Genomic DNA, 57671 nt, shown 5'->3' on the forward strand with positions numbered 1-57671 from the left:
CGGTTCAACAAAACAATTTGACGGCCTAATTGTTGCAAAGCAAGTGCAATCGTATAACCGGTTAGTGAATTTGGCGTAATCAACGCAACACGTGAATTTTCATCCAAAATTGCCGTTAATCGTTCTGCCATTTCGACAACCTGCTCATATACTTGTGCAAATGTTAACTCCGTCGTTTGATCACTGACGGCAATGTGACTTGGTCGTTGTTTTACTTGTGTTACTAACCAATTTTCCATCATGATCTCCTTATCATTCCAATTAAAAATGGCGGCGAACACTAGGTCCCCCGCCATTTAAATCAACATTTGGTTTATGGGAACTTAGGGAATTGATCAAAATCTGGTTCCCGCTTTTCCAAGAACGCGTTACGTCCTTCCTTACCTTCGTCAGTTGTGTAGAACAACATTGTGGCATCCCCAGCCAATTGTTGCAATCCAGCCACACCATCAGTGTCGGCGTTCATAGCAGCCTTGATGAAACGCAAGGCAGTTGGAGACTTCTTCAACATTGTTTCAGCCCATTCTAGGGTAGCTGTTTCAACATCAGCCAAAGGTACAACACGGTTAATCCAACCCATGTCCATCGCTTCTTGTGCTGTGTAGAATTCGTTTAGGAACCATACTTCCTTAGCACGCTTGTGTCCAACGACACGTGCTAGGTAGGCTGATCCATAACCGGCGTCAAATGAACCAACCATTGGTCCTGTTTGACCAAACTTAGCGTTATCAGCGGCAACTGTTAGATCACAGACAAGTTGCAAGATGTTTCCACCACCAACTGACCATCCGCGAACCATCGCCACAACCGGCTTTGGAATCACACGAATCAATCGTTGTAGGTCCAATACGTTCAAACGTGCAATTTCGTCTGGTCCCACGTATCCACCATTTCCACGGATAGATTGGTCTCCACCAGATGAGAATGCTTCATCCCCAGCTCCAGTTAGGATGATTACGCCAATTGAAGCGTCATCACGACTGTAGCTAAAAGCATCAATCATTTCAGCAACCGTTGTTGGTGTAAAAGCGTTACGCTTTTCCGGACGGTTCATTGTAATCTTGGCAATCTTACCAGTACGTTCAAATAGAATTTCTGAATACTCTTTAATCGGTGTCCATTCAACTGTTTCCATGCGTTTATCTCCTTACATTCACAGCGCTAATTTCATGTTAGTAGGTTTATCTTACCATTTTACAGCTGGTTATGCTTTTGTCTCTTACCTTTTTTAGGTTAAAATGGAGAAAATCATAAACTTTAAGAGTTGAAAGAAGGCACATTATGACTGTTTCAAAATTTTTTCATTTAAACGCAGAGATTTTGACCGCTGAATTAGTGACGGTCACATTGCCAATCACCGCGCAGACGAAACAACCTTATGGTGTTGTGCACGGTGGGATTAATGCCCTAATCGCCGAGGAAGCAGCTAGTCTTGGCGCTAATGAAGCATTAAAGGCCGCAGATCGGACTGATGTCGTCGCTGTTGGTGTCGATATTCAAACACACCATCTAGCTGCTGTTTCCCAAGGTGTGCTTGAAGGTCGTGCGACACCAATTCACATTGGTGGCCGTATCCAAACTTGGAAAGTAAGCATTCGTGAAATGATTACAGACACACCAACTGCCTTCTCAACTGTCACGTTGACAACGATGCCATTACCTAAATAAGGAGAATACTTCATATGGAAGCTCTGTTGATTATTGATTATACAAATGATTTCGTTGCTACAGATGGCGCATTAACATGTGGTGAACCTGGGCAAGCCATCGCAGATCGTATTGTGGCGCTTGCTGATGAGCATTTAGCAGCTGGGAATGCCGTTATCCTACCTACTGACTTACACGAAGAAAATGATCCATTTCACCCTGAAAGTAAATTATTTCCACCCCACAATTTAGCTAATACTTGGGGGCGTGAATTTTACGGACCTTTGGCTGATTGGGTCGCAAAACATCAAGACGATTCCAATGTGTATATCTATCCTAAAAATCGTTATAGTAGTTTCGCCAACACCAATTTGGATAATTATTTGCGTAGTCGTGGGATTACCTCATTACATTTGACTGGTGTATGCACGGATATCTGCGTCTTGCACACCGCCGTTGATGGGTATAACTTGAACTATCAATTAACAGTCCACCCCGATGCTGTGGCAAGTTTTTCACCCAATGGGCATGATTGGGCCTTAGCCCACTTCAAGAACAGCCTAGGGGCCTCAGTTCCTGAAAAATAATGATTAAGCTCATCTCCTTAGAGATGGGCTTTTTATTTTGTTTATCACTTAAAATCAATCAACAAACCCGAATTCCATTCTGGTAATACACATTTTTGTAGGACCGTCACATCCCCACCACAATCACACCACACATCTTGTTCCCATGCTTGACCCAAGGTTTGTTGTGGGAAATCTGATTTAGATAACCAACCCCAATTTTCAAGATCTTCGGCGAAAATAGTTGGGCCAAACAACAAGACTGGCTTCACCTGCGCCTTCAACAAATCATGCACGCGTTGCAGCATGCTACGTCGAACTAACCTTGCATCCTTAACTGTAATCACACCGACAACATAAGGGCCCATATCAATGACTTGGATTTGGATATGTGGACTAATAATCCGCTGCCAAATGACACCTAACCGATTAGTTGTTAAGACACCCATTCCACGTTGACTCGTTGTGTGGAGTGTTTGTGTCGCCCAACCTAAGTGCCATTTTGCACTTGTTTTTTGTAACTCTTTCTGCAAACAGAGAAGCGGATTATCTTGATACAATCGGCTAATGCCATCATTAGCTAGCGTGACATTCGTTAATAGTTCTGGTGTTCCTGATTCACTAGTTTGATCCGTACTTAATACTAAAATTGTATCAATCGACATCACTCTCATTTGTTGCAGAAAACCTTTAACATCTTGCATTTGCTTTACATGATTCATGACAACCAATCGCATCACATTCTCCCCCTGAACTTAGTTATGGGCTAATATTAGCGAAGCCATTCCAGTTATACAACCCCTTATATAGACGGCTTTTATGCACGTTTCTATTATTAAATTCATGTTTAACCGGCTTAACAAAAACAAAGTCGATTAGAACCGTGTTTCTATCATTTAAACCTTTTAGGCAGCATAGCGAACTATTCACTGGGTTATCAAAAATTAAAAAACGAAAATAAATAAAAAAACCGATCTAAGGATCGGTTTAATTTCTATAAATCACCTAATTTAGCCCAACCAGGTGCATCTGTTGTTTCTTCTGGAAGTTCTTCAAACACTTTAACGATTTCTTCTGGCACCGCATTTTGTTGGCCAGTTTTTTCAGCGTTCAAAACATCTTCTAATACGGCTGACAACTTCACAATTTCATCATGATTAAGCGTCAATCCTTTCCCCATCTTCTTGTGGTCTGGTGACCATGTACGAAGATCAAACTTAGGTTGGTTGTCTCCCCATTGAACAAAATTCAATTGTAGTTCCCAACCACTTTTACTTGTAGAAAGTGTCCCAAATTCTTGCAAGATTTCAAATTTCAAATCTGCCATACAGCTACTCCTTTCAATTAAACAAAGTTCAAGTCGTGCGCAATTGGTGTTTGCATCAAGACACGAATCTTATCCAAATCACGTGTATCTGCCAAGACCCACATCAACTTCGCAACAGCGGCTTCTGTATTCATGTCACCAACTGTGATTCCACCAGCATCTGCCACTTTCTTTCCTACTTCGTACAAGTTAATGTCTTGTCCTTCTTCTAGGATTTGTGTTGTGATAATCACTGGAATACCACGAGCAGTTAGCTTTTCGATCGCTGGAATTAGATTACGACGTGCGAACGGTAAGCCACCATTTCCAAAACTTTCGATGATCACACCATGTGTTGTATCACCTAAGTAGTCAAACACTTCCACTGGCATTCCAGGGAATGCCTTCAAAACGAAAACGTTCGTATCGATTGCTAATTCGCTCATGACAATCTTATCATTCTCACGCGGTTCGTAAAGCATCTTGAACTGTCCATCCCCTACACTCGCAATGTATGGGTAGTTGATACTTTCAAAAGCACCGTAACTCTTACTCTTCGTCTTAATCGCACGCGTTCCTGCCATCACCAAACCATTAAAGACCAAGTAACCCCCCTTTAGGTCTGCTTGACTAGCAACAGTTAGTGAATCATGTAAGTTACGAATGGCGTCCGTTTCAATCATTTCTAACGGCACTTGTGAGCCGGTAATCACGATTGGTTTGTTCACATTGTTCAACAGATATGACAACGCTGCTGCAGTGTATGCCATCGTGTCTGTTCCGTGTGTAATGATAAATGCATCGTAATCATCCACATGGTGTTGTACACGCTCTGCCATCTTCAACCAGTCTTCTGGTTGCATGTTAGAAGAGTCTTTGTTCATGACCGTTTCAATTGACAAATTAATGCCAGGTCGAGGTTCAAAATACGTCATCAACTGCTCATCAGGCAGTCCTGGCGCTAACCCATTATCTGTTTCTTGTGAGGCAATTGTGCCTCCAGTGGTTAGAATTAGAATTTCTTGCATCGTATTTACCCTCACAATCACCTTTCAATTGTGTTTATTATCGCACATTTGGCGCGTTTTGTGGGCTAAATCTGAACAAAAAGAAAACACCAACAGTGAATGTTAGTGTTTTCATTACTTATTATAATTAATCTTTATTTTGCACACTGTGTTTCATGCCATATACGAAGTAAACAACGGCTCCCATAGCAATCCAAACCATCGTCATCATAATTGATTCTAGACTAAGGCTGACAAACAATCCTAGACAGCACAATACTGAGATGATTGGTAATACTGGGTAAAGTGGTACCTTGTATCCTGAGTGATCAATATCCTTACGCTTACGCAAGAAGACGATTCCAAGTGACGCTGCTCCAAAGGCAATCAATGTTCCAGCAGAAACCAAATTCGCTAGCAATTCAACTGGCATTGCAGATGCCAAAATAACCGCGATAACAGTCAATACGATTGTGGCAATCAAAGGTAGGCCTTGGTTATCCAACTTAGACATGCCCTTTGGCAACAAACCATCCTTGGCGAATGAGTACAACAAACGTGATCCACCAATCATGAAGGCGATAATACCTGTAAACATTCCACCTAACGCAACAATAGATAGTAGGTTAGCTGTAAAGTAGTGGCCTGCTTGACGCAATGCCCAGGCAGCTGGTTCTGCGTTACCTGCGTATTCTTGGTATGGGAACATACCAGTCAACACAGCCGCAACGGCGATAAACAATCCTGTCGCAACAACCAAAGTTCCAATAATGGCCTTTGGCATTGTCTTTTGTGCGTCAATTGTTTCAGCTGAGTTAGCAGCAATTGTGTCAAATCCGATGTAAGCGAAGAATACTTGCGCTGCTCCACCAACAATCCCTTGCATACCACCAAATGTTGTTCCGACTTCATGAGCTGGAACAAATGGCATCCAGTTAGTCACTTGAATTGCAGTTGCACCAACAACGATGAACAACAAGATAACTCCAACCTTCATGATAACAAGCGTGTTTTCAACAATCGCCACACCCTTCATTCCACGAACGATTAGCATTGCTGTTCCAATCAACGCAATTGCACTCATTAAGTCCACAAAATTACCATTAGCCATGTTGAATGATCCACTCAAAGCAGTTGGCATATCAACCCCTAGCCCACTAATAAATCCTTGGAAGTAGGCTGACCATCCTGAAGCAAGCAAAGCCAACGCAATCACGTATTCGGAAATAACGATCCATCCGATTAGCCAACCAATGAATTCTCCAAAAATAACGTTTGACCAAGCGTAAATCGCACCTGAGAAAGGCAACGCTGAGGCAAATTCAGAATAGGCCAACGCTGACAATCCAGCAACGACGGCAGCGATAATAAATGAGATAACGACAGCAGGTCCAGCGTAGTCAGCTGCGACGATTCCAGGAATTGTAAAAATCCCGGCTCCAACAATCGCACCGATACCCATTGCAATCAAATCTTTTGTTCGTAGTGATGGAACCAACTTACGATTCGAATCTTCATAATTCGAAAGGCTTGCTCGTCGGCTCATTTTTTGCCAAACATTTCCTGCCATAATTAATACTCCTATGTTTTCCTGTTTAATATATGTATTCAAACGATTTACTTCAAAATCTATTATTAGAGAATGATTAGAATTTTATCATTAAACACGCCTGCGTGCAAGATAACTTAATTGAAATACAGGCACAGCTGTAAAATATTATCTTTTTGAGCGTATTTCAGATAAAATTGAAGGAATAAGTTTACAATTTCGGGAGTCTAATATGTCACTTAAGTCCAAGCTCAAATCAGCATTATCTAGCCAATCTGCACTATCCTTCTATATCATAGCTGCATTTTCATTTCTGTTACTTTTACCACAAATCATGACACATAGTCCTATCCTTGGAGTAGATGCCCTATTCCATTTTAACCGTTTCTACGACACAGCTATGCAAATCGATCACGGGACCTTTAATTATTTTCAAACGATGTATGGTTTTAATGGAAATGGCCGTATCATTAATGCTGTTTATGGACCTATCTTTGCCTATTTAGCAGGTGGATTACTCCTAATCTGCAAAAGCTGGTTTGTATTTGAAGTCGTTTCGAGCATTTTAGTTATTTTCGTTGCTGGTGTAGGGGTTCGTTACTTAGCACGTGCAATGAATGTGCCATTCATTGGGCAAATCATCGCTGCTTTGTTGTACATGACTATGCCGCTCACTAATCAATGGATGCTAAACCAGTCCTTTACTGCCGTTGGGGCTGCAGTGCTCCCTTTCGTACTAATCTATGGTGTTTACTTTTATACAAAAAAAGAGAATTACCCCTGGATTAACTTAAGTGTTGCTTTGGCAACATTGACACAAATCCACTTTTTAAGTGCTTTAATCGCCTCATTAACTTTGTTAATTTTCTTTATTGGCGCTCAATTACGTGCTCATGACACACTAAAATTATTATTCTGGCCACTTATTCGAGCTATGGCTTTATTCGGGTTACTAATTAGTAACCTTGTCATCACATTAATTGATGTTAATAGTACGAACAATTTAATGACGCCATTTATTCCCGCTGACATCATGAGTAAATCGATGCATTTCTCATTTGGAGATGCTTCATTACGCCAGTATGGTTTAACTGGTATGACGTTAATTATCTTCGTTATCATCGGAGCGACGTTATTTTATCGCCAATTTAGTCAAATCCAACGTGATAGCCTTTGGATTGGCACAATTTTTATCATCGCATCTTCTGTGTTAATCCCTTGGACCACACTGCGTACATTATTTCCCACGATTGTTAATACGCTACAATTTCCTTCGCGCTTAGCGGTTATTAGTAGCATTTTGACCGCTATCTTAGCCGGATTAATTTTCACTAAGCTACTTGCTTATAAGCCAGAATCACCATCGATCTATATAACAGTTTGGCTGGTTATTGTTGGATTAGTAACATTAAACGTCACTAACATCATTGATAACGGATTTTCATCTACACGTCATTTCAATAAAGAGCGCGTCATGAAAAATCGTTCATATATGGTGAATAGTGGTAAACTTAGTGTAGAGGATGAACGTAAAGCATGGGTTGGTAATGATCTAACAATTGCTATGAAGATGATTCAAAAACAAACGCCGGATTATCTGCCAGTATCTAATTTAGCTCCTTCAGATGATGCATATCTACTTTATCGTCATGATTTACTTCTAAATCCATTACGTCCAATTATCAGTGCATCACCCGAGTTAACAATGACATGGAGTGCTGAACAAGCTAAGCATTCCGTAATGGTACCAACGATTGTCTACGCTCATTCTAACGTGACACACAATGGTCATACCATTGCTGAACCACGCACATCTAAAGTTGGTGCATTGATTATTGATCAAACAAAGGGTCAAAATGTCGTCACCAATGATTACGAACCAAACGCTGTATTCTGGCCCGTGATTTGTTTAAACTTACTCACTTGGATTGGCGCAATAATTGCGCTTAGTTGGCCTCGCCAACGGAAAGGATGATTATGTTAGCCATTGAAATGTCTGAATTCGGAACACCTGCGGTTCTTAAGGCCACACGTGTGGACACACCCGAAGTAACACCTAACCAGGTTTTAGTTCAAAACCACGCTATTGCAATTGATCCATACGACGTTAAATTTGTTGCAGGGATGATGGGTGACCAAAAATTGCCTGTCATTCCTGGATCAAGCGTTGTTGGTGAAGTAATTGCAGTTGGTGATAAAGTCACTGATTACAAGGTAGGCGATCGTGTAGCCGCGTCGCGTCATCTGAAGACCTACGCGGAACAAGTTCCAGTCCATCAAAAGCATCTTGCGAAAGTGCCTGACAATATCTCAGATGAACTAGCCGTTGCTTCTGTTCTAGGCGCCGCTACAGGCTATGAAATGATTACAGCTGGCTTAGATGTTCAACCTGACCAAAACATCCTTATTACAGGTGCTGCTGGTGCTGTAGGAAGTGTAGCTGTCCAAGCTGCCTTGCTACGTGGTGCAAATGTATATGCACTTGTCCGCCCTAACCAAGCACAACGTGTTGAAGCATTGGGCAATGTAACCGTCATTGATGCAGATAGCATTCCTAGTGACGTCACCTTCGATGGTGCCCTTAATACAATTACTGATGATGTCACACTAGAACGTATTGCTAAGCAATTGTCACCAAATGGTAAGATGCTTACTTTACTTCCTGTACCTACCTCTTTGGAAAATCAAGAGAACGTTCAACATGCATTCGCAAGCGCAGATGGTAACATTCTAGCTAATCTGTTAGCTGATATGTCTGCTGATAAGATTCACATTGCTATGGCAGATACTATGCCATTTAATGAAAAGAATCTTCAAGAAGCCCATCGTATGATGCTTGAGGATCACCCACAAGGTAAGCTCGTTCTTACTTTTTAAATACTAAATACGAAGTTCCATTTTAATAAATTAGATCTTGCTCTCCTGACCTAAAATATCATAAAACCCCGTTTGAATTAGCCATTGCCAATTCAAACGGGGTTTTTAAGTTCACACAATATTGGGTTATTAAATAAAGTCCAAGAAACGATCACGGAAGCGCATATGAATGTGCACTCCAACAATCAAGAAAATACTTACAATTCCCCAAAAAATGCATGTTAGTGTCATATTATCCCAAAATCCAACTGGATTAAGCATCAATGTTTCACGCATTCCCTTAATAATATAATACAAAGGGTTTAATTTTAGAATTTGTGAAATTGTCTCTGGAAGTGGCGGTGAGTCAATTGAAATAACAACTCCGGATACCCACATTCCTACACGTAATATAGCTGCATAAGCATTATAGAAGTCCGGAATCAACACTGACACCGTTGACGTTACCAAGCTTAATGCGTACAAAAAGATAATCATCGCAAAGAAGTAATAGAAATATTGTAACCACCACAATGATGGCCATACACCCAAACCAAAAACGATTACTAACATCACAACTACCATCATAATGAAATAACGTCGTAATTCAGTGATAATGTCTGTCAATGGAATCGCAGATAGATTGAATTTCATACGTGCTAATAACTTCATTTGACGTTGAATACTCTTTGATGATTTTAGCATTGATGATTGCATGTAGAAATATGTAACCATCCCCAATGCAATCCATGTAACTGCACCAATTATTCCCGGTGTATGGGGATTATTTTCAGTTTGTCCTTGGCGGGCAGCAAACATCAATACCATAATCCCAATTTGTAACATTGGATCTGCAAATTGCCAGAAATTTCCTAAATAATTATCTCGATATTTTTGCTCATTATTATAATGCGCAATTCTTAGCATAGTATTAAAACTTTCTCGCAGTTCCTGTACTATTGTCCATACATTTCTCACAATGCTTACCTCTCTTGCGGCACTGTAATTACATCGCCCGCTTTCACTTGATCTGTTTCAAAATTATTTACACTTGCTAGGTCTTCAAGTGTAACATTTAGACTTTTTGCTAATTCTTCCGTACTCATGTCTGATGGCACAGTGTACTTATTCTGAATAACTGTCTTCTTTTCTTCAACCACAGAGACCGCTGATTCTGCACTAGATGCTTTTTTACCGTGCATCATCGTTGGAACATTTTTCTGAATATCTTTGAAGGAAACATTCATCACTTGCTTTGCAATTAATAGTGACGTCATCAAAATTAGCATCATCAAAATGATCTTAGTGTTATTAGTCAATGTTCCAGCACTACTTTTTGGAACCGTCAAAGATTTCAATGCTTTTCTTGGAGTTCCTTTATCAGAACTTTCACGGATTTTCTTCTTCAAATCATCCATCGTGAAATTTTTTTGCGCATCTTTATGTTCTTTTTGATATGCCAATCGTTCTTTTTCAGGTAGTGCATTAAAATTTTTGACGAACTTTTGGTATTCCGGCATCACTTCATCAGTTGGTCCATCCATGCGGATATCCCCATAATGCATCCAAATAATTCGATCAGCCATTTGCTTAATCTGGTTCGCTGAGTGTGACACAAAGAAGATTGTTTTTCCTTCTTCTTGGAACTTTTTAGTTCGCGCGATAGACTTTTCTGCGAAAGTTTGATCTCCAACAGAAAGGGCTTCGTCAATAATGATAATGCTTGCTTCAGAATAAACTGAAATTGCAAACCCCAACTTAGATTTCATACCAGAAGAGTAGCTTTTAACTGGTTGATCAATAAAATCGCCTAATTCAGAAAACTCGATAATTTCGTCCATCTTTTCATCGATTTGTTTATCAGTCATTCCTTGCATCAAAGCTTTCAATCGGATATTCGCACGACCTGTTAATTGTGGACGCATTCCGGCTCCCACTGCGATCATTGACGTTTCACCGTTGATTTCCATTTTTCCACTAGTTGGTTGACGAATCCCTGCAACCATTTCTAGCAGCGTTGATTTACCGGAACCATTAGTACCAATAATTCCAATTGTTTCACCGGCATGCGCATCAAACGAAACACCTTTTACAGACCAAAAGCTCGGAATACCCTTATCCCAAAATTTAAAAACGGCTTTTAATTTATCTGATTGTTTTTCAGCTAAGTCAAAACGCTTGGTTACAAATTTAGCTGAAACCATTACTTTATTTTCACTCATTTGTTTTCTCAACTATCCTAATATGTTTATCTTCGTCCCTATGCTGTTACTACACTAGATGCTTGCTCAACATTTTTTTCTTTTAGAGTATCTACAGCTATCTCATCAGCATTAGGGGTTTCAACACTGCTTTCGCCTTGCTCTGTTTGAGTTTCAGTTGGCTTGTCTGTAGGTTCCTCTGGTACAATTTGTGGTTCTTCTTGAACTGGTGGCTGCACTGGTTGCACCGGTTGAGCTGGTTGGACAGGTTGTACTGGAGGTACAATCCCATTGTTGCTATTATCAGGAACTATGACACTTTGTTGCTCTCCTTGCATGGGATCAACTTCATCCTCAGCATAAATCGATGTTTGATTTTCCTCTAACGCTTCACTAGTTGAACTTTTAGAGCTTGTTTCAGATGATGATCGTGAACTGTCACTTTTAATCTTTAGCAACTCTGTTTGTTTTGTTTTATTCTGTTCAGCAGTAATCTCGTATTCACCTGGGACAACAAACACTATAGTTAGCTGACGTTTTCTATCTTTGGCCGCTTCATGTATAGGATCTACTTGCCCCTTTTTATGTTTAATTGTAATCTTTGTGTCTTGTGCGACCGTAATTTTTACAGCAGCCTTCCCATTCTTTAAACGAGCATCCTTTTTATCTACTGTAACCAATTTAGCCTTTGCAGCTTCTTGATGTTTCTCTTCTTGCTTTGAGCCATTAGTTAGCAACACCACACTTGGAATAACAATTAATAAAATAGACACCACCATAGCTATTTTCATCAACAATGTCTTTTTTCGATTCTCATCTTGTGCGTGTTCGGCCTTATTCATTTTCTTATTCAAAAAATAAACAGCACCTAGTAAAACCACTCCTAAACCAACTAAATACGCCATAAAATTTCTCCCAATTACTTTAAATGCATTTTAAGCTTTCAAAGTTAATTATACCTGACTCCACTAATAAAATCATACGCTTTTATCATATCTACCTATATAAACAAAAAAAGTGATAAAGTTCTGGCATGAACTTTATCACTTAGTAAATACTATAAAATTATAGGTTCTTCTTGTAGAAGAATGCACCGAATCCTGCAATTAACAAACCAGCAAGAGTCAACAATACGTTGTTCTTGTATCCTGTTTCTGGCAAAGTTTCTTTGTCATCAGACTTGTCTTCTGACTTAACTTCAGCCTTTTTAACTTCAGTAGTAGATTCTGTCTTCTTTTCTTCTGACTTCTTCTTTTCTGGAGCTGGCTTCACTTCTGGCTTTTCCTTTTCAGGAATAGGCTTCACTTCTGGCTTTGGTTCTGGCTTTTCCTCTTCAGGAACAGGCTTCACTTCTGGCTTTTGCTTTTCCTTATCACGTTCGATAACGTCTTTTAGCTCTTCTTTTTGTTCTGGTGTCAAAATTTCATCAATAATTTCTTCATCAGTCAAAATTTCTGGCTTTCCATCAATTTCCACTTCATGAGTGTGTCCTTCTTCAAGACCACCTTCGATGTGTTCTTGGATGATATCATCTAAGATTTCTAGTTGTTCTTCTTCCAAAACTTCTTCAACAAGCTTTCCATCATTCAAGATTTCTGGCTTATCAGTTTCAGTAACCTTATCATCTTCTGGTTCTTCGGTTACATTTGGAACTTGAGGATTATTTGGATCTTCTGGCAAAGGTTCTACTGTTTCTTCAATAACGTCAACATCATTTTCATTGAATTCGTTCAAAGTCAATGGTGGGTTGGCGTGCCCAGTGTCTCCATCTGCAGCACCATCCAAACGAATGTTCTTTGTTTGGTAATTCTTATTTTCCTTAACTGGATTCTTACCTTCAATTTGGTAGCTCATATCAAGGTTATTGGTGAATTCTGCTAACTTCGGATCAGTAACATCAGTGATGTAACTCAAGGCAAAACTTTGTCCTGAAAGTTCAGCAGTCCACTTAGGATCTTCAACATTCAGGATGATTTCAAAACTCTTTCCATCAACAGATGGATCCTTAACAACCTTAACCCATCCAGCTGCTTGAAGTTCCGGGATTGAAACCCATGATGTTTCATTCTTCTTCAAAGTAGGATTCCACTTTGTACGTGAAACCATGAAACTATCCTTCTTGAAAACTTGACCAGGGCCAAGCGTATCCTTGATTACGATATCAGACGCAAACTTCTCAATGACTTGTTGACGTTGGTTAACATTGATAAACCAACGTACGTTACCTACACCAGTAACCATGTCACCTTGCTTAGTGTAATCAAATTCACCTTCCGGTGCAGTTTCTTCGTATTTTGTCACACCACGAATTGTTAGACCTTCCGTATTCATTGGTACACCCTTTGAATTCTTTTCAGGAAGTCCCATGTTCAATGGACTAACTTTTAAATCTGTTTCACGTTGTACGTTTTCCGCGATAATGGCAATATTAAAATGCCCACGAATATTATCTAGCTTTTCTACGGCATCACTAAACGTAACAACCGCCTTACCTTCTGAAACAATCACTTCACCAAAGACAACGCCCGCTGAATTCTTCAATTCAATTTTTGATGGTTGTCCGTTATCCAACATTCCCTTGATTCCATCAGGCAATGTCAAAGTAATCGTATCTCCAGCTGACAATTGCTCGTCATATTTTTCACTGAAAGAGACCGTAAGAGAACTAATTTCTCCTTGGTTCAATGTCGGAGCCATGAACTTCAAATTGTCGACCAAATTGTTTGGTGCTTCTGAAGTGATATCTTTTGCTTCCGCAGTTGTAGTAGCGAACCCAATCCCCATTACAACAGCTAGCATTGAAATAAATACTTTTAGTTTATTCATCACACTATACCATTTACCTATCATATTATTATCTTACAAGCATATAGGTCTATACCAAACAGAGAATAAGTATTGTTCCTATATGTTTTTCTGTACAAATTAGTGTAACACATAAGTATATAGATACAAGTAAAACGATTAAGTATTTGTAGTGTATATAGGTGATTTAGAAAGGCGAAATCTACACCATTTCCCATGAAATAGGCATGTAAAGCGTTAACAATATATATACAAATTTTTTCAAACTAATTTTCATTTTGTTAATAAACGACATTTTTATGTCGCAACCGTTGATGTTACCTTAAATAAAACAAAAAAGACGACGTAATCAAATGATTACGTCGTCTTTCAATTTACTTTAATTAAGCAGCTTCTTCTGAACCGAAGAACTTAGCGATCAAAGCAGCCAAAGCAGCTCCAACCATAGGTCCAAGTAAGTAGATACCCATTTGACCAATTGCCTTAGTGTTTCCCAAGAAGGCTTCCATCATTGCAGGTCCGAATGAACGGGCTGGGTTCAATGATGCACCAGTTAGGTTTCCACCAACCAAGATCATTGCTGCCAAAGTCAAGGCAATAACGACACCAGCAACGGCACCAGCACCAAACTTTTCTGAAGTAACCATCAAGATTACCAATACCAAGACGAAAGTCAAGATTGCTTCAATAACGAAGGCTCCAGTTGCTGAAACAGGAATCATGTTTTGACCAGCGTATGTTGTTGATCCCAAAGGAAGAACCTTGAACATCTTTGATTCAACCATTCCAGTTGACAACCATACACCCAAGATCATTGCTGAACCAGCCAATGCTCCCAACACTTGTGCTCCGGCGTAACCCAAGAAGTCAAGCCATGAGATACGCTTGTTCATTGCCATTGCGAATGAAACGGCTGGGTTCAAGTGTGCCCCTGAAATCGCACCAAATGCGTAGGCACTAATGATAATTGCAAACCCAAAGGCCAAGGCGACTGCTACTAATCCAGCTTGTGCGCTGAACAATGCGGTACCTGTTCCTGTTGCGATCAATAGTAAAGTTCCGATGAACTCCGCCAAATATACTTTAAACTTTTCCATGTTCTCTCTCCAATTCATATCTATAAAAGCATAGAAACTATTATATATCATCCATTTATGAATGAAACTTAAATTTTGTTAATTATCGTCCAATTGCTTTACGAGCAGCTGCATCTAATGCAAACCATACCTCTGATGCATTGTTCTTAAATTGTTCAACGAAGCTATCGTACTTTTCACCAGGTACAGCCTTGCCTTCAATTTCACTATCCATTCCCAAAATCCAAAGTTCTGTGAATGTATCGTCCCAACGAATTGTGAAATATGCACCATCGGCACGCCCATCAACGATATCTTGGAACCCAGCACGTAGGGCTTCTTGAATCACATCATCTTCAGTTACGTCAAACCCACGTGCTTGCATCAAAATGACACGGTCACGTACATCACTCATATTTTCTGGAATTGTATGTTCGTCCATCATAAACCTCCACCTTACCGATACTATTATTGTCAACCATTGTAACACAGCTGTTTTTAGCCTGCATGCCTTCAATTGCTGTTTTATATAGGTATATTTTAAATATTCCGCGTTATATAGAAGAACTCTATATAAATCGTTCTGACATCACATAAGCGATACCATATGTACTTAAAGACACAAACCACATGATGACACAAATCGCATTAATCCACCAATAGTACCGATTAGTCTTCTTATTTTTCCAGATGACTAACCATGGTGCAATTAGGTCAATAATTGGTAAACATGCACATACGCCTAAGATAATAAGCAACAACACACTCTCATCAAAATACGTGCGCTTTTTCCCCTGCTCGTAATCAGCCCGAAGATTTTCCATCAACTGTTGGACGTTACCGTCAAAGTTCCCTTTATTATCAAGACCCTGTACTTCTGCCGGTTCCATCTTTTCCATCAAACAATCTACGCTAACTCCATATAGATTACACATGTCTCTTACACGTGAAATGTCTGGTAGTTGCGAATTGTTTTCCCATTTTGAAATTGATTGACGTGAAACATGAATTGCATCCGCAACATCGGATTGAGATAAACCAGCTTCATTTCGACACTCTTTTAGTACCTGGCCTAGATCTTGCATGCTCATGTTCTCCTTTTTTAAAACTTTATGTCATTTATTTAAAATAATATCATGTTTTACTAGATTTGAGCAAATGTAAAGTACTCTTTACATCATGTAAAGTGCTAGGTGCAACTGGATTCTTCGTTTTCCTCTATAGTTAAATCTGTAGAAAAGCAAAAATAAAAAAAGGAAGTCCAATCTATGACTAAGAAATTCAAAATCGCCGCACTCATTTGTACAGCAAGCTGTTTGTTTAATTTAACGTCTGCTAGTTTGATTACTCCTGCGCAAGCATCAAATCATGCCCCACTACTATCTGAAGTTACTGACAGCCTACCTGACCTAACTGAAGTTCGTAGTTTAACGGACTTACAAGAAGATATGCTTCATTTAACTGATAATTTAGCCGACCTACATGCTGCGCCTGTTTCAGCACATAAGTCTACCGCAGCATCAAAATTATGGATTGGTAACATGTGGATCAAGACTTGGATTTGGACACAATTACGCAAATAATTTCCGTGTCCATCTCTATGGACACATACATATCACTTATCGCTTATGCCAACTATGTTAGGAGTCATACATGGCAGCTTATGTAAATGCCCTGATTGGTTGTCGTCTCATTTCTAATAAACACTCAAGCAAGCCCTTCTCATTACGTCATCGTATTCTATCTGACGAATACATGGTTAAGGCTAATCGTGCGATCACATTTAATGGTCGTCATTTTGTGCTTAACTTCTCGCTTACAAAAGGCATCCCCAACAAAGTTCTTGCTTTAATTGAAGAAAAAATCCGACTAACTAATCTATTTATTGAAGATATTTTAGATACACAAGATCAAACTGCTGCTATTTTATCACCTTGTGGTTCAATCTTGCCTCTGTGCAAAGGTCAAACGAACCAAATTCGTGAGCAATATGATGTTGTTATCTCTTGGTACCATGTGCGTATTACACTACCGCCCGAGACAATTAAAAAAGGGCTACGTTCCGGTTGGCCAGTTGCTGGACTAATTCTACCGAAACAAATCATTAAAGTCGCCTGCTATCGTTCACGCACTAATTTACGTGTGATTCATCACAGTATTTGGTTTGAATACGACCTATTAAATCAACAGGTATGTTGTAACTGTGGCATTAAAATCGAAGGCGAACATCCACACTAAACAAACTTAACCTACTATATAACATATAAGGAGAAAGTCGTCTTGGAATGGCATTTACTAGCGACTGCACTCCTTCCACAATGGGCGATGCTTGCATTGATTCAGCGTTTATCGTTAAACACTGTAAATGAGCTGCTGTTCTATGGAAGTATTGCACTCATTTCAATCCCTACAACCATCGTTTTAATTTATCACCAACAATATAATTTAGCGCGCAAAACCAACCATTGCCTGTCAGATAATGAAGTCTGTTCATGTTGTGACCAACAGCTACCTTATTCTTGATAAATACCCAAAAACCCACACCCTTTCTTGCGGTGTGGGTTTTATTATTGGTTAGTCAATAGGTTTATTATTGAGAGACTTCTCAATAACGCCTATAATAGAATATATTAAAAAACATTCCAAGGAGCTTATCATGGTCGAAGCAATCACAGCACAAGAGATGCAACAATTAGAACGATACACAATCGATGAAATTGGGGTATCACCATTAGTACTAATGGAACGTACTGCCATGTCAGTCATCGAGGTCTTAGGTGCCGGTGATTTTGACCTTAGCAAAGTCCTTGTCTTATGTGGGCTTGGAAATAACGGAGGTGATGGAATCGCCATCGCCCGTTTGTTGATTCAAAAAGGAATTAACGTTGATCTACTAATCCTTGGTGACGAAAAACGCGCCTCACCTCGTACTTTGAGCCAACTAAACATTGCTCGCAAGTATGGGATTGAAGTGAAGCAACGTGCAAGTGACTTCCGTAGTTACACTGCCATCGTTGACGCTTTGTTTGGAATTGGTTTGTCAAAGCCCGTTCCTGCCAAGCTAGGTGACGTTATCAAGCGTATTAATTCAGCAAACGTTCCAGTTGTTTCAGTCGATACACCATCTGGACTAGATGCCACATCTGGTGAAATTCTAGGTTCTTCAATTCGTGCCGCGGCTACTGTTACCTTTGGCTACGCTAAAACAGGTTTGTTGCAAAACGAAGGATTGAAGCGTGCTGGAAATATCTACGTCAAGGATATCGGTGTTTACAAGTACCCTGGATTTGAAGCTGAAGAAACTTCAGCAGAATAGGAGACTCCCATGCAGATTGCACTTATTGGTGCTGGACCGCGCAATCTGATTCTTACCGAGCGATTGATGACATTTGCGAATCAATCAACTACGCCAGTAACCATCACTTTGTTTGATCCTTTCCCTATCGGTGGGCGTGTTTGGTCACCCGAACAAAGTCCATATTTCATCGCGAATACAATTGCGTCACACGCAACATTGTTTTCTGATGAGTCCATCGAATCACCCTTCCCTGGACTTCGCGGACCTAATTGGTATGAATGGCTAAACACAGTTGCCGCTGATTTTATAAAAGAACAGAATTATACACATCAAGATTATTTCCTGAATGTCATTGCTAACTTAACACCTAATACGTATCCATCTCGAGCGTTGATGGGTGTTTATGCTGCATGGACCTTTGAACAAATCATTAAACACGCCAATCCAAATGTACACATTGTACATCGTCGTTTAAACGTCACTAAGACGCTTCAAAAGGATAATCAATTTGAATTAACGTTTTCTGATGGCACGACTGAATTGATGGATCAAGTGATTCTAACACCTGGTCACCTACCGACCGAGCATACGCCTGAAGAACAAGTCTTTGCAGATAGCGGACTAACCTATCTTCCAGTTGGCCACCCTGGTGAAGCCAAACTAGATTTATTACCTGCCAAGCAAGATGTTATTTTTCGCGGCTTAGGTCTAAGTTTCTTTGATTACATGGCTGCGTTAACACTTGGTCGTGGCGGAAAATTTGATCGCGATACAAATAGTCGCTTGGTGTACACACCATCCGGTCACGAACCGCACATTATTGCCGGTTCTCGTCGTGGTGAACTAGCGCACGCTCGTGGGGTCAATCAAAAACCCGCGCATGTTAGTTACGTGCCTAAAATTTTTACTTCAGAACGATTAACAGCTACACAACCAACAGACTTCCACACGTTTTTCCGTTTGATTAAAGCTGAAATGCAATTAGTCTATTACCAAAACTTGCTATCAGAACAACCTGATGTCTATCCTGGTGATGCATCAGCCTTTATTGAAGGTCTAATCGCGAGTGATAACTTGGAAGAAACTGTTGTTGCATCTGATTTACCGGCAGAATATCATTACGATTGGGCACGTGTTTATCCACACACCGTAACTTCTGATGTAACTGTGATGGACGCGCTCTTAACAACTGACATTGCTGATGCCGAGTTAGGAAATGCGGCCGGCCCTTATTCTGGCTCATACGAAATCGTTAAAGACTTGCGTTCATTAATTCGACAATATTTGTATGCTGGTATTTTTGATGGTACTGGATATGCTGCTTTCCTTGATTTGTTTGGTCCCTTCAACAATACAGTTGCGGTGGGTCCGCCATTGGAACGTATTGAAGAATTACAAGCCTTAATTGCTGCTGGTATTGTGACAATTGCTAATCCTGGTCTGAAGGTTGAAGTACATGATCATCACTATCAAGCTACCGATGATGCCGGTAATGAATGGATTACCGATTATTTAGTTGAGGCACGCTTGCCATCTACTAATATCACGAAGGTCACTAATCCATTAATGCACCAACTATATGTAGATAAGTACATTGAACCCGTGACGATGACACGTACGGATCAATCTACTTATAGTATTCCCGCGGTACATGTTAATCCACGTACACTTCAAACTCAAAATGCGTCTGGTCAAATGGATAATCTCTTTATCTGGGGACTACCAACTGAAGGTGGGAATCGTTGGTTTACAACCTTCTTGCCTCGTCCTAATGACCATGACTCTAATATGGTTGACGCGGAAACCATTGCGCAGACGATTTTCAAATAATTGCTTCGCGATTTAAAAGATTATATAAAAACAAAGCGGTGAATGCCTTAGCATTCACCGCTTTTCTTTATTTATTCATTTCGCTTTTAGTTTCTGGAGACTTAAAGCGTTTCTTATTTAGGCCAGTTGGCTTTAATATTAGCCAATGTGACTTCTGACGTATCGGCAAACAAAATATCTGCAGCACTCAAGGCAGTTGCATCTCCAATACCGACTGATACTTCACCAGCTCCATTAATCGATTGTAGGCCAGCCCCAGAATCTTCTAAACCAACCACTTGTTCTGGTTCAAGATTTAATACTTTAGCCGCCTCAGAAAAGATAGCCGGGTCTGGTTTTCCAGCTGCAACAGATGCTGGATCAACAATTGCTTCAAAGAAATCCGCAATCCCTAATCGCTCAACGATAAAGCCAGCATTTTTAGATGCAGACGCGATACTCATTTTATAACCAGCTTGCTTTAATTCTGTTAAAAAGTCTGTCATGCCTGGCAAAGCGTCGGCTGGTGTTAACGTTGAAATTAACTCACGATAGTTATCGTTTTTCTTTGTCGCTAAAGCTTCCCGTGCAGCTAAATCATATTGATTCGCTAAACCACCTGTCGTTAGGATCAAATCGAGTGATCCCATCCGGTCAATACCTTTTAAATTTTCAGCTAATTCAGGTGTCCAAGTTGTCCCCACTTCTTCGGCGATTTGGCGCCAAGCAATTGAGTGAAACTTCGCTGTGTCCGCCAAGACACCATCCATATCAAAGGCGAATCCTTTTATCTCTTCAAATGACATTCTTCTATCCTTTACTAAAAGTTTGGGGCACATCAGGTGCCAATGTAACCACTTGTCCGTAAACATCAATCGTGATTGGCTTATCAGCACTCACAGTCACTACATCAGGTGTCATTTCAAATGCCAACACGGTGTCTTGATAACGTTGCGTAAAGGCTAGACGATGCCAAGTTTCAGGTAGATTAGGTTGAATCTTAATGCGACCATCACGCAACATCACGCCACCAAATTCATTTTGGATGACTTCTAGTGTTTCACCCATGACACCAATGTGAACCCCTTCAGCAGTCGTTCCACCTTGAATGTCATAGTAGTCCGATCCAATCGCTGTCGTTAGATAATCCAGTGCTTCGGATTTATTGTCCAATGTCACATCAATCCCTGCAAATACTGGGCGTGATGTGGTTGACCCATGCACTGTGCGTTCCAAATAATAATCCTTATTTAAAGCTAACCAGTTTTCTGGCAAGTCATAACCTAGTTGCTTCACTAATGATTCCATATGATGAGCGCCTAAGTTATAAATGGTCATCAAGGTATCAGCTTGTTTAGCCACTTGATAATCATCTGGGGATAAACCTTCGGCCTTCAACAAACGATCGATACGATGGATATCTCCATATTTAGCCTCGTAAGCAGCAAAATCGACTGGCTTTAAGTCAAAGTAACCGGCATATTGTGCAATAATCCCTTCGTCATTGATTTCCAATGCCAGATGACGTGATGCATCTTGTGCCAGTTCCATTAAGTCTTCGTTGAAATCAACCCTGTCAGCGACTTCAGTAAATAACTTTGTTTCCTTGATAGCCAAATCTTGCAACCAATTCAATGACCACGTTAGCATCAAGTTCGTGTAGGCATTGTCTTTGATACCACCAACTTCTGTTTCTGGGTAGGCTTCGTGATATTCATCAGGTCCCATCACACCAGCAATATGATAGCGTCCCTCTGCATCTTTTTCCGTCTTATTTAGCCAGAATTTCGTTGTTTCAAGTAATAGTTCTAATCCACCATCACGCAGTAACGATGTATCGCCTGTAATCTGGGTATATACCCAGATATTATAGGCAATTGTCAAAGACACGTGACGTTGTAGACGAGAGTTGTCTGGTTCCCACTCATTATTAACGGTGTTCAAGTGAATGAATTGTGATTGTTCATCCCCAGTCATACCAGATTGCCATGGGAACATTGCGCCCGCCTCACCATCAAGCAGCGCATTTCCCTTCGCTGCATCTAGGCGCTTAATACGGTAACGCAAAATGTCACGAGCGGTTTCTGGATCATTAGCTGCATAATATGGCACGACAAAGATTTCATCCCAGAAGATGTGACCACGATATCCTTCACCGGTTAATCCACGTGATCCAACTGAGGCATCTAAGTCTTTATTCGCCGCATGTTGAGCTGCTTGACGAATATGGAAGATGTTCATGCGAATCATTAATTGCATGTCTGGATCGTCTGAATCTAACTGCACATCTGCCGTTTGCCAAACTTCAGCCCAGTGTGCGATGCTGCTTTCGATCACTTTATCAACACTGTGTGTCGCTAAACTTGCATCTACAAACGCCAATGGTTCATCCATTTCATAACTCGTTGCAACAGCAATCAACTTCTCAAGTTTCACCGGTTCATTGGCTTGTAGTGTTATTTCACCACGCGCCATTTGGATATCAGTGGGTGCCACAACATTATGGAAGGTCATCGCATCACTCGTTGTTTCGGCTCCCAACACCAGTTCAATATCGGTTGTACGTGTTTTAGCCTTTAAGACATCCCCACTAATTTCAGTAACATCAAATTCTCGTGAATCAAATGCTCGGTAACGCGCAACGTTTTGATTCAATAAAGTCCCATCAATCATACTTTCAACGGTCAACTCTGCTGTGAAGTCAGCAGTAATCGTTAGTCGCATTCCTAGCATATGATATTGCTTTGGATCAACGGCTTTAACTGTATGCAACGTTAACATCCCCTTCGGTACGTCAACCGTTAGAACTTCTTCAAATAAGCCCGTCTTAAAATCTACAGCTGCACGTCGCGTCTTAATCGTGTCATGATTAATGTCTACAGCCGTGCCATCCAAAAATAGCTTAATCAATTGTGGATTAGGTAAATTCACCATATCTTCATTGATTACATCTTTCCCGGCCACTTGTGTACTCGTTTGATTAAAGACACCTGCCACGTACAAGCCAGGATAATGATGGTCATTAAAAGATTGGAAAATTGATGCCCCACGCCAACCTAGGTAACCATTTCCAAGCGTCAACAATGATTCTTGTCCATACGCGCGCTTTTCTGTGGCTAATTCTGTATATTCCAAACGCCATGCTTGTTCGGTCATCTCTTACTCCTCTTATTCCGTTACTATGTTGTTGTTTTATTTAACTGCATCTTTAAAGACGTTCTTTTGTGCAACATCTTCTTTCACAACACCATCATTCTTAAACCCAAATAAGTACGTTAGGGTGAATGAGATGATTAGTGTAACTGCCGTCGCAATCCAGAACACCATGAAATTATTAGGGTTGTCTTTTGGTGAAGCAAAATTTGGGAATCCAATCAGTGAACCTGAGAATCCGTACATGTGTAGATCTAATAAACCAGCCAAACCAGCTCCAAACGCTGCCCCAATTGAAGAAGTTAAGAACACACGTCCGTACTTCAAGTTAACACCGTACATCGCGGGTTCAGTCACTCCGGCGAAAGCTGATAATGCACCTGAACCTGCCAATGCCTTAATACCTGTGTTCTTGGCCTTGAAGAAGACAGCCAACGCTCCAGCACCTTGGGCTAACATCGTGAATGAAACAATCATGTTGATGTTTGATTGCCCAGTTTCCGCAATTTGTTGCGTCAAAATGGGAATGACCATCCAGTGCAACCCGAAGATAACTAAGACTTGATACAAGCCACCAATGATGAAACTTGCGATGGCCAAGTTCAGATTAATCATTCCTGTAATGATAGCTGCAATTCCTGATGAAATAATTGAAATGACTGGGCCAACCCCAATCAATACGACTGATCCAACAATGAACAACGTAAACATTGGTTGTAGGATTGGGCGCAAGGCTAGTGGCAGATGGTTCTTAAAGAAGTTCCCAACTGGGCGTGCCAACCAGGCTGCAAAAATGATTGGGAAAATTGTGTATGCGTATGATGGAATATTAATAGACATTCCTAGATATGTTGCGTTAAGCGGTACTCCAAATAGATTACCCATGACTTCAGGATTCACAATTGCGTTTCCTGCAATGTGTGGTCGTGTCAAATCTTGCACCGCTGGATGAATCATAAATCCACCAATCGCGGCGACAACATATGGATCTGACTTTAGTTGCTTAGCAGCTGAGAACCCAACTAATACAGGTAAGAAATAAAACGGCGCCATTGCCATTGATGACAAAATGACATAAGTATCTGAGCTTGCATCAATCCAGTTCAACAAGGTTGGATCAGACATCAAAGTCAACAAACCATTAATCATTCCACCGGCTGCTAACAAACCAATAATTGGAATCATTGAACCAGTAATGGTTCCGACCAAGGCTTGGAACATGCCCCCAATAGTACGCGGCTTATGCTCGTTGTTCTTGGGTGTTTCCTTCTTTGGATCAATGTCTTCGTCTGTAGAAAGGCCTAATTGATTGGCTAATTCTTCATAAACGTCTGCGACAGCTTGGCCAATGACGACTTGGTATTGACCTAGTTGCTCGTTGTAAACAGCTCCTGCAACCCCATCTAATGCCGCAAGTTTCTCTGTTTGGGCTTTCTCAGGATCTTTTAGGTAGAAACGTAGACGCGTCACACAGTGAATAGCGTTATCAACGTTGTCCTCCCCACCAACATTTTCAATAATTTCTGCTACTAGGTCTGAATAATCTTTCTTTGCCATGACATTCTCCTTTGCCTATTTGGCAGTCGCTTTCCCAATAAGTTCGCCAGCTGTGGCTGGTCCGCTTTGTACATCTAAATTCGCTAATTTATCAGTTGTATTTGTAATCAACACCATCGTTGTACGTGGTAACCCAGCTGCTTCAATTTGTGCCCAATCGGCAATGGCAATGGGTTCGCCAGCCTCTAGCACATCTCCCACCTGAACTTGCATATCAAATGGTGCACCATCTAAACTCACCGTATCAATACCCATATGAATCAAAATTTCTAAGCCATCAGCACGTTTAAAGCCAACTGCATGACCTTGCAACATTGTCACCTCACCGGCAACAGGGGCAACTACTCGGCTATCATCTGGTTCAATGGCGAAACCATCACCCATCATTTTCCCGGCAAACACTGGATCAGGAACCGTTGTTAAATCAATAACTGTCCCATTGACTGGGGCATACAAATTAACGTCTGCGACAACTACTTTTTTCTTACCTAGTCCAAACATACTCTTTCTCCTTTTAATTCCGACGACGTGCAAATTCAACGTTACTAAACCGATCAGCACGATGCCTTGATTCTGTAAATGATAATAGTCGGTTGTCCATCAAGTGCGTTTCGCTTCGAATCACGACCATAGAAGATCCAACTGCCACACCTAGACCTTTATGGTCTTGTTGGTTGGCCGGTTCAATCGTCATATGCTTAATCGCATAATCAATTTGGAGGTCTAATTCATGTTCGAAATAGTCAAAAATGGACGTTTCTGCTGCTGTATGGGGCAATTCTGGAATTACAGCTTGATTAATATAATCATAATCAAGTACTGTCGCCTCACCATTTACATTACGCCTTCGCACTAACTTAATAGCTTGAACATCATCCGTAACCTGTGAATCCATTTGTAGATTTTCAGGAACCGGCTGATTAGATTCTAGTAGTAACACATCATTCGTTGAGGAAATACTACCTTCTGCCATCAATTCCCGATAACTTTTCAATTGCGACATGGGGATTGCTACACGTTCTCGGTCTAATACGATGGTCCCTTTTCCTTTTAATCGTTGGACATAGCCATCATGCGCTAAATTGACCATGGCTTTTCGTACAGTTTCCCGGGAAACATGATATTTCAGAACTAGTTTTGTATCACTAGGTAAAAATGCCCCAGATCCATATTTTCCCGACTTAATATCATTCACCATATCCCGATAAATGCTTTGATATTTATCCATACCAATTCCCCCTCAACGTTGTATCCACATTATACAAATAGTTTGTAAGCGATTACAATCACTTTTAGACGGCGTTATTCTCTACTTGACTAGGCATGTTATGACAAACTGCGTTAGCTTACCACTTTCCCGCCTAGGCAGGTTTTTTCAATTATTTTTAACCGCTTCCATTCTTCATCTATAAACATTTGTTGTCTGTGAATCTTTTTATATTTCGTCAAAAATATCGCTCGTTTCTTTTCGTTTTAAGACACAAAAAAGCCCCTGCAGATTTCTCTGCAGAGGCTTTTGGTTTATCTAACTGTTTAACATATTTGTGAGGTATACGTTTTAGTTATTCAAATCTGATTCGTTGCTCATTGTGTCTTCAAAACGGTAACGCTTTGACTTTTGAATGGCAAAGTATAGCCATGATAGTAGTGAGAATGCGACGAAAATCATGAACATAATTAGAACTGGTTCTGTAACAGATAGACCCGTTGACAATGATCCACGCAATGCTTGAATTGCGTAAGTCATTGGCAAGTATGGATGTAGCCATTGGAAGAATCCTGAACTCAATTCGATTGGGTATGTTCCACCTGAGGCAGACAATTGTAGCACCAATAGAATCAATGATAGGAACGTTCCAATCTTACCAAACGCTGCGGTAAAGAAGTAAACAATACTCATATCCATAATCGCAATAACAATTAATGAGATTAAGAAGGCAGTGAAGTTTACTGGCGTCAAACCAATAATGGCAACTGAGACAAGCGTTGTAATAATTGCGCCCATAAATACCAATACGAATGGAATTGTGTACTTACTCAACCACCATGTAAATGCTGACTTAGGGTAGACAGAAGGTTCCGTTAGGTTCATTGCTGCCATCAATGTAATCATTCCAACGAACACGTAAATGGCAATCATGTATGGCGCCATTCCAGTTCCGTTGTTCTTAACTGATGTACGATCCTTGTGTGTTTCCTTGATTGGTGTTGCAAACATGTCCAAGTTAGCCTTATCGTCACGAACTTGCTTAACCTGTTCGCCACCTTCAGTTAACTTTTCGCCAAGTTCATCAGCACCATCATTAGCCTTCACAAGCCCTACAGTCAATTGACCGGCTCCGTTAGCTAATTGGCCTGATCCATCATTTAGTTGGCTGACAGCTGATTGTAGACGTCCTGTATTAGCATTCAGTTCGCTCAATCCGCCATTCAACTTGTTAATTCCACCAACTGCTTGGTTTGCACCAGCTAGTAGGTCACCGTTCTTGCTTTGTAGCATTTGTAGACCACCAGTTAACTTTTGACTTCCATCAGTTAACTTCGCACTATTACCAGACAATTGTTGTAGTCCTGCTGCTAATTGATTTGATCCATCATTCAACTTACTACTGTTGGCTTGCAATTGTTGCAATCCAGATGTCAATTGGTTTGATCCACCTGACAACTTGCCACTATTTGCTTGCAATTGTTGTAGTCCTGAAGTCAATTGATTTGATCCATCATTCAACTTACCACTATTTGCTTGCAATTGTTGTAGTCCTGAAGCCAATTGGTTTGATCCATCTGACAACTTACCACTGTTTCCTTGTAATTGTTGTAATCCATCAGCTAATTGCGTAGTTCCTGCGTTCAATTCAGCGTTCTTACCAACTAACTTGGCTAGTCCTGCGTTGACATCTTTAGTTCCGGCCGCAACCTTTTGTGCACCTGGCGCCAACTTCTTAGTTGCTTCTTGTGTATTGGCCACATAACCTGTCATACCTGCATATAGTTGGTTATAGCCATCAGCCAATTGACCTAATTGACTAGCCTTTTGTGCTTGCGCTTGCAATGACTTCCCTAGGTCTTCTAGGTTTCCCTTCAAAGTCAAAACACTCTTACCTAGCGCAGCACGATCAGCATCTGAAAGATCCTTTGACTTGACCAATTCACCAAGTGTGGCAACTTGTGTTGCCATGCTGTCCATATTAGCAAGAATCTTTTCTTGTTCTGGGTTCTTACCAGCACTCATTGTCTTTAAAGCAGCAACTTGCTTCTTGTATTCTGCCATTCCCGCAGTCAACTTAGCGACATCATCACTATGCAATGAGTCATTCAACTTAGTTAGACCGTCAGAAACTTGCTTGCTTCCGGCAACTAATTGCTTATTACCGGCTTCAGCTTGCTTGACACCATCAGTGTATTGCTTAATTCCTGACTTCAATGTCGGTACATTGTCAGCAGCCTTATCTACACCAGCTGTGTATTGTTGGATTCCTGCGTTCAACGTTGGGACATTTCCTGCAGCCTTATCTACACCAGCTGTGTATTGTTGGATTCCTGCGTTCAACGTTGGGACCTTTCCTGCAGCCTTATCTACACCAGCTGTGTATTGTTGAATTCCTGCATTCAGTTCAGGAACTGATGATGCAGCCTGATCTACACCAGCTGTATATGCATAAATTCCTGCATTCAACGTTGGGACGTTTCCTGCAGCCTTATCTACACCAGCTGTGTATTGTTGAATTCCTGCATTCAGTTCAGGAACTGATGATGCAGCTGTTTCTACACCACCCGTGTATTGGTTAATTCCGTCTTGTAGTTTGACACCACCAGCAGCTAATTGTTGTGTTCCATTGGCTGCCGTACCAACTCCATTTGTATACTTCGTTAGGCCAGGTCCAAATTCAGCCAAACCATCGTTTAACTTATTTGCCCCTTCATCCAACTTACCACTACCATCTGTTAATTGTGTCAATCCATTTGCTAATGTCTTGGCACCATCCCCAGCTTGTTCTAGACCTAGTCCAGCCTTCTTGAATTGGCTCAAAACAGTTTGTGCGTAAGTACGTGTAACGTTACTTTGCACTTCGCTCTTAATACGTCCAGCGGCAATTTCAGAGAACTTTGAAGCAGTGAAGTTGTGTCCTGCACTCGTTTCATAAGTCAAATTCATTGGCTTAGGGTTCTTATCCATCAAAGTTAGTGAATCTGATGAAAAGTCTTCAGGAATTGTAATTGCCATAAAGTACTTTCCAGCATCTAATCCTTCACGCGCTTCGTCAGCAGACATCATGTTGAAGTCCATGTCGCTGCTCTTATCTAGCGTCTTTGTTAGTTCTTCACCAATATTAATTTCTTTACCGGCCTTACTTGCCGCCTTGTCGTTGTTAATTACCGCAACAGGGAAATTATCCATGCGTTCATATGTATCCCACATAGACTTCAGGAAGATTGTTGAATAGATTGATGGAATCAACATAACCACAATTAAAGTGACCATCAACAATCGGTTCTTCTTTACTTTCGCTAATTCTTGTTTCAGCATGCTTATGCCTGCCTCGCTTTCTTAAACACGTCTATATCTTGTAGATTAGACAACTTGTATGTTGATAATTTCTCACGATATGCCTTTTCAGCATCGCTAAAAATTTGAATGATGTCATCTTCCTTTTCCCGAATGAAATGCTTATCACTTAGGAAACGATCAGCAATGTGCTTTGGTTGATACATTGTGTCTCGTCCTTCGATAGCATAATAGACATCTAATAACGTTAACTCTTCTAGCGCTTTATTGATGAAAAAACCACCATGTTTCCCAGCACCTGAACTAATGATATCGGCATGCACCAATTGCCCTAAGATTTTTTTGACGTAGCTTTGTGACGTGCCCAGCTTGGCAACAATCTCTGCGCTGTTAATACGACGTTCTTGCGCGCGTTCTGCTGCTAGTAGTAACACAATACAAATTGCTTCTTCAAAACTTTGTTTTAGTTGCATAGTCTGCCTCCTCATCTTTTATAACGTTACTCATTCTACATTCAAAGACAATCATTGTCCACATTAAAAAATGAATTTTTCGTAATTGTTTCAAAAATCACCTATTTCAGGTTTACCTCACCCATGTAAAAAAGCCACCTCAATACATTCAGGTGGCTTTTCAATCTGTACGTCATTATTTATCTATTGAAGCAACCTATTTTTAAACACGGAAGAATGATGGTTGGAATTTCTTCCAAACTTCAAGCACAACCGTTGGTGCAAGTGATAGCAACGCTACCATAATCCAATGCATCATTGACAATTGCGTCAATCCAAACAATCCAGCAGTAAATGGAATCAAAGCAATCACTAATGTAATTAATGTTGCTAAGATGGCCATGTTAACCAATGTTGGGTTATCTGAATATGAGTTAGTAAACAACGACTTCGCTGAACGAATATTAAAGACGTGGAAAATTGACGTCAATGATAAGACGATAAAGGCCATCGTTTGACCAATTTCAGCAGATGGCAACATACCACCAAGCGTCATGTCACGTCCAATCCAGATTGCCAACAAAGTAACTATCATAAACAAGATGGCATTCAACGCAATTTGCTTACCTAGTCCATCAGCAAACAGTTTTTCATCTTTATGCATTGGCGCACGATTCATGACACCTTCTGGCATCGGTTCACGACTCAACGCGAATCCTGGTAATCCGTCAGATACTAAGTTAATGAATAGCAAGTGAACTGGCAACAATGGTGACCCCCAGCCTAATAGCATGGCAATAATAATCACCATAATTTCAGACATGTTGGCACTCAACAAGAAGTTAATTGTCTTACGGACCTTCACATAAACACCACGACCTTCAGACACTGCATCCACAATCGTAGAGAAGTTATCATCAGTCAGAATAATATCTGAGGCGCCACGAGCAACATCGGTTCCGGTTTCACCCATTGAAATTCCAACGTCCGCAGCCTTCAAGGCTGGCGCGTCGTTAACACCGTCACCCGTCATAGCGATAATCGCCCCACTACGTTGCCACGACTTCACGATACGAATCTTGTCAGTTGGCGTTACACGAGCATACACAGAGTATTCCTTTACGCGTTCGTCCAATTGCTCATCAGTCAATTCAGACAGTTCAGCTCCGGTCATTCCCTTGTCGCCATCTTCCATAATCCCGATTTCACGGGCAATCGCACTAGCAGTTTCTAGATGGTCACCTGTGATCATAACCGTCTTAATTCCTGCCTTCTTGGCTTTCGCAACAGCGGGTGCAGATTCTGGACGTGGTGGATCAATAATCCCAACCAATCCAATCAATGATAAGTGTTCTTCATAGAATTCCGCTGATGGTTCAGCAGGCATTTCTTCAAAGCGCTTAGCTGTAATCGTCAAAACACGTAAGGCATCTTGTCCGAATTGCTTATTAATCGCAACAGCTTTTTCTTTGTTTCCATGTTCAACCATTGGCAACAAGACATCAAACGCACCCTTTGTGATGGCAACAAACCCACCTTCTGGATCTTGGTGAACCGTTGTCATACGCTTCTTTGTTGAATTAAATGGAATTTGGTCAACTACTGGCCATTCCTTTAACAATTCTGCACGTGGCTTGATTGGTTGCATCGCACGGACAAGCGCTACTTCAGTTGGCAATCCATCATAAACCACATCGCCTTCATCTTCACGCACTTCCACGTTAGTTGAAATCGCTCCAATTGATAGGACTTGTTCTGCTGATGCAGTCATTCCATTCGCAACAGTTGTTAGTTCATCATTTTGATCGGCCCACACTTCACGAACCGTCATCTTGTTTTGTGTTAATGTTCCGGTTTTATCTGATGCAATAACACTGGTTGTTCCAAGTGTTTCCACGGCTGGCAAGCGGCGAATAATCGCATGCTTTTTAGCCATACGTTGCACACCCAATGCTAATGTCATCGTCACGATAACCGCCAATGTTTCAGGCACTACCGCAACAGCCAAAGAAATCGCCGTTAGGAAGATGTGCATCAAATCCATTCCTTGGTACAGACCAAGTCCCATCACGACCAAGGCAGCCACAACCGCAACAATTGAGATATTCTTTCCCAATTGTACTAGTCGTTGTTGCAATGGTGTTAGTGGTGTCTTTGATTCGCTGTTCAACAAACCAGCAATAATTCCCATTTCAGATTGCATTCCAACACTTGTCACCACCGCACGGGCTTGCCCGTTCACAATGGTTGTTCCACGATAAACCATGTTGGCACGTTCACCTAAATCTACATCAGAGGTCAAAATGGCATCTGCATCCTTAGATGCAGGCACACTTTCACCGGTTAGAGCCGATTCTTCGGCTTGTAGTTCAGTGGCTTCTAACAAACGCGCGTCAGCGGCGATTGATGTTCCGTTTTCGATAAGCAAGATATCTCCAACAACGACATCATCACCATCAATTAGTTCTGTTTTCCCATTACGCAACACTTTTACTTTTGACTTATTCAATCCTTGCAAAGCGGCCAAAGAATCTTCGGCACGCCCTTCTTGAACAATTGAAAGCGTAGAATTGATGATCACAATCCCAATGATCAACATACTTTCAAAGTAATTCCCTGTATTTTCCATATAAGCAGTAATGAATGAGATTACGGCCGCAATCAACAAAATGATTGTGGCAACGTCATTCAAACTGATTAAAATCTTACGGGCTAGCGATGGCTTAGCGGGTTCATCGAATACGTTGGCTCCGTATTGCTTACGGTGTATGTCGATTTGTTCTGTATTCAGACCAGTTTCTGGATTAACTTCGTAGTCAACCAGAACGTCTTTAATCGGCTTTTGATATTGTTCCAATGTTTCGTCCTCCCTGTTCAGTCACGTTAACTCTACTTACTTAGCGTAATAAACGAAACTTAAAGAGAACCTTATTATATCTTTAACCAAGGCAAACAAAATACTTCTGCTAGTCTATTTGATAATTACCAAATAATGACTATATAGGAAGAAACTTACGTATCATTCATTAACTTTATAGATAAAAGTTTTTAAAATTATTTTTTCGAAAATTTGAAAAGGACGAAAATACAGTATGTTTTTCGTCCTTTTATCATAACTACAAATAGAAGATGTACGTAGTAAAGCCCCCTAAATTTTATTTAGGGGGCTTTACGGATTTATTTATTTTTTTAAGACCATATCTTTATGTGGAATATTGTCTTCCAAGTATTCTGCTGAGGTTGTTTCAAATCCAAATGATGCGTAAAAGTTTTCTAAGTAACTTTGGGCTTGAATATAGATATTTTCCGCAGGAAAATATCGTTCGATTTCAGACAATACCGCTTCGATTAATTTACGGCCAACATGTTGACCACGATATTGCTTAGTAACCAATACACGGCCGAATTTAATTTGGTCATTGTCTTTAAGAATTCGTGCGTACGCGACAATATCATCTGAATTTTTGAAAATAACATGAATTGCTTGATCATCGGCATCATCAACTTCTTGATAGGCGCAATCTTGTTCCACAACAAAGACACGTACACGTTCTTTTAAAATAGCCAATAATTCTGATGTTGTTAGCTCGTTCGTTTCTTTAACTACTTTCGTCCAAACCAAATTTTCACTCATCATCATACTCCTTAAAGTTGAATGTCCGATTGTCCGTAACAATTGCAGCGTTTCTATCACCATCATAACACTCCTAACAATCTGTTACTTCCACTCAATCCGTCAATTTTTCTCCGTTTCTTTTTTGCATAAATATGCAGAATCACATATCTATCCACTTATTTTTTAAGTATGTTTTTCGTACATAAAAACAATGGTGTGTAATCCATATATTCAGATTTAATATACACAAACTAGAGATAAGAAAAAGGCTGCGTTTTCATCAGTCAGAAAACACAGCACAGAAAGCAAGGTTAGGTTAATATTAATTATTTCAATGTTTCCATTAATTCACCAAAAGACAACCCTTCACCATACAAGATAATTTCCCGATCCGTTTCATGCCCTTTGGTCGTCACATGCATCATATCTTCTTCCCGAGAATCATCACTATCGGGTTTAACTCCTCGATCAAATATCCTACTCGTGTGAAACTGCGGTTTAAAATCATACTTACGCATCAACAGAGGCAATAACGGCCCATGATCCAATTCACTTCGAACTAAATTAGGAAACCGATCATAATTCAAATAGACAGTATCAAAGAAAGTTGATTTATCGTCCGAAAACATCGTGTACTGTAATTGATACAAATAGGCATCATCACTCAATCCCATCAGCTGACGAACATGTGAAAACTCACCATCTACTGACAACTTGAAACTCGTTAGCGATATTTTGGCATCATGCCCCAACTCAGCAATCGTCCCCATCACATCGAAATAATGGATTACTCGATCCATGAGGTTTGGATTTAAAACAAAACTCCCTTTCCCTTTTTTCGTTTCAATATATCCATCACGTTCTAGGTCTGCCAACGCATGTCGAACCGTTGTTCGACTCATACCGTATTTGATTTGTAATGCATTTGATGATGGTATTTTTTCACCTACCTCAAACACCCCCGAATCAATTTTTTGTTTCAGGATATTTTCTAACTCTTGATACACATTATTTTTGTCGACACTCATCGCAACATGTCTCCTGTTCATAACAAGTTTATTTTTATATAGATATATTAGGTATAGGTTCAGTATATCCAACTTGTCACCCCTATTCAAATACGATTTACATAGATTGACCCGTTATAAATTAAGTCATACGCTATATATGTAAATAAAAACGAAGGAGAACTAGACATGATCAATAAGAAAATTACATTAGAAGAGCATTTTTCAACACCGATGAACGATAAGTTATGGGATGATTCAGGTGAAGCAGCGCGTAACGGTCAAGAATACACCAACTTTATTATGGACCGTCTTTGGAATGATAATGAAGCTTATCGTGATGAACTAGGTCGCCTAAATATTACCCACAACATTATGTCTTTGACATCACCCGGTGTATAAGGTATTACCGATCCTAAAACTGCGGTTGGTTTAGCGCAGAAGAGTAATGATGAAGCCTATGAACATTACGTTAAGGCTGACTCCGATCAATTCGGCTTCTTCGCCGCAGTTGCATTGCAAGATGTTGAGGAGGCTCAAAAGGAAGCTCGTCGTGCCGTTAACGAATTAGGCGCTAAAGGTATCCTCATTAACGGTTACACCAACGTCGGCGATGCCAACCATGCCATGTATTTGGATGATGAAAGTCTAAAGCCATTCTGGCAAACAATTAGTGAACTAAACGTGCCTGTTTACTTGCACCCACGTGAGCCACTTCCAACAACAACTGATACCTACAAGGGTTACGAAGAATTAATTGGATCCGCTTGGGGATTTACCCACGAAACAGCCACTCACGCAATTCGTCTAATGATGAGCGGTTTGTTCGATGAGTTCCCTAACCTAACAATTGTCCTAGGACACTTAGGTGAAGGACTTTCTCAAACACTACCTCGTACCGATCACCGTTTGTATCGTCAACGTAATGGTGTAAACAACCAAAAGAACAAGAAGCCATTAATGAGCTACTTGCGTGACAACTTTAAGGTCACAACGTCTGGTCACTTTACGACCGCTAGCTTGCTAGAAGCCATTGAAGTCTTTGGTGAAGACAGCGTTATGTTCTCCGTCGATTACCCCTATGAAGATAACTCAGATGCTGCAAACTGGTTCGATCAACTAGAGTTACCTGAAGACGTTAAGGAAGATATCGCATACAACAATGCCGCCAAGCTTTTAAACATCACTGACTAATCAACGTTAAGCAATCATTTAATTACTAAGTCATAATATATAAAACACGCACTTCGTTCAAAAGTACGTGTTTTATTTTTCCCTAAATTTTTTGAAATATATTAAGTTATCTTTCTGCCTTATTATCTTTTTACCTATATAAGCAACGCATATAAACACCCAACATTTGACATTTATTTTTAAGTCTTTATATTAGTAAGTACCCCAGTTTATTGTGGAAGATCGAGCCACAAATAACGCACAGAACCCCGAAAGGAAATACGCATGGTTAAAGCAAAATCAGCTTATTGGCAAAACATTGTCGATGCAGCACAAAACCATCCTGAAGTTGAAGGTATTGAAACACTACCTTTCTTCACACTAGCGCCCATGGAAGCTGTTACAGATACAGTTTTCCGTCGAGTAGTTGCCAAGGCCGCTGCGCCTGAAGCATTCTACACAGAATTCACAAACGCGCGTAGCATGTCACACCCTAAGGCTAAGTTCACTATTCAAGGACGTCTACAATTCGTTCCTGAAGAACATTCAATTCCAATCGCCCAACTTTGGGGAGATCGTCCAATCGATTTCGATCTTGGAGTTAAGGACCTAAAGGAACGTGGATTTGAAGCCGTTGATATTAACATGGGTTGCCCAGACTCAACAGTTATTAAAAACGGTGGTGGATCAGATTTGATTCGTAACCCTGAAAAGGCAGCCGAACTAATCGCCGCAGCTAAACTTGCAGGGCTACCCGTTTCTGTTAAGACACGTCTAGGGTTCAACAAGCTAGATACATTCCGCGAATGGCTACCATTCCTATTGAAGCAAGACGTTCAAGTTTTGACAGTTCACTTACGTACACGTAAGGAAATGTCAAAGGTTCCTGCTCACTACGAATACATTGATGAAATCTTGGCAATGCGTGATGAAATCTCACCTAATACTTTGATTCAAATCAATGGAGATATTAAGAACCGTGCCCACGGTTTGGAAATCGCCAAGGAACACCCTGGTCTAGACGGTATCATGATTGGTCGTGGAGTTTTTGAAGATCCATACACATTCGAAGATACACCAGCTGAACACACACTTGAAGAATCATTGGATTTGCTACGTATGCAACTAGACTTGCACGACGAATTCGATAAGGAATTTGGTCCAACTAACTTCCAAAAGCTAAAGCGTTTCTTCAAGATTTACGTACGTGGTTTCTCATACGCTTCAGACCTACGTGTTGCTTTGATGGACACTAAGACAACTGATGACGCCCGTGAAATCTTGGCTGAATTTAATGAACAATGGCAAGCTCGTTTGGCAGCAGAATATGCGGCTGAAAACGAAGCAACCTAATTAATTATCAATTGCACAATATAAAAAGCTCAGGACAATATGTCCTGAGCTTTTTTGTACATCATGTTTCTCTTACTTTGTTTCCAATTTCTTAAGTGGTTCCATATATCCAGGAAAATCTCCTGTTCCAAAATCATGAATACGAATCCCGTCATTAAGTTCTTTACGTTCTTTCGCAGTGACATACTCATATTTGTTGGTATTTAGATAATTATAGATAAAGTCGGCATTATTCTTTTTCAATTTATCAATGGCTGCCCCAGGAACAATCATTGCTTCTTTAACGAACGTACCCTTATGATTTACCATCACGTATGGATCCTTTACACCATGATTTAATCCCGTGTACAAATTCAATTTTAACCATTCTGTTCCCATTTCATTGACTGAGAACCAGCCACTCCAACGACCATCTTCTTTTTTACTTTGCTTCAAAATTTCTTTATCGCCCGGGAATTTTGCATAACTAATTTGATATGGTAAAAATGGATTTACACGATCAATGGTATCATTTCCCTTTTCGTATCCAATATAAAATGTCGTAGCTGACCCTATCAATAGGGCGAAGATAATACCCAAGACAATGGTTAATTTCTTGTAACGTCCCTTCAATGACACTTCTTTATCAATTACTTGAGCCACATTCTTTGTCTCTTTCTTCATTTCCAACGGTCCTCCAAATAATAGTTGTTCGAAAGATACATCAAACAATTCACTGATACTTTTTAAGACATCCAGACTTGGATAGTTTTTCCCACGCTCCCAGGTTGAAACGGTTTGTCGACTTACATGTAACGCGTCTGCAACTTGTTGTTGAGTCATCCCTTTGTCTGATCGTAGTTGTTTAATATCGTGTTCAAAACTCATATCTTTCTGTTCTCACTTTATCTGAAGATTTGTCTATAATACTAGCAAGTATCGTTGGCATTTGTCACGCAAGTCCTGCTTGCATCTCCGTATTACCAGCGCTAATGTCATTTGCTAGAAAAAATAAAAAGGAGTTTGCCTGATGCAAACTCCCATTAATTTAATTACAAATCAGAAACCTTCAGTTGAATTTCATCAACATCATCTTTGTTTTCTGGCACAACTACAAATGTATCATGTCCCTTTTCTTTAACAATCACACGACCTTCTTTATCTGATGGTTTCCCATCACGCACTTCACTAATTGCGACAACATCATTTTTCAAATACTTAACATGTAAACCAGCTTCTGTGTGGTCATAGTCAACATTCTTGACATTGATATCACCCATCCAGGCTTTTCCATTTTCAAAATGAACATAGAATACAGGTTCCATCTTATTTTCAGTAGCACTTTCACCTGCCTGCATTACTGACACTTCCCATAATTTATTTGCCTCTAGCGTCTGTTGTGTTGATGTTTTCCCATTGATCATCACTACTGCAAGTACCACTATTAAAATAGCAACCGCCGCAATAATACTACCCGTTAATTTCTTTGACATAATAATTCCCTTTTATTTTTATCAATGTGTTGAATTATTTTAAATCAAAGTCATAATCTATTCAATGTCTATCTTTTGTCAGTTAGCGTGTATTTAAAAAAACAGACCTATCGCGGCCTGTTTGTTGTGATTATTCTGCTGTTTCTTCTTTGTAGAACGTGTTAATCCAAGCGATGAAAACTTGGCCTAAGACGATAATCGTTGCGACCAAATTGAAATAAATCAACAAGGCTAACAATGAACCAAGAGAACGATAAAAGTCGACATTACGCATCGCAAATTGGGCGTATAGTCCAAATCCCGCATTCAAGATACTCAATGCAATGGCCGCCATTCCAGACCCCATTGCAACTGATTGCCAACGAATTTTAACTGCTGGTAATGTGTAATTGAAAATAATTAGAATAACCCACGCTAGTAATAGCGCATAAATCCAAGTCTGTGAGGCTAACGTTTGTAGCCAACCTTCAATATGCGGTAAGTTTTTCATAATGACAGGGAATAAACTACTGAACAGACCAATCACCACAGCGGCTAGCAAGAATGCTAAGAACCATAGGAAACTGACAATACGTGTTACAAGCCCATTCTCTGTCTCTTCGAGGTCATAGATGTCATTAAAAATCTTACGAAACGTTGATAAAATACCACTCGCTGTCCACATCACAACCAATACTGATACAGACAAGACACTAACGCTTCCGTGTAGCACTGAATTAACAATCGGAATTAATGTTTCTCCAATCGCATTTGGCATCTGTTGACGAATAAAGTTATTAATATCCGTCGTGTCTAATCCAATAACCCCTAAAATAACCCCAATACTCATAATCAACGGTACTAATGCAACGATGGTATAGTATGCCACCGTTGGCGCAACCATCCCTACTTGCGCACGATCCACAAAATTCATAAATTCTGTCAGATGAATCTTATTTGAAAAATGCTCCCATTTTGATTTCACTCGTGAAACCACATTTTCTTTTTTAGCCATGTTGTGCCTTTCTGTAGTCTTGAACGTAGTTCCAATAGCTAACAACTGCAGATACCAAATCAAATCCCGGTAAGAACACAATGTATACAAAGATACTCAATGGCGTACTGGGTTGCAAAACAATCAAGAACAACGCATCAATCAATAACGAAAACATCAATTGACGTGGTGTTGCATGAAATATAGATTTTTGTAATCCAATCATCTTTTTTCCCTACCTTAATTGTTTAATTCCTTATCTAAGAAGGCCGCTTTAACCGCTGTCCATTCTGGTGTCATGTAATTAGCTGGTCCATGTACGCCACCTTCAACCAAGTGATATGGGGCATGTTCACGACCTAATACTTCACGTGCGCTGTGCATCATATTCACTGTTTGTTGATATGGCACTACTGGATCTGCTGTTCCAGCAAATCCTAGAATAGCTGGCATACCTGCCGCAAAATACGTCGCTGGATTATATGCTTTTACCAATTCAGGCACGTCCTTTGGTGCACGCTCACCAAATAATTGCCCTTGGAAAGATTCGGCTGTTCCAACTTCGGGGAATTTAGATTCAATCCCTGATTCCGCAAATTGCTTTTCAAATTGGTCAAACTCATATGGTCCATACAAAGCAATTACCGCATTGACTGTCTCTGATGCATCTGGATACAAACCGAATGACTTGTCTTCCATTGCATTAACATGTTGCGTTGCGGCAGTTGTAACGGCCAATTGCGCCCCTGAAGACTCTCCTACGAGTGCAACACGACTCATATCTAGATCATACTTAGCACCGTTAGTATGTAGAAAACGTAATGCTGCCTTCATTTCATAAATTTGTGTTGGGAACGGTGCTTGCCACAACATTGAATAGTTAGGGCTTACCACTGCATATCCATGTTCATGTAACAGCTTCAATGATGCATCCATCTTCATAGAACTTTTTTCACCACGATATAGCCCACCACCGTAAATATCCACAATAACGGGATATGGCGCTGTTCCTTCATTAGGTAAGTAAATGTCCATACCGTGGCGTTCTCCGTCCATATAAGGCACATCAAGCCACTTACGTGTAATTCCCTCTGTCTTCGCTGGAATATGTGTGTATTTTAGATCAATAAAACGTTCAGTCATGTTCTCACCCCCATATAGTCTTTTTTATATTTTAACATTTTCCATCAAAGAACCCCATTTTACTTATTTTAGGATACTAAAAAGGCCAATCGAATATTCGATTGGCCTTTGACTTTTATTTCATTAGTCTTGAACTTGACGACGACTTAGCAACGCCATTCCACCGAACCAAAGAATCGCAAGAATTGTTGTGATTCGTGTAGCTGGTGTGAATAGCAATACCAAGAAGACCATCCCCATGAAAGCAAGTGTTAGGTAATTAGAAAATGGTGCCAATGGCATCAAGAACTTCTTTTCACCGTTCTTGTAATCATCTGTCTTACGGTACTTAACGTGAGCAAATACTAGTGATGCGTAGATTCCAATAAAGGCAGCAGACGCAACAGATGTAATCACTTCAAACGCTTCTGATGGGAACAAGAAGTTAATAACAGCAGACAACCCAATCAACAATGTTGAAGCAACAATCGCGTTCATTGGTAAGTAACGTCCGTTCAAACGACCAAAACGACTGTTGTTCTTTTGTTGGCTTGTCAATGCGAACAACATACGTCCCGTTGTAAAGATAGCACTGTTCAAAGCTGAAGCTGCGGCTGTCAAAACAACGAAGTTAATAATTCCAGCTGCAGCTGAGATTCCAATTCCAGCAAAGACTTGCACGAATGGAGATTCATCAGCGTTATAGTTAGTCCATGGTTGGATACTCATAATCGCAATCAATGATCCAATATAGAAAATCAAGATTCGCATGATAATTGAGTTGATCGCCTTAGGAATGACGTGATCTGGATCCATTGATTCAGCAGCTGTCATTCCAACGAATTCAATTCCTAAGAAGGCAAAGAATACCATTTGGAAAGCTGACAACAAACCTGAACCACCATTAGCAAAGAATCCATGTTCCCATAGGTTAGATAGACTAGCCACACCAGCAGATGTTTCTGTCTGTGTTGTAATCATAATCACACCTGTCGCAATCATTGCCAAGATAGCAATAATCTTGATCATTGAGAACCAGAATTCTGTTTCTCCAAACAATCCAACGGCAAAGATATTAATCGAGAACAATACCGCCAAGAAGACAACGGCCCAAATCCATCCAGCGATGTCTGGGAACCAATACTTCATGTAGGCACTAATGGCTGTCACTTCGGCCATGGCAATCGTAATCCACCCTAGCCAATAGGTCCATCCAATGACGAATCCCGTACGCTTTCCCAAGTACTTTTCGATGAAGGCAACAAAAGTCGTCTTATCAGGATCTGTTAACAACATTTCTCCCAATGCTCGCATCATCCAGAACATAAATAGTCCAGTAATGATATAAACCAACAAAATCGCTGGACCAGCTGTGCTAATTGAGCGACCAGCACCCAAGAACAATCCAGTTCCGATGGTTCCACCAAGGGCAATCATCTCAACGTGGCGTGCGCTTAGACCTCGTTCCAACTTATTTTCTTCACTATTCATTTATGTAATACCTCTTTCAAAAATGTTTTTTTAAACAAGATTTTTTAATTAAAATCAGCACATAGTAGACTCATTATATCTTAATTACGACTTATTTTATAGTATATACACCCTTGCCTATGTGAGAAAACTTAACAAAATAAAAAGAGGTAACCGAAGTTACCTCTCATATAGACCATTATTTAGTTAAAGATTCTTCAACCTTAGATTGGCGCTCAACCTTCCATACTTGTGCCACATAGACAACAATTGTACGAATAACGGCGTATAGCGGTACCGCCAAAATCATTCCTGGAATTCCAGCAATATTTCCAGCCGCCAATAAGATAACCAAAATTGTTAGTGGATGAATACTCAATGTTGAGCCAATAATACGTGGGTACAGGATGTTACTGTCAATTTGTTGTACAACCAACACAACAATTGTAATTGACACTGCTTCCATTGGCCCTTGCATTAATCCGATGAACAATGCGGGGATGTACCCAATGTAAGGTCCAACATACGGAATCATGTTAGTAATTCCAGCAATAACTCCTAGCAACAATGCATATCGTTGACCGATAATCATGTATCCGAATGTTGTAAAGACCCCAACGAACAACATTTCTAATGCTTGTCCGCTAATGTAGTGTGACAACGTCTTATTCAAACGTCCCAATAATTCTGAAACATCATCGCTCATGCGCTTAGGCATTACACGCTGTGCAAATGGGACTAGCTTCTTACCATCTGCCAACATGTAAATTGTCATAACTGGAATCGTAATGGCTGCGATGACAACTGATGTCATTGTTCCAAGCACATTACCAAATCCGTAGGCCGTTCCCATAACAACTGTTTCACCATACTTTTCGATGGTTTGTTGCAGCTTAGTCATGTCAATTTGTTGCACGTATTCACGGAACCAAGTTTCACGGCTCAAACTCTCAAACCACTTTTGCATCTCTCCTACATATTGAGGAATACTTGCAACAATCTTTGAAATTTGTTCTGCCAGCGTCGGAATAAATGATCCTGCCGCAAAAATAATCACACCTAGGAACAATAGCATCACAATTGTAATACTGATTCCACGCGGTAATTTATACTTGCCTAAAGGAATTTTTTCAAATAATTCTACAATTGGATTCATTAGATAGTACAAAAATCCTGAAATAAGTAGTGGTACAAATACTCCACCAATGAATTGTCCAATTGGCACTAAGATAAATCCTAGTTGTGACAATACCCAAAGCAATGTCGCAATCACTAGGAACTCTAGCATCCAATAGAATGTTCGAGAATAATTTCCAGTTTTCATGTTGTTTCCCCATATTTCTTTCATAACAGTTATCGTTTATTATAGCACGAAAACATCGTTCAATTTTTTGTTTAAAAGCGCTATAAAACTTTTAAATACTCAACATGCTAATCTGCATAAAACAATATATAATTATATGTAATATGATTAAGGAGTAGTTATATGAGTATATTATCTAACATTTGGGTGAAAATCATCCTTGCTATAGGTTTAGTTGGTGGTGGTGTCGTGGGAGTCAGCGCTGTCCTAAACAACAAGTCTGCTGATACTGAATCAGCAGCAAGTAGTTCCTCATCAAAAGCTGAGTCAAAGAAGGTATCTTCAAAGCCCAAAGAAACAGCTCTAACACCTGAACAAAAGTTATTAGTATTGATGGATAATCAAAAAACACCCGTCGCAATTACAACATCAGAATTACGAAACGGTTCATATGAATCATCTGCTATGGGACCTGGTGACAAAACTGAAGCCGTAACTACGATGACCGTTACGCCTATGGATTCAACAGTTTCTGAAACTGTAATCGCCAGTGCGCCATCTAAGGGAGCACTAGCTTTCGATGTGAAGCCTAACCGTGGTGGATCTATGACAGGACTATTAATTGAATCAGATAAGTCAACCTTATTCATGGGCCAAAATTTTACTGGAATTGAATATGATCGTTTAATTCAACATAACGAATATGCCGTTTCTATGACGAATTCCGAAATGGAAAAGTACTTCAAAGATCACCAAAAAACGTTAGATGAACTTACATCAAAAATCAAAGTATCTGGTATCGATTCACCAAATACACAAACAATGCTGAGAATAGTTCTGTAAAGTCTAAGAAAGAAACTAAAACTGTTACTAATTCTAAGAACAATTCTGTTTCTGAATTATCTCTCCATGACAAGCAAGCACTTGCTTTGCTGGCATTACCTGATGATATGTATTCTAATTTTGGTAAAATCACCCCTGAAATCATTCTGTCTGGTGTATCACCCGCCACTGGAAATGTCACCAGCAATGTTAAAGAAGTTAATTTCGATGGTGTAGAACTGAAGCAAGAACGAAACAAAAATCTACTTTACCTTGCCAACGTAGACGCTCCCGATTCAATGAAGAACCCTCCTCTATTTGCTTTGGGCTTATTTATCATTGATGGTGATCAAGTAACATACAAGCTTCAAGGGGAACGTTTGTCATGGTCAAATGAAGAAGCTGATAAAATGCGTGCCCAAGGTATCACTGAATATGAAGACATGCGTGCTAAGGTCCAAGATGAAAAAGCGCAAGTCAAAGGGACTGCTAGTCTACAAAATTTGTATAATCAATACAAAGATGATCCCAAGTTTGAACAAATGAAGAACAAAGTTAAGTAATTAATACTAGCAAAAAACACCTCATAAATTATTATGAGGTGTTTTCTTTCAATCATTTTATTCTATTGTCAGCCAAACCATTGTATTAACTGACATAAACATCAACGCCATTAGATAATCTACATTATCTAAGTACCCAATTAAACCCAAACAAACATACCCTAAAATTATGACCATTGATATTGCCAAACTGAACTTGGCAACTGAACGCGCCGTAATGACTCTCATCTTTAATTATCCTCGCTAATTTCTTTAGTTCCTTAACAAGTATTTTAACGTGTTGTGCATCTAATGGTTTACATTATGTTATAAACACTTTACATTCGCTAAAAACGCTAAATAGTTTCACGTGAAACAGAAAGAGGCATGTTAGTAGGTTACTAACATGCCTCTTTCTAAGGGTTCATATTCACAACTTTGTGGATAACTTAATAAAGTTATCTAATAAGCTGTGGATAAGTCACTACTTTTCCACAGTAATCCACAAGATATACACACCTTATCCACAGAGTTATCCACAATCGTGGATAACTTTAGATGAATAACGCAATAATCAATCCCAATGAAACAGTAATTGAAAGCAAAACTGCGTTCTTGATTGAGTTAATAAATGTACGCGCCTTGTTTGGATCAGCTTGGAACGCCTTGGTATTCTTGTACACCAACGGCAATGAAATTAATCCTAACAATGCTGGCCATGGTAACACATTAAAGATTACGGCAATAATCAACGCTGCATATCCGGCTAGATAGATAATCCAGAACAGCTTCAGCGCTGTTTCTTTTCCTAAGTACCAGACCAATGTGTGTCGTTCTTCGGCAACGTCTTCATCATAATCACAGATATTATTAGCCAACATGATATTCGCAATCGCAAACCAACAAATTGCAGATGCTAGTGCAGCTTTTCCAATCATCCCTAGATCAATTAATGGTGTGACATTAATGTATGTTGCGGCTAGGAAAATCAAGAATCCCATAGTCAACCCACTAGCCAGTTCTCCGAATGGTGTACGCGAAAGTGGCAGTGGTGTCCCTGCATACCAGAACGCCACGATAAATCCAATAATTCCCATCCACAATAGTGGCCATCCAACAGTTGAAACGAGCCCTAGCCCAATAATACCGGCAAACGCTGTTAGACCTAGTAGGATAATCAATCCTGTCTTCATGCTAATTCCAGCACTACCAACAATATTGTTTTCTCCATTCTTCCAATCATCACTCACTGCATGACGGAAGTCTTGTAGATTATTCCAAACGTTAACTGCCATTTGCAAAGCAAATGCAACTAATGCGAATAAAATTGCTGGTCCAGCATTAACATGATTGTACATGGTTGCTGAGTACAAATTAGCCAAAATCAATGGTAATGCACTAGCAACTAATGATTGGATTTCAACGAATTTCAAAAAATCTTTAACTGACATTTTTTATCTTCTTTCCTTATTATTTGTTTTTAAGTATACCTTGTTGCTTGAAGAATGGGAAAGTTTCTATCGCTTGTTCTTCTTATATAAATACATCTCTTAATCATGACGACAAAAAAATGATTAGGTAATTTGTGTCATATGCACAAGCTACCTAATCATTTTTAATTTAAATATTTTTTGAATTACTTCTTATCTGGATTTTTAGTCAAATCCTTATCAAAGTACTTTTCAGATAACTTCTTCATTGTTCCGTTATCACGTAGTGCTTTTTCTGCACGATCAATTTCAGACGTTAATTCTGTCTTCTTCTTGCTCAACATTGGCGCTGCCCCCGTCAAATCAACATCCTTTGTTTCAATAGCTGTCAATTCTGTCTTCGGGTTAGACTTCTTGTAGATACTCCATGAATCATCAGAATTTAGAGTTACATCCGCTTTACCATTTTTCACTAATTCTAATGATTCGGCAAATCCTGGTGAAGCTACAATTTCAGCCCCTGCTTTCGCAGCAGCTTGTCCATAGTTAGATGAAGTTGTTTGTGCAGACTTTTTACCATCTAAGTCACTCAACTTCTTAATATCTGACCCCTTCTTAACGATTAGAATTGCTGGTGAATATAGGTAGTTTTCAGCAAATGAATAATGTTCTTCACGTGCAGGTGTTTTCCCCATATTGTTCATAACAACATCGTACTTATTAGCATCCAAACCAGCAATTAATGATTCGAACTTAGTTTCAACAAATACTGGCTTAACACCCATTTGCTTTGCAATTTCTTGTGCTAACTCAACTTCATATCCAGTTAAGTTTCCATCCTTATCCTTATAAGAGAATGGCACGTATGTTCCTTCAAGGCCGATAGTCAAGGCATTTGGATTAACCAATTCACCTTTGAATCCTGTTTCTTTGTTAGACTTTCCTCCAGCATTTAGCGCCCAAACAGCACTTCCTACCACAGCCGCAACAATAGCTAGTCCAGTCACACCACGTACAATTTTATTCATAATATATTCTCCTCGATTTTAGATCTAATTTAGTTTTTGTTCGTTGTCAAAATTAGCAACAGCAGCCCAATAAATTAGAGTCTGTACATCGATTGTGTTTATGATTTAAGATTGCCATAGCATGTCCACCTTCACTTATTTTTTTGTTAGTTTTGAAAACTTACAAAAAGTAACAAATTAAATATATCATATAACTTCCTTCTGCGAAACTGCTTAGAGTCGTATTTATACTTGATTTCAATGTACAACTTACTTATAATGAGTTGAATAAATCATTTAAAAAATGTAATTAATCAAGGGAGCCATCATGAGCCAACTAATGTCATCATTCATTATTTGTCTACACCTAGCGTAAGTTTACGTTAGGTTATTTGATGTTCCATATCAAAATCTCGTATTCAAGCGCTAACCGTCTTCTTACCGACGATTAGCGCTTTTTTGTTCCCTTTTAGAAAGGATCTAATCATGTTTGATTTTATTGCTACATATGCACCACAATTATTAGTGGCTGGATTAAAATATACAATTCCACTTGCGCTAATTTCCTTTGTTTTTGCATTGGTTATTGCATCAATTGTTGGAATCTTCCGTTCTTATACACCAAGCTTAGTAGGTTGGCGTAAGTTAGGTTGGACAATTATGCAACGACTACTTCAATTCTACGTTTGGATTTTTCGTTCTACTCCCATGCTAGTTCAACTATTTGTTGTCTTCTATGGATTACCAAAACTTGGTATTTCTTGGCTACAACCCTCTCCATGGGGTTCAGCAATCGCAGTCTTCTCATTGAATACCGGTGCGTATGCAAGTGAATCACTACGTGCCGCTATCGCTTCTGTGCCGGATACACAACGAGAAGCCGCGGAAGCTCTTGGAATGACTGATCAACAAATTTTTGGTCGTATCATTTTGCCACAAGCTGCGCGTATCTCAATTCCAACCTTAGCGAACTCATTTATCGCGTTGGTGAAGGACACTTCTCTAGCCTCAGTTGTAACGATTGTTGAAATGTTCTATCTATCTCAACAATTAGCTGCTGTTAACTTTGATCCTTTGAACATGTACCTACTGGTTGCGGCTATGTATGCCTTGTTTGTAAGTATCTTATCTATTCCGCAACGTTATCTACAACGTTGGGCAGATCGCTTTGTGAAGGGAGCCAACTAATATGTTAGAACTACAACACGTTAATAAGACATACACAGAGCATCAAGCATTACGTGATATTAATGTTACTTTTAATCCTAATGAAACAACCGTTATCGTTGGGCCTTCGGGCTCTGGAAAGTCTACGCTTCTGCGTTCTTTGAACTTATTGGAACGTCCAGATACTGGTTTGTATACCATTGATGATAAGCAAATCGATTTCTCTGAACCATTAGATACAGAAACAAAACTATGGGTACGCCGTCAAACTGGCATGGTTTTCCAACAACCACGTATGTTTGATCACTTAACTATTCTAGGTAATATTACCGAAGCACCTGTACAAGTATTGAAGCAAAAGCAAAAAGATGCTGAAGCTGAAGCACGTCAATTACTTGAACAAGTCGGTCTAGCTGATACAGCCAATCGTTATCCATACCAACTATCTGGTGGACAAACACAACGTATTGCTATTGCGCGCGCCTTAGCAATGCATCCCAAGTATTTATTGCTAGACGAACCAACATCCGCTTTAGATCCTGAAATGGAAGCCCGTATCCTACGTATCTTGAAGCAAATGTCTGATGAAAATCAATCAATGATTCTTGTCACTCATAATATGAAGTTTGCTCAAATGGCTGCTGATCGCATCCTCTTCCTAGAAGATGGTTCAATTACATTTGACGGCACACCTGAAACATTTTTTAATCATCCAACCGAACGTATTCAACGTTTCTTGAATGCCTTTGAAATCTAATTGTTCCACGTGGAACACAAAAAAACGACCTGATTAATTTCAGGTCGTTTTTTGTATTAATTATTGTTTCATTCTCTACTATGAGTAATGATAATACTTACTTTAATTTCCAAACCAGATAGGAAACATTGCTGCAGACATCCCCGCCCCGTGGCGAATGTTCTGTGTCTCTTTAATCATTAAACGAATTTTCGCGACATTATCTGGGGCTTGGAAATGGTTATTCCATTGATATTGCCCTAAGGCAAAATTTAAGCGCTCTAAAGCGCCATGAATATCTGTGTCTTTTTCTTGATAAAAGGTAATAAATAGTTGCGCAATTTCCGGATATTTTTCAGTATCCAACGTTAATGCTGTCTCTTGAATAAGTCCTAATAAATCATCCATATGCGTCTCCTTTATTTATTTTTCTTTTATCATCCCCTTAGGCTTGATGACAATTTTCATCAGATCCTTCATGAATATGTTGATTGTGTTCTAAGGCTTCATTCAGGATATCTAAAATATGGCTGTCATTTAGAGAATATGAGACAGTCTTCCCTACTTGACTCGTTGAAATCAGGTGGCCTTTACGAAGCAAGATCAATTGGTGTGATACAGCCGATTGTTCTAATCCTAAACGTTCAACAATTTCACTAACGTTCATCGTACGTTGTTCTAACATGTAGATAATTTGTAAACGCATTGGATGGCTTAGTAACTTAAATATATCCCGAATCCCTGTTACATCCGATTCAGATAGCTTGTTTACAGGACTTAATTCTGTCATTGCTTTTTCCTCTCGTGTTAATTCATTTGTATATTTTATCATAGTTTGAAAAAACAAATGATCTTGTGCCTTGTATTTTACACCTCATATGATAAACTTGTCATATGAAAAAGATTTCATACGAAAGGATATTATATTATGAAGAATTTACACTTAGACGCCGAGAACAAGCGTCGTGCCATCTTATTGGTGGCTGCCATATTACTAACCGTCTGTGCGTACATGATGCCATTGAACGTCGTTAGCATTGTGATTTTCCTAGTTGCCTACATACTTGCCGGTGGAGGCGTTGTTCTAAAAGCCGTCCGTCATATTTTTGAAGGTGATTTTTTCGATGAAAACACACTAATGAGTATCGCAACAATCGGTGCCTTAATTCTAGGAGACTTCCCTGAAGCGATTGCCGTGATGTTGTTCTTCTCTGTAGGAGAAATCATTGAAGATGCTGCTGTTGATCGTTCAAAGCGTTCAATTACCGAATTGTTGTCTGTGAAACCAGAATTTGCTAATCTTCAAACAATTAACGGATTTAAAGAAGTTAATCCAGAAACCGTTAAAATTGGTGATTTCATTCAAATCAAGCCAGGCGAAAAGGTTCCCTTAGACGGTGTCGTGGTTGATGGTACATCAACGCTAAATACTGCGGCTTTAACGGGTGAATCTATGCCCCAAACGGTTACAACTGGTGATGAAGTATTGAGTGGTTCAATTAATGATAATGGGACATTATTGTTAGAGGTTACAAAGGTCTTCGCCGACTCAACAGTTGCCAAGATTTTAGACCTTGTTGAAAACGCAAATGAAAAGAAAACTGATACAGAAAAATTCATTACCAAGTTTTCACACATCTACACACCAATCGTTGTTGGTGCTGCTCTACTTCTTGCCATTATTCCACCACTTGTATTTGGGGCTGAATGGTCAGTTTGGACGTCACGCGCACTAGTATTCTTAGTTATTTCATGTCCCTGTGCTTTGGTTCTATCAGTGCCCTTGGCTTTCTTTGCTGGTCTTGGTGCCACATCACAACATGGTGTATTAATTAAGGGAAGTAACTATTTAGAGGCTTTAAATAACGTTGATACTGTTGTTTTTGACAAGACAGGAACCTTGACTGAAGGTCGTTTCACGGTTCGTGATATCGTTCCTGAAAATGGAATTTCACGCGAAGAATTGCTTGCCTATACTGCTGCCGTAGAACAAACATCAACACATCCAATTGCTCGTTCAATCGTTCAAAGTTTTGAGGATAATCTAGCCGATTACACAGTTTCAAATACAATTGAAACTGCTGGCCATGGAATTGGCGCTACTGTTAATGGACGTAATGTCATTGTCGGTAACAACAAGGCATTAGCTACAATTGGATTGCCCGAACAAGCACTAGATAACGCCGGAACAACTGTTTTCGTAGCGGTTGATAACGTTTATTGGGGACATATCGTGATTGCTGATCAGCCTAAGGCAGACGCTAAGGGAGCAATTGATTCTCTGCATGCACAAGGTATCAAGAAGACGGTTATGCTAACTGGTGATAACCACACCATCGGGACAACCGTTGCTGATGCATTAGGGTTAGACGACGTGAAAACAAATCTATTGCCTGGCGATAAGGTTGATGAAATCCAATTACTACAAGATCAAGAAACTGCTAATCATATGGTTGCATTCGTCGGTGATGGTATCAACGACACCCCTGTTTTAATGCAAGCTGATGTTGGAATTGCCATGGGTGGCTTAGGTTCTGATGCCGCGATTGAAGCTGCTGACCTAGTGATCATGGATGATAAGCCCTCTCGTATCGCAACAGTGATTAAGATTGCACGTAAGACACGTCAAATTGTTGTGCAAAATATCGTCTTTGCTTTGGGAATTAAAACATTATTCCTAGTACTTGGTGCCTTTGGAATCATTGGAATGTGGGAAGCCGTCTTTGCTGATGTTGGCGTAACTGTTCTAGCTGTGTTAAATGCAATGCGTATCCTACGTGCAAAGTACGAGGATTAGCCCTCTATCACGCGCTAACGTGTATTTCTACAATAAGTAATATAATTATCCACTAACAAAGAAAAAGCCCTGTAGCGACGCTACAGGGCTTTTTAAATTGCTATAAATTCTTGTTCTTCTCAATGGCACTTTCAATCACACCATCTTGCGTTAAAATCGGTTGAATTTCGATCCACGTTGATTCGAACAATGTCTTAAATAAGGCATCTTCCCAACTACTTGCAAAATATGGATGGAAAAACGGCAAAAAAGTTTGCAGAATCAACAATCCTCGTTGTTGTCGGAAAGTATCCCAGGCCATCATAAGCTCCACACCCTCAGCGAATGCTTGCATACGTGGGTTGACTATCGTTTCTTGTTTACGTAGCTTTGCTTCGTATAAACGAGCCATCGCCGGTTTATCTAAAAATCCGTTTACGCGATTTTCAGCCAGTTGCCACAGCCAATCATGTAATTTGATTAGTCGTTCTTCTGGTGCCGCACGTTGGGCCAGTTCAAGTACTGGTGCATCAATACGATCAATCCAATTTTGTAGCGCTGCATCATACAATTCTTCTTTATTCGAAAAATGCTTATACAAAGCAGGCGCTGTAATGTTCAAACGACGCGCAATCTCAGCAAGCCGAGCTTGATCGAAGCCTTTTTCCGCTAATACCACTTGGGCAACACGAAATATTTGTTCATTACTAACTTTAGTCATTAGGATAACTCCTTATCTTATTGACGCAATGAGAACTTAACAATTCCTTCCCAACGAGCTGTTTGTGGGAACATGTCAATTGATTGGATGTATTCAACATCATAAATCATGCTCAATTCAACCAAGTCACGCGCCAAAGTTGAAGCGTTACATGAAACGTATACGAATTTTTCAGGCTTAGTTTGCATAATTGTCTTACGCAATGGTGATCCCAATCCTGTACGTGGCGGGTCAACAACCATGGCGTCCGCAATCCAGCCTTCTTCTTGCCATTCAGGAATGATGTATTCTGCTTCACCAACTTCATACTTAACGTTTTCTAGCCCGTTATCTGCCGCATTTTCGTTCGCGTCTTCAACCGCTTCGTAGATTGTGTCCATTCCACGAACTTCTCCAGCCTTATCAGCCAAAGTAATTCCGATTGTTCCAACACCTGAGTACGCGTCAATTAGCTTGTCCGCATGCTTCAAATCCAAGGCGTCGATAACTTCCTTGTACAAACGCTCTGTTTGTAGCGGATTCATTTGCAAAAAGGCACGTGGTGACAACTTGAAAGTCTTGCCGTTGATTGTTTCTGTGATGTAATCCTTACCCCAGACCCAATCAGTTTCGTCTCCCCAAACCAATGAAGTCTTACCTGGGTTAACGTTTTGGTGTACAGAAACAACTTCTGGCAACTTTGCTTCAATCGCATCCAAGAAAGCATCTTGCTTAGGGAATTCATGTCCGTTCGTTACGATTGTAACTTGAACTTCACCTGTTGATTGAGAAGCACGTGCAACCAAAGTCTTGATACTTCCAACGTTCTTCTTTTCATTGTAAACAGACATATCTAGTTCTTCGATAATGTCACGCAATGTACGAATAACCTTCAATGTTAGTGGGTTTTGTGTTGAAATTTCTGGCAAGTCCACAAGTTCGTGTGAATTTGGACGGTACATTCCAACTGCCAACTTCCCCTTCACTTCACGGATAGGGAATTGTGCCTTGTTACGGTAACCAACTGGATTTTCCATACCAATAGTAGGCAAAATCTTGTAACTTGTGTAGTTACGTGGTTGGTACTTTTCAAGCGCTTGACGGATAACATCTTGCTTAAATTCTAGTTGCTTGTCGTAAGCCAAGTGCGCTAATTCAACACCACCAATTGATTGGTCATCCTTAGGTTCAACACGGTCAAGTGACTTTTGCTTGAACTTACGAATTTCTGCTTGAATGTACTTAGGTGTCACTTCAGTAACACGCACATCTACGACTTCACCAGGCAAAGCTCCAGGAATAAATGTGATTTTACGCTTGTAAGATCCAATTCCTTCACCATTAATTCCTAGTCGCTTAACTGTGATTAATAGCTTGTCTCCCACTTCAACCTTAACGTCGTTGGGGTTTGGCTTAACATTTGGACGCTTCTTACGCGGTCCAAACGGCTTGTTATTATTTGATTTAAAATTATTACGCTTATATTGTTCTGCCATTTCGTTCTACAAAAGCCTTTCTTTCTACCACTGTTTCTCAGCGGCTGATTGGTTCATTCTACCATGCTCAACTTAAAAATGTTTGCATTTTACCTAAAACTGGTCTGCGACTTATTGCAATTACAAGGACCGTGTCTTACATTAGTGACATACTCAGACATAAGAGGCACATACCATGGTAAAAAAACAAACTAAGAAACGTTCAAAAACAATTTTAAAGACAATTGGTACACTTTTCATCATGCTTTTAATCGCCACAATTGGTTTTGTTGGCTACACAGTGAGCCAAGCACCCACTATTACTGAAAACCAATTACGTGCACTGCCAACCGAAACCGGTGAACAAGACTATATTAAAGCTAATCAAATTCCAAAAATGTATCAACAAGCTGTCATTTCAACCGAAGATGCCACCTTTCCGACAAATAACGGACTAAACAAAAGCGGCATCAAAGCTCTAATTACATCTAACATCTCAGCATTATTTGGTAAAGGAACCCCACGTGGTGGTTCATCCATTACACAACAATTAGTAAAACTAACCGCATTCTCTACGGATGTATCTGATCAAACGATCACGCGAAAAATCCAAGAAATGTACTTAGCACTGAAGCTAACACGTGAATATTCAAAAGCACAAATCTTTGAATTTTACGTCAATAAACTGTATGAAGGTCATAATGCATATGGTGCTCAAACCATTGCCAATTTCTATTATGGTAAGTCATTAACTGATTTAACATTGTCACAACAAGCCATCATTGCTGGGATTGGACAAAGTCCAGCTAATTTTGATCTCTATGCTAACCCCGAACTTGTTGCAGATCGTCGTGATATTGTTCTACTTTCTATGTTGAATAATGGTACTATTTCCAAAAGTATGTATCGCGAAGCAACAGAAACTGCTGTCACTGAAGGCTTGATAAAACGCTAGACCCGCGCCCCTGCTCACTTTAAGTAATTATGGGAAAACTCTAATGTAGAAACGGTTGATTATTGCTAGTTCTCACGTATAATGTTAAACAATATTTAAAAGGAGATCACTATGGCGAACCTACAACAACATGATAGTATTTTGGTTCTGGACTTCGGTTCACAATACAACCAATTGATTTCTCGTCGTGTCCGTGAATTAGGAGTTTACTCAGAACTTCGTTCACACAAACTGACAGCGGCAGAAATTAAAGAAATCAACCCAAAGGGAATTATTTTCTCTGGTGGCCCTAACTCTGTATATGAAGAAGGTGCCTTCACCATTGATCCCGAAATTTTTGAACTAGGACTTCCAATCCTAGGTGTTTGTTACGGTATGCAATTGATGGCTCACATGTTACCTGGTGGAGAAGTTGTCCCTGCTGACAGCTCATCAGAATACGGTGAAACAGAAGTTGATATTGTCGACGCTGACACATTACTATTTGCTGGTACACCTGAACGTCAAACTGTTTTGATGTCACACGGTGACGTTATCAAGAGCATTCCTGAAGGATTTACTGCATCTGCTACTTCAGTAAACACACCTTTTGCTGCGATGGAAAACCGCGAACGTAACCTTTACGGTGTTCAATTCCACCCAGAAACAGAAGCTAGTGAATACGGTATGCAATTGCTAGAAAACTTTGTTACTAAGGCTGTTAAGGCTGAACGTAACTGGTCAATGGAAGACTTCATCAACGAACAAATCGAAGAAATTCGTGAAACTGTTGGTGACAAGAAGGTCTTGCTTGGTCTTTCTGGTGGTGTTGACTCATCAGTTGTTGGTGTTCTTTTGCAACGTGCAATCGGAGACCAATTGACTTGTATCTTCGTAGACCACGGTCTATTGCGTAAGAATGAAGCAGCTGAAGTTATGGAACTACTTGGTGGTAAGTTCGGATTGAACATCATCAAGGTAGATGCACAAGAACGTTTCCTAAACATGCTTGCTGGTGTTTCTGATCCAGAAACAAAGCGTAAGTTGATCGGTAACGAATTCGTTGCTGTCTTTGATGAAGAAGCAACAAAGTTGAACGGAATTGACTTCTTGGCGCAAGGAACTTTGTACACTGACGTTATCGAATCAGGAACAGAAACTGCGCAAACAATCAAGTCACACCACAACGTTGGTGGACTACCTGAAGACATGCAATTCAAGTTGATCGAACCTTTGAACACATTGTTCAAGGACGAAGTTCGTGCCTTGGGTGAAAAGATGGGTATGCCTCACAATGTTGTTTGGCGTCAACCATTCCCAGGTCCTGGACTTGGAATCCGTGTTCTTGGTGATATCACAGAAGATAAGCTAGAAATCGTCCGCGAATCAGATGCTATCTTGCGTGAAGAAATCGCTAAGAACGGTCTAGACGGAGATGTATGGCAATACTTCACAGTTCTAACTGGCGTTCGTTCAGTTGGAGTTATGGGAGATATCCGTACTTACGACTACACAATCGCTGTTCGTGCCATCACATCAGTTGATGGAATGACTGCTGACTTTGCTAAGCTACCTTGGGACGTTCTTGAAGAAATCTCACGTCGTATCGTTAATGAAGTTTCAAACATTAACCGCGTAGTCTACGACATCACAGCTAAGCCACCTGCAACTGTTGAATGGGAATAATCGTTCTCATCACTGAGTTAAACATTTGCAGTTCTAACTCGACACAAGTCTGGACTAATCATTAGTCTTTACCTCTGTCGCCAAAAACCGTCTGCCAACAAATCGGCAGACGGTTTTTGTTTTGTTTTTTTTACAAAAATAAACATCTCCTAGTTTTAAATTCCACGTTAAACAGCTGAACCTTTTTGCTATTCGGCCCTTAATCCCCCCTCGTTTGTTTTCAAAAAACAAACTATGATAAAAACTTCACAATAACAAACACCTTTATACCAACGTTTTAATCAAGCATCGAACTTTTTTTCTGTATTTTCAACGTTTTTAAAAAATTTCGATATTGAGTTACTATTTGTCAGTATTTATAATTAGCTTTGTTAAGGGAAGTTACATATATCATCGTATTCTACTATTTGACTATCACTTTAAAATCACCTCTTTAGCATGAAAATTATCATTTTTTGCTGACCAAAGAGTTAGTTTAGAGAATACCTTGTACTCTGGGAGGAGCAAATATGCGTATTATTGTAAAAGCAATGGCTGTGGGGGCTCTTGCATTGGGAATGTCTGGTGGATTTGTTTCATTTGATTCAGTAAATGTGGTAGAGACCGCTACAGCATCAACTGTTAATTCTGGAAACACTAAACAGAATTCAAAAAAGAAAAAAAACACGACTAAGAAGAAAGCAGTAGTCAAAAAAAGACTGTCTCTAAAAAGAAAAACGTTACTAAGAAAAAAACAACTGTCAAAAAAAAGGCTGTCTCTAAAAAGAAAAACGTTACTAAGAAAAAAGTAACTGTCAAAAAAAAGGCTGTCTCTAAAAACAAAAACATCACTGTTAAAAAGAAGGTTGTAAAGAAAAAAGCTCTAACAAATCACGATATTAAAAAGATCAAAGCAGATAACGTTACTCGTATTAACACTGCCAACATGATCAAAGTACGTAAAGATAATGATGCCAAAGCAATCAAAAAGAACGATGCAACATTGAAAAAGCTCTATGAAAAAAAGAAAAAAGAGCAACAAAATATTGCATCATTGAGTCGTGCAGTGGCTGTTAAAACACCAAGAGTCCACGTGGCCACGCCAAATACAGATTCTAATAATCCTGCTAAAGCATATA

General features: G+C 39.9%; 56 protein-coding genes (2 of these 56 only partly in view). 20 read left to right on the forward strand and 36 right to left on the reverse strand.

The genetic code is table 11. The features are described from left to right. Both menE and menB read right to left on the reverse strand, forming a co-directional pair. A protein-coding gene (gene menE / locus KHQ31_RS07500) for an o-succinylbenzoate--CoA ligase (RefSeq protein WP_213408951.1) crosses the window boundary here: on the reverse strand, positions 1 to 239 show its 5' portion. The gene continues 1195 nt to the left of window position 1, outside the view; the window shows 239 of its 1434 coding nt (coding positions 1-239); its start codon is at positions 237 to 239; its stop codon lies beyond the left edge, outside the window. A 74-nt stretch (positions 240 to 313) separates the two neighbouring features. Next, positions 314 to 1135, reverse strand: coding sequence for a 1,4-dihydroxy-2-naphthoyl-CoA synthase (gene menB, locus KHQ31_RS07505; protein WP_213408952.1), 822 nt, complete (start codon positions 1133 to 1135; stop codon positions 314 to 316). 146 nt (positions 1136 to 1281) lie between these two features. Between menB and KHQ31_RS07510 the strand changes: the two genes are divergently transcribed. Both KHQ31_RS07510 and KHQ31_RS07515 read left to right on the forward strand, forming a co-directional pair. Beyond that, a complete protein-coding gene (locus KHQ31_RS07510) occupies positions 1282 to 1668 on the forward strand; it encodes a PaaI family thioesterase (RefSeq protein WP_213408953.1) in 387 nt (128 codons plus the stop codon). Between the two features lie 14 nt (positions 1669 to 1682). Then, positions 1683 to 2234, forward strand: a complete 552-nt coding sequence (locus KHQ31_RS07515) for a cysteine hydrolase family protein (RefSeq protein WP_213408954.1) — start codon at positions 1683 to 1685, stop codon at positions 2232 to 2234. Between the two features lie 44 nt (positions 2235 to 2278). Here the strand turns inward: KHQ31_RS07515 and KHQ31_RS07520 are convergent, their stop codons facing one another. The 4 genes from KHQ31_RS07520 to KHQ31_RS07535 form a co-directional block, all read right to left on the reverse strand. Further along, complete coding sequence (locus KHQ31_RS07520) at positions 2279 to 2950, reverse strand: hypothetical protein (RefSeq protein WP_213408955.1); 672 nt, start codon at positions 2948 to 2950, stop codon at positions 2279 to 2281. Positions 2951 to 3207: 257 nt separating this feature from the next. Further along, positions 3208 to 3540 carry a YdbC family protein gene (locus KHQ31_RS07525; protein WP_213408956.1) on the reverse strand — a complete coding sequence of 111 codons (333 nt, stop codon included), beginning with the start codon at positions 3538 to 3540 and terminating at the stop codon, positions 3208 to 3210. 17 nt (positions 3541 to 3557) lie between these two features. Further along, entirely contained in the window at positions 3558 to 4547 is a 990-nt protein-coding gene (locus KHQ31_RS07530) for an asparaginase (protein WP_213408957.1), read from the reverse strand. Between the two features lie 127 nt (positions 4548 to 4674). Further along, positions 4675 to 6096 carry an APC family permease gene (locus tag KHQ31_RS07535; RefSeq protein WP_213408958.1) on the reverse strand — a complete coding sequence of 474 codons (1422 nt, stop codon included), beginning with the start codon at positions 6094 to 6096 and terminating at the stop codon, positions 4675 to 4677. A 211-nt stretch (positions 6097 to 6307) separates the two neighbouring features. Between KHQ31_RS07535 and KHQ31_RS07540 the strand changes: the two genes are divergently transcribed. Both KHQ31_RS07540 and KHQ31_RS07545 read left to right on the forward strand, forming a co-directional pair. After that, positions 6308 to 8050: a glycosyltransferase family protein gene (locus KHQ31_RS07540; protein ID WP_213408959.1), complete on the forward strand. Its 1743-nt coding sequence runs from the start codon at positions 6308 to 6310 to the stop codon at positions 8048 to 8050. Between the two features lie 2 nt (positions 8051 to 8052). Beyond that, a complete protein-coding gene (locus KHQ31_RS07545) occupies positions 8053 to 8952 on the forward strand; it encodes a quinone oxidoreductase family protein (RefSeq protein ID WP_213408960.1) in 900 nt (299 codons plus the stop codon). Positions 8953 to 9081: 129 nt separating this feature from the next. On the opposite strand, the gene KHQ31_RS07550 is transcribed toward KHQ31_RS07545, so the two are convergent. The 7 genes from KHQ31_RS07550 to KHQ31_RS07580 all read right to left on the reverse strand — a co-directional run bounded on the left by KHQ31_RS07550 (position 9082) and on the right by KHQ31_RS07580 (position 16098). Then, a complete protein-coding gene (locus tag KHQ31_RS07550) occupies positions 9082 to 9858 on the reverse strand; it encodes an ABC transporter permease (protein ID WP_213408961.1) in 777 nt (258 codons plus the stop codon). A gap of 56 nt (positions 9859 to 9914) precedes the next feature. Further along, positions 9915 to 11153, reverse strand: coding sequence for an ATP-binding cassette domain-containing protein (locus KHQ31_RS07555; protein WP_213408962.1), 1239 nt, complete (start codon positions 11151 to 11153; stop codon positions 9915 to 9917). Positions 11154 to 11191: 38 nt separating this feature from the next. After that, positions 11192 to 12037: a hypothetical protein gene (locus tag KHQ31_RS07560; protein ID WP_213408963.1), complete on the reverse strand. Its 846-nt coding sequence runs from the start codon at positions 12035 to 12037 to the stop codon at positions 11192 to 11194. A gap of 160 nt (positions 12038 to 12197) precedes the next feature. Next, the gene (locus tag KHQ31_RS07565) at positions 12198 to 13958 is read right to left on the reverse strand and encodes an Ig-like domain-containing protein (protein WP_213408964.1); all 1761 of its coding nucleotides are present in this window, start codon (positions 13956 to 13958) and stop codon (positions 12198 to 12200) included. Positions 13959 to 14320: 362 nt separating this feature from the next. Continuing rightward, positions 14321 to 15034, reverse strand: a complete 714-nt coding sequence (locus KHQ31_RS07570) for an MIP/aquaporin family protein (protein WP_213408965.1) — start codon at positions 15032 to 15034, stop codon at positions 14321 to 14323. Positions 15035 to 15116: 82 nt separating this feature from the next. Beyond that, positions 15117 to 15458 (reverse strand): hypothetical protein, encoded by a 342-nt coding sequence (locus tag KHQ31_RS07575; protein WP_265583726.1) that lies wholly within the window; start codon positions 15456 to 15458, stop codon positions 15117 to 15119. A 124-nt stretch (positions 15459 to 15582) separates the two neighbouring features. Further along, entirely contained in the window at positions 15583 to 16098 is a 516-nt protein-coding gene (locus KHQ31_RS07580) for a helix-turn-helix domain-containing protein (protein ID WP_213408966.1), read from the reverse strand. A gap of 183 nt (positions 16099 to 16281) precedes the next feature. Here KHQ31_RS07580 and KHQ31_RS07585 point away from each other — a divergent pair, with 183 nt between their 5' ends. From KHQ31_RS07585 to KHQ31_RS07600, 4 genes are all read left to right on the forward strand, one after another. After that, positions 16282 to 16596, forward strand: a complete 315-nt coding sequence (locus KHQ31_RS07585) for a hypothetical protein (RefSeq protein WP_213408967.1) — start codon at positions 16282 to 16284, stop codon at positions 16594 to 16596. 70 nt (positions 16597 to 16666) lie between these two features. After that, positions 16667 to 17251, forward strand: coding sequence for a hypothetical protein (locus KHQ31_RS07590; RefSeq protein WP_213408968.1), 585 nt, complete (start codon positions 16667 to 16669; stop codon positions 17249 to 17251). Between the two features lie 418 nt (positions 17252 to 17669). Next, positions 17670 to 18329: an NAD(P)H-hydrate epimerase gene (locus KHQ31_RS07595; protein WP_213408969.1), complete on the forward strand. Its 660-nt coding sequence runs from the start codon at positions 17670 to 17672 to the stop codon at positions 18327 to 18329. Between the two features lie 9 nt (positions 18330 to 18338). Then, positions 18339 to 20141 (forward strand): FAD/NAD(P)-binding protein, encoded by a 1803-nt coding sequence (locus tag KHQ31_RS07600; RefSeq protein ID WP_213408970.1) that lies wholly within the window; start codon positions 18339 to 18341, stop codon positions 20139 to 20141. A gap of 113 nt (positions 20142 to 20254) precedes the next feature. Here the strand turns inward: KHQ31_RS07600 and pgmB are convergent, their stop codons facing one another. The 10 genes from pgmB to KHQ31_RS07650 all read right to left on the reverse strand — a co-directional run bounded on the left by pgmB (position 20255) and on the right by KHQ31_RS07650 (position 34433). Next, positions 20255 to 20926, reverse strand: coding sequence for a beta-phosphoglucomutase (gene pgmB, locus KHQ31_RS07605; protein WP_213408971.1), 672 nt, complete (start codon positions 20924 to 20926; stop codon positions 20255 to 20257). A gap of 4 nt (positions 20927 to 20930) precedes the next feature. Continuing rightward, positions 20931 to 23276, reverse strand: coding sequence for a glycoside hydrolase family 65 protein (locus tag KHQ31_RS07610; protein WP_213408972.1), 2346 nt, complete (start codon positions 23274 to 23276; stop codon positions 20931 to 20933). A 36-nt stretch (positions 23277 to 23312) separates the two neighbouring features. Then, complete coding sequence (locus tag KHQ31_RS07615; RefSeq protein WP_213408973.1) at positions 23313 to 24830, reverse strand: PTS transporter subunit EIIC; 1518 nt, start codon at positions 24828 to 24830, stop codon at positions 23313 to 23315. 15 nt (positions 24831 to 24845) lie between these two features. Continuing rightward, on the reverse strand, positions 24846 to 25331 hold the full coding sequence (locus tag KHQ31_RS07620) for a PTS sugar transporter subunit IIA (RefSeq protein ID WP_213408974.1): 486 nt from the start codon (positions 25329 to 25331) through the stop codon (positions 24846 to 24848). A gap of 13 nt (positions 25332 to 25344) precedes the next feature. Continuing rightward, positions 25345 to 26058 (reverse strand): trehalose operon repressor, encoded by a 714-nt coding sequence (treR, locus tag KHQ31_RS07625; protein WP_213408975.1) that lies wholly within the window; start codon positions 26056 to 26058, stop codon positions 25345 to 25347. A gap of 330 nt (positions 26059 to 26388) precedes the next feature. Next, a complete protein-coding gene (locus KHQ31_RS07630; protein WP_213408976.1) occupies positions 26389 to 29358 on the reverse strand; it encodes a YhgE/Pip domain-containing protein in 2970 nt (989 codons plus the stop codon). Positions 29359 to 29360: 2 nt separating this feature from the next. Beyond that, a complete protein-coding gene (locus tag KHQ31_RS07635; RefSeq protein WP_213408977.1) occupies positions 29361 to 29810 on the reverse strand; it encodes an RrF2 family transcriptional regulator in 450 nt (149 codons plus the stop codon). Between the two features lie 202 nt (positions 29811 to 30012). Next, a complete protein-coding gene (locus KHQ31_RS07640; RefSeq protein WP_213408978.1) occupies positions 30013 to 32646 on the reverse strand; it encodes a cation-translocating P-type ATPase in 2634 nt (877 codons plus the stop codon). A gap of 324 nt (positions 32647 to 32970) precedes the next feature. Further along, positions 32971 to 33423: a GNAT family N-acetyltransferase gene (locus KHQ31_RS07645; RefSeq protein WP_213408979.1), complete on the reverse strand. Its 453-nt coding sequence runs from the start codon at positions 33421 to 33423 to the stop codon at positions 32971 to 32973. A 308-nt stretch (positions 33424 to 33731) separates the two neighbouring features. Next, positions 33732 to 34433 (reverse strand): GntR family transcriptional regulator, encoded by a 702-nt coding sequence (locus KHQ31_RS07650; RefSeq protein WP_213408980.1) that lies wholly within the window; start codon positions 34431 to 34433, stop codon positions 33732 to 33734. Positions 34434 to 34601: 168 nt separating this feature from the next. On the opposite strand from KHQ31_RS07650, the gene KHQ31_RS07905 reads away from it, so the two are divergent. From KHQ31_RS07905 to KHQ31_RS07660, 3 genes are all read left to right on the forward strand, one after another. Then, positions 34602 to 34814, forward strand: a complete 213-nt coding sequence (locus KHQ31_RS07905) for a hypothetical protein (protein ID WP_264336091.1) — start codon at positions 34602 to 34604, stop codon at positions 34812 to 34814. A 3-nt stretch (positions 34815 to 34817) separates the two neighbouring features. Then, positions 34818 to 35606 carry an amidohydrolase family protein gene (locus KHQ31_RS07655; RefSeq protein ID WP_264336095.1) on the forward strand — a complete coding sequence of 263 codons (789 nt, stop codon included), beginning with the start codon at positions 34818 to 34820 and terminating at the stop codon, positions 35604 to 35606. Between the two features lie 264 nt (positions 35607 to 35870). Beyond that, positions 35871 to 36938 (forward strand): tRNA dihydrouridine synthase, encoded by a 1068-nt coding sequence (locus KHQ31_RS07660; RefSeq protein ID WP_213408981.1) that lies wholly within the window; start codon positions 35871 to 35873, stop codon positions 36936 to 36938. A gap of 72 nt (positions 36939 to 37010) precedes the next feature. Here KHQ31_RS07660 and KHQ31_RS07665 read toward each other — a convergent pair whose 3' ends face one another. The 7 genes from KHQ31_RS07665 to KHQ31_RS07695 all read right to left on the reverse strand — a co-directional run bounded on the left by KHQ31_RS07665 (position 37011) and on the right by KHQ31_RS07695 (position 43299). Further along, on the reverse strand, positions 37011 to 37805 hold the full coding sequence (locus KHQ31_RS07665) for a helix-turn-helix domain-containing protein (protein ID WP_264336092.1): 795 nt from the start codon (positions 37803 to 37805) through the stop codon (positions 37011 to 37013). A gap of 164 nt (positions 37806 to 37969) precedes the next feature. Continuing rightward, positions 37970 to 38410: a hypothetical protein gene (locus tag KHQ31_RS07670; protein ID WP_213408982.1), complete on the reverse strand. Its 441-nt coding sequence runs from the start codon at positions 38408 to 38410 to the stop codon at positions 37970 to 37972. A gap of 130 nt (positions 38411 to 38540) precedes the next feature. Beyond that, complete coding sequence (locus KHQ31_RS07675; RefSeq protein WP_213408983.1) at positions 38541 to 39404, reverse strand: YihY/virulence factor BrkB family protein; 864 nt, start codon at positions 39402 to 39404, stop codon at positions 38541 to 38543. After that, positions 39397 to 39609, reverse strand: a complete 213-nt coding sequence (locus tag KHQ31_RS07680; RefSeq protein ID WP_213408984.1) for a hypothetical protein — start codon at positions 39607 to 39609, stop codon at positions 39397 to 39399. Before KHQ31_RS07680 ends, KHQ31_RS07675 begins: the two co-directional genes overlap by 8 nt. A gap of 14 nt (positions 39610 to 39623) precedes the next feature. Beyond that, entirely contained in the window at positions 39624 to 40526 is a 903-nt protein-coding gene (locus KHQ31_RS07685; RefSeq protein WP_213408985.1) for an alpha/beta hydrolase, read from the reverse strand. A 123-nt stretch (positions 40527 to 40649) separates the two neighbouring features. Next, positions 40650 to 41996 carry an amino acid permease gene (locus tag KHQ31_RS07690; RefSeq protein ID WP_213408986.1) on the reverse strand — a complete coding sequence of 449 codons (1347 nt, stop codon included), beginning with the start codon at positions 41994 to 41996 and terminating at the stop codon, positions 40650 to 40652. 178 nt (positions 41997 to 42174) lie between these two features. Continuing rightward, entirely contained in the window at positions 42175 to 43299 is a 1125-nt protein-coding gene (locus KHQ31_RS07695; RefSeq protein WP_213408987.1) for an AI-2E family transporter, read from the reverse strand. A gap of 162 nt (positions 43300 to 43461) precedes the next feature. Between KHQ31_RS07695 and KHQ31_RS07700 the strand changes: the two genes are divergently transcribed. Together KHQ31_RS07700 and KHQ31_RS07705 are read left to right on the forward strand one after the other, a co-directional pair. Then, complete coding sequence (locus KHQ31_RS07700) at positions 43462 to 44121, forward strand: hypothetical protein (RefSeq protein WP_213408988.1); 660 nt, start codon at positions 43462 to 43464, stop codon at positions 44119 to 44121. Positions 44122 to 44207: 86 nt separating this feature from the next. After that, positions 44208 to 44663, forward strand: coding sequence for a hypothetical protein (locus tag KHQ31_RS07705; RefSeq protein WP_213408989.1), 456 nt, complete (start codon positions 44208 to 44210; stop codon positions 44661 to 44663). A 533-nt stretch (positions 44664 to 45196) separates the two neighbouring features. Here the strand turns inward: KHQ31_RS07705 and KHQ31_RS07710 are convergent. After that, entirely contained in the window at positions 45197 to 46093 is an 897-nt protein-coding gene (locus KHQ31_RS07710) for a UbiA family prenyltransferase (RefSeq protein WP_213408990.1), read from the reverse strand. 185 nt (positions 46094 to 46278) lie between these two features. After that, a complete protein-coding gene (locus tag KHQ31_RS07715) occupies positions 46279 to 47100 on the reverse strand; it encodes a transporter substrate-binding domain-containing protein (RefSeq protein ID WP_213408991.1) in 822 nt (273 codons plus the stop codon). A gap of 465 nt (positions 47101 to 47565) precedes the next feature. Here KHQ31_RS07715 and KHQ31_RS07720 point away from each other — a divergent pair, with 465 nt between their 5' ends. After that, the gene (locus tag KHQ31_RS07720; protein WP_213408992.1) at positions 47566 to 48267 is read left to right on the forward strand and encodes an amino acid ABC transporter permease; all 702 of its coding nucleotides are present in this window, start codon (positions 47566 to 47568) and stop codon (positions 48265 to 48267) included. Between the two features lies 1 nt (position 48268). Then, positions 48269 to 49003, forward strand: coding sequence for an amino acid ABC transporter ATP-binding protein (locus KHQ31_RS07725; protein WP_213408993.1), 735 nt, complete (start codon positions 48269 to 48271; stop codon positions 49001 to 49003). Positions 49004 to 49105: 102 nt separating this feature from the next. Here KHQ31_RS07725 and KHQ31_RS07730 read toward each other — a convergent pair whose 3' ends face one another. After that, positions 49106 to 49390 carry a hypothetical protein gene (locus KHQ31_RS07730; protein ID WP_213408994.1) on the reverse strand — a complete coding sequence of 95 codons (285 nt, stop codon included), beginning with the start codon at positions 49388 to 49390 and terminating at the stop codon, positions 49106 to 49108. A 37-nt stretch (positions 49391 to 49427) separates the two neighbouring features. Then, the gene (locus KHQ31_RS07735) at positions 49428 to 49772 is read right to left on the reverse strand and encodes an ArsR/SmtB family transcription factor (protein WP_213408995.1); all 345 of its coding nucleotides are present in this window, start codon (positions 49770 to 49772) and stop codon (positions 49428 to 49430) included. 138 nt (positions 49773 to 49910) lie between these two features. Between KHQ31_RS07735 and KHQ31_RS07740 the strand changes: the two genes are divergently transcribed. Next, entirely contained in the window at positions 49911 to 51779 is a 1869-nt protein-coding gene (locus KHQ31_RS07740) for a heavy metal translocating P-type ATPase (protein ID WP_213408996.1), read from the forward strand. Positions 51780 to 51879: 100 nt separating this feature from the next. On the opposite strand, the gene KHQ31_RS07745 is transcribed toward KHQ31_RS07740, so the two are convergent. Together KHQ31_RS07745 and rlmD are read right to left on the reverse strand one after the other, a co-directional pair. Continuing rightward, on the reverse strand, positions 51880 to 52479 hold the full coding sequence (locus KHQ31_RS07745) for a TetR/AcrR family transcriptional regulator (RefSeq protein ID WP_213408997.1): 600 nt from the start codon (positions 52477 to 52479) through the stop codon (positions 51880 to 51882). A 17-nt stretch (positions 52480 to 52496) separates the two neighbouring features. Further along, positions 52497 to 53954, reverse strand: a complete 1458-nt coding sequence (gene rlmD, locus KHQ31_RS07750) for a 23S rRNA (uracil(1939)-C(5))-methyltransferase RlmD (RefSeq protein ID WP_213408998.1) — start codon at positions 53952 to 53954, stop codon at positions 52497 to 52499. A gap of 175 nt (positions 53955 to 54129) precedes the next feature. Between rlmD and KHQ31_RS07755 the strand changes: the two genes are divergently transcribed. The 4 genes from KHQ31_RS07755 to KHQ31_RS07770 all read left to right on the forward strand — a co-directional run. Then, on the forward strand, positions 54130 to 54888 hold the full coding sequence (locus tag KHQ31_RS07755) for a biosynthetic peptidoglycan transglycosylase (protein ID WP_213408999.1): 759 nt from the start codon (positions 54130 to 54132) through the stop codon (positions 54886 to 54888). Between the two features lie 111 nt (positions 54889 to 54999). Then, the gene (gene guaA, locus KHQ31_RS07760; RefSeq protein ID WP_213409000.1) at positions 55000 to 56553 is read left to right on the forward strand and encodes a glutamine-hydrolyzing GMP synthase; all 1554 of its coding nucleotides are present in this window, start codon (positions 55000 to 55002) and stop codon (positions 56551 to 56553) included. A 509-nt stretch (positions 56554 to 57062) separates the two neighbouring features. Then, positions 57063 to 57344 (forward strand): hypothetical protein, encoded by a 282-nt coding sequence (locus KHQ31_RS07765; RefSeq protein ID WP_213409001.1) that lies wholly within the window; start codon positions 57063 to 57065, stop codon positions 57342 to 57344. 134 nt (positions 57345 to 57478) lie between these two features. Next, a protein-coding gene (locus tag KHQ31_RS07770) for an SEC10/PgrA surface exclusion domain-containing protein (RefSeq protein ID WP_213409002.1) crosses the window boundary here: on the forward strand, positions 57479 to 57671 show its 5' end (the start). It continues 863 nt past the right edge of the window; only the first 193 of its 1056 coding nucleotides appear in the window; it begins with the start codon at positions 57479 to 57481; its stop codon lies off the right edge, out of view.

The organism is Weissella ceti, assembly GCF_018394055.1.
Lineage (GTDB): Bacteria > Bacillota > Bacilli > Lactobacillales > Lactobacillaceae > Weissella > Weissella ceti.

What these genes read in the sequence shown, in the direction of transcription:
- KHQ31_RS07720 (WP_213408992.1), top strand. Translation starts at nt 47,566, where the DNA reads ATGTTTGATTTTATTGCTACATATGCACCACAATTATTAGTGGCTGGA.
- KHQ31_RS07660 (WP_213408981.1), top strand. Translation starts at nt 35,871, where the DNA reads ATGGTTAAAGCAAAATCAGCTTATTGGCAAAACATTGTCGATGCAGCA.
- guaA (WP_213409000.1), top strand. Translation starts at nt 55,000, where the DNA reads ATGGCGAACCTACAACAACATGATAGTATTTTGGTTCTGGACTTCGGT.
- KHQ31_RS07635 (WP_213408977.1), bottom strand. Translation starts at nt 29,810, where the DNA reads ATGCAACTAAAACAAAGTTTTGAAGAAGCAATTTGTATTGTGTTACTA.
- KHQ31_RS07645 (WP_213408979.1), bottom strand. Translation starts at nt 33,423, where the DNA reads ATGAGTGAAAATTTGGTTTGGACGAAAGTAGTTAAAGAAACGAACGAG.
- KHQ31_RS07685 (WP_213408985.1), bottom strand. Translation starts at nt 40,526, where the DNA reads ATGACTGAACGTTTTATTGATCTAAAATACACACATATTCCAGCGAAG.
- pgmB (WP_213408971.1), bottom strand. Translation starts at nt 20,926, where the DNA reads ATGTCATTTGAAGAGATAAAAGGATTCGCCTTTGATATGGATGGTGTC.
- KHQ31_RS07665 (WP_264336092.1), bottom strand. Translation starts at nt 37,805, where the DNA reads ATGAGTTTTGAACACGATATTAAACAACTACGATCAGACAAAGGGATG.
- rlmD (WP_213408998.1), bottom strand. Translation starts at nt 53,954, where the DNA reads ATGGCAGAACAATATAAGCGTAATAATTTTAAATCAAATAATAACAAG.
- KHQ31_RS07525 (WP_213408956.1), bottom strand. Translation starts at nt 3,540, where the DNA reads ATGGCAGATTTGAAATTTGAAATCTTGCAAGAATTTGGGACACTTTCT.
- KHQ31_RS07730 (WP_213408994.1), bottom strand. Translation starts at nt 49,390, where the DNA reads ATGGATGATTTATTAGGACTTATTCAAGAGACAGCATTAACGTTGGAT.
- KHQ31_RS07695 (WP_213408987.1), bottom strand. Translation starts at nt 43,299, where the DNA reads ATGAAAACTGGAAATTATTCTCGAACATTCTATTGGATGCTAGAGTTC.
- KHQ31_RS07560 (WP_213408963.1), bottom strand. Translation starts at nt 12,037, where the DNA reads ATGGCGTATTTAGTTGGTTTAGGAGTGGTTTTACTAGGTGCTGTTTAT.
- KHQ31_RS07545 (WP_213408960.1), top strand. Translation starts at nt 8,053, where the DNA reads ATGTTAGCCATTGAAATGTCTGAATTCGGAACACCTGCGGTTCTTAAG.
- KHQ31_RS07740 (WP_213408996.1), top strand. Translation starts at nt 49,911, where the DNA reads ATGAAGAATTTACACTTAGACGCCGAGAACAAGCGTCGTGCCATCTTA.
- KHQ31_RS07530 (WP_213408957.1), bottom strand. Translation starts at nt 4,547, where the DNA reads ATGCAAGAAATTCTAATTCTAACCACTGGAGGCACAATTGCCTCACAA.
- KHQ31_RS07555 (WP_213408962.1), bottom strand. Translation starts at nt 11,153, where the DNA reads ATGAGTGAAAATAAAGTAATGGTTTCAGCTAAATTTGTAACCAAGCGT.
- KHQ31_RS07905 (WP_264336091.1), top strand. Translation starts at nt 34,602, where the DNA reads ATGATCAATAAGAAAATTACATTAGAAGAGCATTTTTCAACACCGATG.
- menB (WP_213408952.1), bottom strand. Translation starts at nt 1,135, where the DNA reads ATGGAAACAGTTGAATGGACACCGATTAAAGAGTATTCAGAAATTCTA.
- KHQ31_RS07650 (WP_213408980.1), bottom strand. Translation starts at nt 34,433, where the DNA reads ATGAGTGTCGACAAAAATAATGTGTATCAAGAGTTAGAAAATATCCTG.
- KHQ31_RS07765 (WP_213409001.1), top strand. Translation starts at nt 57,063, where the DNA reads ATGCGTATTATTGTAAAAGCAATGGCTGTGGGGGCTCTTGCATTGGGA.
- KHQ31_RS07745 (WP_213408997.1), bottom strand. Translation starts at nt 52,479, where the DNA reads ATGACTAAAGTTAGTAATGAACAAATATTTCGTGTTGCCCAAGTGGTA.
- KHQ31_RS07515 (WP_213408954.1), top strand. Translation starts at nt 1,683, where the DNA reads ATGGAAGCTCTGTTGATTATTGATTATACAAATGATTTCGTTGCTACA.
- KHQ31_RS07565 (WP_213408964.1), bottom strand. Translation starts at nt 13,958, where the DNA reads ATGAATAAACTAAAAGTATTTATTTCAATGCTAGCTGTTGTAATGGGG.
- KHQ31_RS07675 (WP_213408983.1), bottom strand. Translation starts at nt 39,404, where the DNA reads ATGGCTAAAAAAGAAAATGTGGTTTCACGAGTGAAATCAAAATGGGAG.
- KHQ31_RS07700 (WP_213408988.1), top strand. Translation starts at nt 43,462, where the DNA reads ATGAGTATATTATCTAACATTTGGGTGAAAATCATCCTTGCTATAGGT.
- KHQ31_RS07590 (WP_213408968.1), top strand. Translation starts at nt 16,667, where the DNA reads ATGGCAGCTTATGTAAATGCCCTGATTGGTTGTCGTCTCATTTCTAAT.
- KHQ31_RS07550 (WP_213408961.1), bottom strand. Translation starts at nt 9,858, where the DNA reads ATGCTAAGAATTGCGCATTATAATAATGAGCAAAAATATCGAGATAAT.
- KHQ31_RS07725 (WP_213408993.1), top strand. Translation starts at nt 48,269, where the DNA reads ATGTTAGAACTACAACACGTTAATAAGACATACACAGAGCATCAAGCA.
- KHQ31_RS07575 (WP_265583726.1), bottom strand. Translation starts at nt 15,458, where the DNA reads ATGATGGACGAACATACAATTCCAGAAAATATGAGTGATGTACGTGAC.
- KHQ31_RS07610 (WP_213408972.1), bottom strand. Translation starts at nt 23,276, where the DNA reads ATGACCGAACAAGCATGGCGTTTGGAATATACAGAATTAGCCACAGAA.
- KHQ31_RS07585 (WP_213408967.1), top strand. Translation starts at nt 16,282, where the DNA reads ATGACTAAGAAATTCAAAATCGCCGCACTCATTTGTACAGCAAGCTGT.
- KHQ31_RS07735 (WP_213408995.1), bottom strand. Translation starts at nt 49,772, where the DNA reads ATGACAGAATTAAGTCCTGTAAACAAGCTATCTGAATCGGATGTAACA.
- KHQ31_RS07710 (WP_213408990.1), bottom strand. Translation starts at nt 46,093, where the DNA reads ATGTCAGTTAAAGATTTTTTGAAATTCGTTGAAATCCAATCATTAGTT.
- KHQ31_RS07680 (WP_213408984.1), bottom strand. Translation starts at nt 39,609, where the DNA reads ATGATTGGATTACAAAAATCTATATTTCATGCAACACCACGTCAATTG.
- KHQ31_RS07570 (WP_213408965.1), bottom strand. Translation starts at nt 15,034, where the DNA reads ATGGAAAAGTTTAAAGTATATTTGGCGGAGTTCATCGGAACTTTACTA.
- KHQ31_RS07535 (WP_213408958.1), bottom strand. Translation starts at nt 6,096, where the DNA reads ATGGCAGGAAATGTTTGGCAAAAAATGAGCCGACGAGCAAGCCTTTCG.
- KHQ31_RS07520 (WP_213408955.1), bottom strand. Translation starts at nt 2,950, where the DNA reads ATGCGATTGGTTGTCATGAATCATGTAAAGCAAATGCAAGATGTTAAA.
- KHQ31_RS07670 (WP_213408982.1), bottom strand. Translation starts at nt 38,410, where the DNA reads ATGTCAAAGAAATTAACGGGTAGTATTATTGCGGCGGTTGCTATTTTA.
- treR (WP_213408975.1), bottom strand. Translation starts at nt 26,058, where the DNA reads ATGGATAAATATCAAAGCATTTATCGGGATATGGTGAATGATATTAAG.
- KHQ31_RS07755 (WP_213408999.1), top strand. Translation starts at nt 54,130, where the DNA reads ATGGTAAAAAAACAAACTAAGAAACGTTCAAAAACAATTTTAAAGACA.
- KHQ31_RS07715 (WP_213408991.1), bottom strand. Translation starts at nt 47,100, where the DNA reads ATGAATAAAATTGTACGTGGTGTGACTGGACTAGCTATTGTTGCGGCT.
- KHQ31_RS07620 (WP_213408974.1), bottom strand. Translation starts at nt 25,331, where the DNA reads ATGTTTGGACTAGGTAAGAAAAAAGTAGTTGTCGCAGACGTTAATTTG.
- KHQ31_RS07615 (WP_213408973.1), bottom strand. Translation starts at nt 24,830, where the DNA reads ATGGCAAAGAAAGATTATTCAGACCTAGTAGCAGAAATTATTGAAAAT.
- KHQ31_RS07600 (WP_213408970.1), top strand. Translation starts at nt 18,339, where the DNA reads ATGCAGATTGCACTTATTGGTGCTGGACCGCGCAATCTGATTCTTACC.
- KHQ31_RS07690 (WP_213408986.1), bottom strand. Translation starts at nt 41,996, where the DNA reads ATGAATAGTGAAGAAAATAAGTTGGAACGAGGTCTAAGCGCACGCCAC.
- KHQ31_RS07510 (WP_213408953.1), top strand. Translation starts at nt 1,282, where the DNA reads ATGACTGTTTCAAAATTTTTTCATTTAAACGCAGAGATTTTGACCGCT.
- KHQ31_RS07540 (WP_213408959.1), top strand. Translation starts at nt 6,308, where the DNA reads ATGTCACTTAAGTCCAAGCTCAAATCAGCATTATCTAGCCAATCTGCA.
- KHQ31_RS07630 (WP_213408976.1), bottom strand. Translation starts at nt 29,358, where the DNA reads ATGCTGAAACAAGAATTAGCGAAAGTAAAGAAGAACCGATTGTTGATG.
- KHQ31_RS07595 (WP_213408969.1), top strand. Translation starts at nt 17,670, where the DNA reads ATGGTCGAAGCAATCACAGCACAAGAGATGCAACAATTAGAACGATAC.
- KHQ31_RS07580 (WP_213408966.1), bottom strand. Translation starts at nt 16,098, where the DNA reads ATGCAAGATCTAGGCCAGGTACTAAAAGAGTGTCGAAATGAAGCTGGT.